The sequence below is a fragment of the Demequina rhizosphaerae genome, from assembly GCF_000971255.1.
Taxonomy (GTDB): domain Bacteria; phylum Actinomycetota; class Actinomycetes; order Actinomycetales; family Demequinaceae; genus Demequina; species Demequina rhizosphaerae.
Genome location: NZ_BBMC01000004.1, coordinates 338,774 through 394,551, shown reverse-complemented (window position 1 = coordinate 394,551; position 55,778 = coordinate 338,774). Strand labels below are relative to the sequence as shown.

The 55,778-nt window shown below is 72.3% G+C and carries 55 protein-coding genes and 1 rRNA gene (1 of these 56 cut by a window edge); 18 read left to right on the top strand and 38 right to left on the bottom strand.

The window, feature by feature from the left end; genetic code table 11:
- Positions 1 to 619: ribosomal RNA gene (locus tag AOM07_RS08040) — 16S ribosomal RNA — on the bottom strand; the annotation flags it as partial.
- Between the two features lie 542 nt (positions 620 to 1,161).
- Positions 1,162 to 2,010, bottom strand: coding sequence for an alpha/beta fold hydrolase (locus AOM07_RS08035; RefSeq protein ID WP_062312582.1), 849 nt, complete (start codon positions 2,008 to 2,010; stop codon positions 1,162 to 1,164).
- A gap of 176 nt (positions 2,011 to 2,186) precedes the next feature.
- On the opposite strand from AOM07_RS08035, the gene AOM07_RS08030 reads away from it, so the two are divergent.
- From AOM07_RS08030 to AOM07_RS08005, 6 genes are all read left to right on the top strand, one after another.
- The gene (locus AOM07_RS08030) at positions 2,187 to 2,744 is read left to right on the top strand and encodes an RNA polymerase sigma factor (RefSeq protein WP_062312580.1); all 558 of its coding nucleotides are present in this window, start codon (positions 2,187 to 2,189) and stop codon (positions 2,742 to 2,744) included.
- Positions 2,741 to 4,225 carry a hypothetical protein gene (locus AOM07_RS08025; RefSeq protein WP_062312578.1) on the top strand — a complete coding sequence of 495 codons (1,485 nt, stop codon included), beginning with the start codon at positions 2,741 to 2,743 and terminating at the stop codon, positions 4,223 to 4,225. The genes AOM07_RS08030 and AOM07_RS08025 overlap by 4 nt, the downstream gene beginning before the upstream one ends.
- A 57-nt stretch (positions 4,226 to 4,282) precedes the next feature.
- Positions 4,283 to 4,819 carry an RNA polymerase sigma factor gene (locus AOM07_RS08020; protein WP_156171867.1) on the top strand — a complete coding sequence of 179 codons (537 nt, stop codon included), beginning with the start codon at positions 4,283 to 4,285 and terminating at the stop codon, positions 4,817 to 4,819.
- On the top strand, positions 4,816 to 6,378 hold the full coding sequence (locus AOM07_RS08015) for a hypothetical protein (RefSeq protein ID WP_062312574.1): 1,563 nt from the start codon (positions 4,816 to 4,818) through the stop codon (positions 6,376 to 6,378). Before AOM07_RS08020 ends, AOM07_RS08015 begins: the two co-directional genes overlap by 4 nt.
- Positions 6,379 to 6,444: 66 nt before the next feature.
- Positions 6,445 to 6,981 (top strand): sigma factor-like helix-turn-helix DNA-binding protein, encoded by a 537-nt coding sequence (locus AOM07_RS08010; RefSeq protein WP_156171866.1) that lies wholly within the window; start codon positions 6,445 to 6,447, stop codon positions 6,979 to 6,981.
- A complete protein-coding gene (locus AOM07_RS08005; RefSeq protein ID WP_062312570.1) occupies positions 6,978 to 8,651 on the top strand; it encodes a hypothetical protein in 1,674 nt (557 codons plus the stop codon). Before AOM07_RS08010 ends, AOM07_RS08005 begins: the two co-directional genes overlap by 4 nt.
- Positions 8,652 to 8,728: 77 nt before the next feature.
- Here AOM07_RS08005 and AOM07_RS08000 read toward each other — a convergent pair whose 3' ends face one another.
- From AOM07_RS08000 to AOM07_RS07920, 17 genes are all read right to left on the bottom strand, one after another.
- The gene (locus AOM07_RS08000) at positions 8,729 to 9,268 is read right to left on the bottom strand and encodes a M48 family metallopeptidase (RefSeq protein ID WP_062312568.1); all 540 of its coding nucleotides are present in this window, start codon (positions 9,266 to 9,268) and stop codon (positions 8,729 to 8,731) included.
- Positions 9,269 to 9,300: 32 nt separating this feature from the next.
- On the bottom strand, positions 9,301 to 10,425 hold the full coding sequence (locus AOM07_RS07995) for a branched-chain amino acid aminotransferase (protein WP_062312565.1): 1,125 nt from the start codon (positions 10,423 to 10,425) through the stop codon (positions 9,301 to 9,303).
- 26 nt (positions 10,426 to 10,451) lie between these two features.
- A complete protein-coding gene (locus AOM07_RS07990; protein WP_062312563.1) occupies positions 10,452 to 10,823 on the bottom strand; it encodes a type II toxin-antitoxin system death-on-curing family toxin in 372 nt (123 codons plus the stop codon).
- 6 nt (positions 10,824 to 10,829) lie between these two features.
- Positions 10,830 to 11,036, bottom strand: a complete 207-nt coding sequence (locus AOM07_RS07985; RefSeq protein WP_062298104.1) for a ribbon-helix-helix protein, CopG family — start codon at positions 11,034 to 11,036, stop codon at positions 10,830 to 10,832.
- Positions 11,037 to 11,059: 23 nt separating this feature from the next.
- Positions 11,060 to 11,392 (bottom strand): YrdB family protein, encoded by a 333-nt coding sequence (locus AOM07_RS07980; protein WP_084830184.1) that lies wholly within the window; start codon positions 11,390 to 11,392, stop codon positions 11,060 to 11,062.
- Positions 11,393 to 11,425: 33 nt separating this feature from the next.
- A complete protein-coding gene (locus AOM07_RS07975) occupies positions 11,426 to 12,307 on the bottom strand; it encodes a hypothetical protein (protein WP_062312558.1) in 882 nt (293 codons plus the stop codon).
- 93 nt (positions 12,308 to 12,400) lie between these two features.
- Positions 12,401 to 12,817: an arsenate reductase ArsC gene (locus AOM07_RS07970; RefSeq protein ID WP_062312556.1), complete on the bottom strand. Its 417-nt coding sequence runs from the start codon at positions 12,815 to 12,817 to the stop codon at positions 12,401 to 12,403.
- Entirely contained in the window at positions 12,814 to 13,848 is a 1,035-nt protein-coding gene (locus AOM07_RS07965; RefSeq protein WP_062312554.1) for a metalloregulator ArsR/SmtB family transcription factor, read from the bottom strand. The genes AOM07_RS07970 and AOM07_RS07965 overlap by 4 nt, the downstream gene beginning before the upstream one ends.
- Positions 13,849 to 13,872: 24 nt before the next feature.
- Positions 13,873 to 14,844, bottom strand: a complete 972-nt coding sequence (gene trxB / locus AOM07_RS07960) for a thioredoxin-disulfide reductase (RefSeq protein WP_062312553.1) — start codon at positions 14,842 to 14,844, stop codon at positions 13,873 to 13,875.
- A gap of 76 nt (positions 14,845 to 14,920) precedes the next feature.
- Positions 14,921 to 15,163, bottom strand: coding sequence for a thioredoxin family protein (locus AOM07_RS07955; protein WP_062312551.1), 243 nt, complete (start codon positions 15,161 to 15,163; stop codon positions 14,921 to 14,923).
- Between the two features lie 14 nt (positions 15,164 to 15,177).
- On the bottom strand, positions 15,178 to 16,230 hold the full coding sequence (locus tag AOM07_RS07950) for a permease (RefSeq protein ID WP_062312549.1): 1,053 nt from the start codon (positions 16,228 to 16,230) through the stop codon (positions 15,178 to 15,180).
- The gene (locus AOM07_RS07945) at positions 16,227 to 16,541 is read right to left on the bottom strand and encodes an ArsR/SmtB family transcription factor (protein WP_228374409.1); all 315 of its coding nucleotides are present in this window, start codon (positions 16,539 to 16,541) and stop codon (positions 16,227 to 16,229) included. The genes AOM07_RS07950 and AOM07_RS07945 overlap by 4 nt, the downstream gene beginning before the upstream one ends.
- 76 nt (positions 16,542 to 16,617) lie before the next feature.
- Complete coding sequence (locus tag AOM07_RS07940; RefSeq protein ID WP_062312547.1) at positions 16,618 to 16,866, bottom strand: three-helix bundle dimerization domain-containing protein; 249 nt, start codon at positions 16,864 to 16,866, stop codon at positions 16,618 to 16,620.
- Between the two features lie 135 nt (positions 16,867 to 17,001).
- On the bottom strand, positions 17,002 to 17,553 hold the full coding sequence (locus tag AOM07_RS07935) for a hypothetical protein (protein ID WP_062312545.1): 552 nt from the start codon (positions 17,551 to 17,553) through the stop codon (positions 17,002 to 17,004).
- 46 nt (positions 17,554 to 17,599) lie between these two features.
- Positions 17,600 to 18,196 (bottom strand): hypothetical protein, encoded by a 597-nt coding sequence (locus tag AOM07_RS07930; RefSeq protein ID WP_062312543.1) that lies wholly within the window; start codon positions 18,194 to 18,196, stop codon positions 17,600 to 17,602.
- Positions 18,197 to 18,248: 52 nt separating this feature from the next.
- Complete coding sequence (locus tag AOM07_RS07925; RefSeq protein WP_062312541.1) at positions 18,249 to 18,809, bottom strand: hypothetical protein; 561 nt, start codon at positions 18,807 to 18,809, stop codon at positions 18,249 to 18,251.
- A 45-nt stretch (positions 18,810 to 18,854) separates the two neighbouring features.
- The gene (locus AOM07_RS07920; protein ID WP_062312539.1) at positions 18,855 to 19,502 is read right to left on the bottom strand and encodes an NADPH-dependent F420 reductase; all 648 of its coding nucleotides are present in this window, start codon (positions 19,500 to 19,502) and stop codon (positions 18,855 to 18,857) included.
- A gap of 107 nt (positions 19,503 to 19,609) precedes the next feature.
- Here AOM07_RS07920 and AOM07_RS07915 point away from each other — a divergent pair, with 107 nt between their 5' ends.
- From AOM07_RS07915 to AOM07_RS14700, 4 genes are read left to right on the top strand one after another with little or no spacing between them, the layout of a single operon-like run.
- Complete coding sequence (locus AOM07_RS07915; protein ID WP_062312537.1) at positions 19,610 to 20,503, top strand: HNH endonuclease; 894 nt, start codon at positions 19,610 to 19,612, stop codon at positions 20,501 to 20,503.
- 45 nt (positions 20,504 to 20,548) lie between these two features.
- Positions 20,549 to 20,995 (top strand): very short patch repair endonuclease, encoded by a 447-nt coding sequence (locus AOM07_RS07910; protein WP_228374408.1) that lies wholly within the window; start codon positions 20,549 to 20,551, stop codon positions 20,993 to 20,995.
- A 33-nt stretch (positions 20,996 to 21,028) separates the two neighbouring features.
- On the top strand, positions 21,029 to 21,547 hold the full coding sequence (locus AOM07_RS14705; RefSeq protein WP_062312533.1) for a hypothetical protein: 519 nt from the start codon (positions 21,029 to 21,031) through the stop codon (positions 21,545 to 21,547).
- Between the two features lie 44 nt (positions 21,548 to 21,591).
- A complete protein-coding gene (locus AOM07_RS14700) occupies positions 21,592 to 22,158 on the top strand; it encodes a dihydrofolate reductase family protein (protein WP_062312531.1) in 567 nt (188 codons plus the stop codon).
- 16 nt (positions 22,159 to 22,174) lie between these two features.
- On the opposite strand, the gene AOM07_RS07895 is transcribed toward AOM07_RS14700, so the two are convergent.
- The 10 genes from AOM07_RS07895 to AOM07_RS07850 form a co-directional block, all read right to left on the bottom strand.
- Complete coding sequence (locus tag AOM07_RS07895) at positions 22,175 to 22,396, bottom strand: hypothetical protein (RefSeq protein ID WP_062312529.1); 222 nt, start codon at positions 22,394 to 22,396, stop codon at positions 22,175 to 22,177.
- Positions 22,397 to 22,684: 288 nt separating this feature from the next.
- A complete protein-coding gene (locus AOM07_RS07890) occupies positions 22,685 to 23,074 on the bottom strand; it encodes a hypothetical protein (protein WP_156165253.1) in 390 nt (129 codons plus the stop codon).
- Between the two features lie 87 nt (positions 23,075 to 23,161).
- Positions 23,162 to 24,010: an ABC transporter permease gene (locus AOM07_RS07885; protein WP_062312524.1), complete on the bottom strand. Its 849-nt coding sequence runs from the start codon at positions 24,008 to 24,010 to the stop codon at positions 23,162 to 23,164.
- Positions 24,007 to 24,975, bottom strand: a complete 969-nt coding sequence (locus tag AOM07_RS07880) for an ATP-binding cassette domain-containing protein (RefSeq protein ID WP_062312522.1) — start codon at positions 24,973 to 24,975, stop codon at positions 24,007 to 24,009. The genes AOM07_RS07885 and AOM07_RS07880 overlap by 4 nt, the downstream gene beginning before the upstream one ends.
- A 114-nt stretch (positions 24,976 to 25,089) precedes the next feature.
- Positions 25,090 to 26,901, bottom strand: coding sequence for an AMP-dependent synthetase/ligase (locus tag AOM07_RS07875; protein WP_062312520.1), 1,812 nt, complete (start codon positions 26,899 to 26,901; stop codon positions 25,090 to 25,092).
- A gap of 196 nt (positions 26,902 to 27,097) precedes the next feature.
- A complete protein-coding gene (locus AOM07_RS07870; RefSeq protein ID WP_062312518.1) occupies positions 27,098 to 28,054 on the bottom strand; it encodes an alpha/beta fold hydrolase in 957 nt (318 codons plus the stop codon).
- A 75-nt stretch (positions 28,055 to 28,129) separates the two neighbouring features.
- The gene (locus AOM07_RS07865; RefSeq protein ID WP_228374407.1) at positions 28,130 to 28,573 is read right to left on the bottom strand and encodes a YbhB/YbcL family Raf kinase inhibitor-like protein; all 444 of its coding nucleotides are present in this window, start codon (positions 28,571 to 28,573) and stop codon (positions 28,130 to 28,132) included.
- A gap of 170 nt (positions 28,574 to 28,743) precedes the next feature.
- Positions 28,744 to 29,853 carry a branched-chain amino acid aminotransferase gene (locus tag AOM07_RS07860; protein WP_062312516.1) on the bottom strand — a complete coding sequence of 370 codons (1,110 nt, stop codon included), beginning with the start codon at positions 29,851 to 29,853 and terminating at the stop codon, positions 28,744 to 28,746.
- Positions 29,854 to 29,955: 102 nt separating this feature from the next.
- Positions 29,956 to 31,005, bottom strand: coding sequence for a 3-isopropylmalate dehydrogenase (locus AOM07_RS07855; RefSeq protein ID WP_062312514.1), 1,050 nt, complete (start codon positions 31,003 to 31,005; stop codon positions 29,956 to 29,958).
- Positions 31,006 to 31,213: 208 nt separating this feature from the next.
- Entirely contained in the window at positions 31,214 to 31,735 is a 522-nt protein-coding gene (locus AOM07_RS07850) for a hypothetical protein (RefSeq protein WP_062312512.1), read from the bottom strand.
- A gap of 139 nt (positions 31,736 to 31,874) precedes the next feature.
- Here AOM07_RS07850 and AOM07_RS07845 point away from each other — a divergent pair, with 139 nt between their 5' ends.
- The gene (locus AOM07_RS07845) at positions 31,875 to 36,032 is read left to right on the top strand and encodes an nSTAND1 domain-containing NTPase (protein ID WP_062312509.1); all 4,158 of its coding nucleotides are present in this window, start codon (positions 31,875 to 31,877) and stop codon (positions 36,030 to 36,032) included.
- A gap of 58 nt (positions 36,033 to 36,090) precedes the next feature.
- Here the strand turns inward: AOM07_RS07845 and ilvC are convergent, their stop codons facing one another.
- From ilvC to ilvD, 9 genes are all read right to left on the bottom strand, one after another.
- Complete coding sequence (gene ilvC / locus AOM07_RS07840) at positions 36,091 to 37,122, bottom strand: ketol-acid reductoisomerase (protein ID WP_062312629.1); 1,032 nt, start codon at positions 37,120 to 37,122, stop codon at positions 36,091 to 36,093.
- Between the two features lie 87 nt (positions 37,123 to 37,209).
- Positions 37,210 to 37,731: an acetolactate synthase small subunit gene (gene ilvN / locus AOM07_RS07835; protein WP_062298032.1), complete on the bottom strand. Its 522-nt coding sequence runs from the start codon at positions 37,729 to 37,731 to the stop codon at positions 37,210 to 37,212.
- Positions 37,732 to 37,736: 5 nt separating this feature from the next.
- Entirely contained in the window at positions 37,737 to 39,608 is a 1,872-nt protein-coding gene (locus tag AOM07_RS07830) for an acetolactate synthase large subunit (RefSeq protein ID WP_062312506.1), read from the bottom strand.
- 374 nt (positions 39,609 to 39,982) lie between these two features.
- Complete coding sequence (locus AOM07_RS07825) at positions 39,983 to 41,575, bottom strand: WD40 repeat domain-containing protein (RefSeq protein WP_156171863.1); 1,593 nt, start codon at positions 41,573 to 41,575, stop codon at positions 39,983 to 39,985.
- A gap of 30 nt (positions 41,576 to 41,605) precedes the next feature.
- Positions 41,606 to 43,162 carry a TolB family protein gene (locus tag AOM07_RS07820; protein ID WP_062312503.1) on the bottom strand — a complete coding sequence of 519 codons (1,557 nt, stop codon included), beginning with the start codon at positions 43,160 to 43,162 and terminating at the stop codon, positions 41,606 to 41,608.
- Positions 43,163 to 43,290: 128 nt separating this feature from the next.
- Complete coding sequence (locus AOM07_RS07815; RefSeq protein WP_062312501.1) at positions 43,291 to 44,760, bottom strand: hypothetical protein; 1,470 nt, start codon at positions 44,758 to 44,760, stop codon at positions 43,291 to 43,293.
- On the bottom strand, positions 44,757 to 45,278 hold the full coding sequence (locus AOM07_RS07810; protein WP_062312499.1) for a sigma-70 family RNA polymerase sigma factor: 522 nt from the start codon (positions 45,276 to 45,278) through the stop codon (positions 44,757 to 44,759). The genes AOM07_RS07815 and AOM07_RS07810 overlap by 4 nt, the downstream gene beginning before the upstream one ends.
- Before the next feature lie 142 nt (positions 45,279 to 45,420).
- Entirely contained in the window at positions 45,421 to 46,911 is a 1,491-nt protein-coding gene (locus tag AOM07_RS07805) for a hypothetical protein (protein ID WP_062312498.1), read from the bottom strand.
- 260 nt (positions 46,912 to 47,171) lie between these two features.
- Positions 47,172 to 48,869, bottom strand: a complete 1,698-nt coding sequence (gene ilvD, locus AOM07_RS07800; protein ID WP_062312496.1) for a dihydroxy-acid dehydratase — start codon at positions 48,867 to 48,869, stop codon at positions 47,172 to 47,174.
- Positions 48,870 to 49,164: 295 nt separating this feature from the next.
- Here ilvD and AOM07_RS07795 point away from each other — a divergent pair, with 295 nt between their 5' ends.
- The 7 genes from AOM07_RS07795 to AOM07_RS07765 form a co-directional block, all read left to right on the top strand.
- Positions 49,165 to 50,856, top strand: coding sequence for a choice-of-anchor I family protein (locus AOM07_RS07795; RefSeq protein ID WP_084830195.1), 1,692 nt, complete (start codon positions 49,165 to 49,167; stop codon positions 50,854 to 50,856).
- Between the two features lie 229 nt (positions 50,857 to 51,085).
- The gene (locus tag AOM07_RS07790; RefSeq protein WP_169748141.1) at positions 51,086 to 51,835 is read left to right on the top strand and encodes a MerR family transcriptional regulator; all 750 of its coding nucleotides are present in this window, start codon (positions 51,086 to 51,088) and stop codon (positions 51,833 to 51,835) included.
- Between the two features lie 102 nt (positions 51,836 to 51,937).
- Positions 51,938 to 52,684, top strand: coding sequence for an NADPH-dependent FMN reductase (locus AOM07_RS07785; RefSeq protein ID WP_062312490.1), 747 nt, complete (start codon positions 51,938 to 51,940; stop codon positions 52,682 to 52,684).
- Between the two features lie 165 nt (positions 52,685 to 52,849).
- On the top strand, positions 52,850 to 53,404 hold the full coding sequence (locus tag AOM07_RS07780; RefSeq protein WP_062312488.1) for an NADPH-dependent FMN reductase: 555 nt from the start codon (positions 52,850 to 52,852) through the stop codon (positions 53,402 to 53,404).
- A gap of 214 nt (positions 53,405 to 53,618) precedes the next feature.
- Complete coding sequence (locus AOM07_RS07775) at positions 53,619 to 53,963, top strand: carboxymuconolactone decarboxylase family protein (RefSeq protein ID WP_062312486.1); 345 nt, start codon at positions 53,619 to 53,621, stop codon at positions 53,961 to 53,963.
- A gap of 417 nt (positions 53,964 to 54,380) precedes the next feature.
- Entirely contained in the window at positions 54,381 to 54,698 is a 318-nt protein-coding gene (locus tag AOM07_RS07770) for a hypothetical protein (RefSeq protein ID WP_156171861.1), read from the top strand.
- A 49-nt stretch (positions 54,699 to 54,747) separates the two neighbouring features.
- On the top strand, positions 54,748 to 55,778 hold the 5' portion of the coding sequence (locus AOM07_RS07765; RefSeq protein ID WP_062312483.1) for a cryptochrome/photolyase family protein. 298 nt of this gene lie beyond the right edge of the window; 1,031 of the gene's 1,329 nt are visible here — the first part of the coding sequence; the start codon lies at positions 54,748 to 54,750; its stop codon lies beyond the right edge, outside the window.

Genomic DNA, 55,778 nt, shown 5'->3' with positions numbered 1-55,778 from the left:
ACCCACTGCAGGCCCGAGGTTGAGCCTCGGGATTTCACAGCAGACGCGACAGACCGCCTACGAGCTCTTTACGCCCAATAATTCCGGACAACGCTTGCGCCCTACGTATTACCGCGGCTGCTGGCACGTAGTTAGCCGGCGCTTCTTCTGCAGGTACCGTCACTTTCGCTTCTTCCCTGCTGAAAGGGGTTTACAACCCGAAGGCCTTCATCCCCCACGCGGCGTCGCTGCATCAGGCTTGCGCCCATTGTGCAATATTCCCCACTGCTGCCTCCCGTAGGAGTCTGGACCGTGTCTCAGTTCCAGTGTGGCCGGTCGCCCTCTCAGGCCGGCTACCCGTCGTCGCCTTGGTGAGCCATTACCTCACCAACAAGCTGATAGGCCGCGAGTCCATCCCAGACCGAAAAACTTTCCCAACCCTCACCATGCGGTGGAGTCGCGTATCCGGTATTAGCCCCGGTTTCCCGAGGTTATCCCAGAGTCTGGGGCAGGTTACTCACGTGTTACTCACCCGTTCGCCACTGATCAGAAAAAGCAAGCTCTTTCATCACCGTTCGACTTGCATGTGTTAAGCACGCCGCCAGCGTTCGTCCTGAGCCAGGATCAAACTCTCCGTAAATGAATGGCGTACAACCACAGAACGTGGCATACAACATTACAGAGTACGTCTCCGAAAAGACTTATTTGACCTCTGACATCGAACAAAACATCATTGCTGACATTTCGTTGTCTACCAAAGGAATCCTGCACCCCCTCAAACGAAGGGATGCCGGGTTTTGGCATCGACATGTGGCACACTGTTGAGTTCTCAAGTTTCGGACGCGCACCGCCTCGATCCCATCCAGGACCTCGCTCGGGGCAACCTGTTCATGCTACTCGATCGAACGCTTCTCGCCAAATCGCCTTGTGGGCTTCTGGAGGAGTTCGTTCTCTTGAGCGGCTCTCCATCTTACACCGTTTCGTCCGGTTCGCTGACCGTCAGATCCGGGCTTCTGGAGCCTCGTCGCCAGGCGTTTTCCCTCTCGGGCCCCGCGTTGGCGACTCGGAATAAGTTACACACATGTTTCGGCCTTGTCCAACCGGAACGGCCATGACTTGGTTACCCCAGGTAGACGCGCCTCGGCGTCGGCGCGATCGCCGAGAACGCGGCGTTCAGGGCCGTCAGCGGTCCTCGCGGACGGCCTCGACGAGCCAGTCGAGAAGCGCGTCCGCATGCAACAGGACGGAGATGTGGCCCTCCTCGGGGAAGAACCTCTGCTCCGCACCCGGGACGGCGCCAGTGAGCCACTCGCCGTGCGTGTACGGCACCACGCGGTCCTTGCCTCCGTGCGCGAGCAGCACCCGCACCGCCCCGGCGGCGGCGGGATCGAATCCCCAGTCCCCGACGTAGGCGAGGTCGTCGTCGACCATCCCGTCCGGCCCCAGCTCGAGCGCGGCCTTCACGATCCCGGTGAACCATCCCCACTTCCCCGCCAGCGCATCGTTGTCCGCCGGGGTGAAGCTCTCCGGGTCCCACTCCTGCGCCAGCTGCGCTCGCAGCGCGGCCGGCCCGAGCGCGGCTGCCTCGAGTTCGAGCCGTCCCCCGTTCGCCATCCCGCCGTACCAGTCGAGCCCGCCCGCGTGGAAGGGGGCGAGCCCCGCGACGGAGACGCACGCGCGCACGCGCGAGGGCAGCAGCGCGGCGCACGCGAGGGCGTGCGGCCCACCGCCCGAGTGGCCCACGACGGCGAAGCTGGGGATCTCGAGCTCGTCCGCGACCGCCTCGACGTCCTCGACGACGTCCGCCACGCATCGTCCCTCCCGCCGTGTCGAGCCGCCGTAGCCGGGACGGTCGATCGAGACCCAGCGGATCCCGCGGTCGGTCGCCGGCTTCATGAGGGGGCCGGGCGGCTGCCCGATGTTCGGGGTGCCGTGGTGCCAGAAGAGGACGAGCGGCGCGTCGTCGGGACCGTCGGTGTACCAGCGGACGGTGCGACCGTCGGGACGGTCGAGATCTCCGGTGCGCGCCATGAGGCGACAGTAGCCGCAGCGTCGCTCACTTCCCCGCAGCGGTCGACATCCTCCGGGAACCGTCGGCGGCTTCCCCGCACGACGGTGGCGGTGGATTCCGCGCGGCGACCCTGCGCTTCCTGCACCCGATGCGTCTTGAGCACTGACAGGATGCACCGCAGGCAGGGGGAGGAACCGTGAGCAGGTGGTCGGAGACGCTCGACGCGCTGATGCGTGAGCGCGGCAGGGCCCTGTACGGGTACGCGTTCGTCCTCACGGGCGACGCCGCCGATGCCGACGACCTGCTCCAGGACGCCCTGGTCCGCGCGTTCAAGCGCGGCCGCGGACCCGAGGACGTCGGCGCCGCGCACGCGTACGTGAAGAGGGCGATTCAGACCGCGTTCATCGACACCCACCGCCGTGCGAGCGTCCGGCCCCGACGCGACGGCCGGGACGCCGACCGCGTGCTCCAGGACCCGACCGCCGCAAGCGCCACGCGCGACGCTCTCCACGAGGCGGTCCTGTCGCTCCCCCCGCGGGAGCGCGCCTGCCTCGTCATGCGGTACTTCGACGGCCTCGCCTCGCCGGCGATCGCGGAGGAGCTGGGCATCTCGGCCGGCACGGTGCGCGGCTACCTCGCTTCGGCGATCGAGAAGCTGCGTCGCACGCACGGCGACTTCGGGCTGGACCCGACCGACGCCCTGGAGGGCGGAGACGAGCACGTGGTGATCACCTCGAAGGGAGGCGCGCGATGAGCAACGAGCTGATGGAGTCCCTCGCGCGGCAGGCCGAGACCGGCGGCGCGCTCTACGACGGGCGCGGCGGCGTGGACGATGCGGTGGTCGCCCCGGCGCGGCGCCGGGTCCGCCGCGCACGAACGATGCGCGCCGCAGGCACGCTCGGCGTCACCGCCCTCGTGCTGGCGGGCGGGGTCGCGGCCGCCCTCGAGTGGCAGGGCCAGCGGGCGGACGTGGCCCCGGCGATCACCGACGTGCCTGACGCGCCCGATGAGGTCACGGGCATCACCTCGGACGACCTCCTCACCGACACGGCGGCGCGCACGCGCGGCGAGACGTTGCCGGGCCAGGCTGCGGCGCTGTGCAGCTACGACGAGACGGCCAATCCGTTCTCCGGCGACGTCGGCGGCGTCGCGTTCAACTGCCCGGCCGTCTGGGTCAGCGACGCTCCGCTGCTCGATCTGTCCGCGAGCGCGACCGTCGAGCCCGACGGGGCCGTCGACGTCACGTGGACGCTCACGAACGTCTCCGACGACGCGCTCGTGGTCGACCGCGACGCGATCACCCTCGGGCTGCTCACCGAGCCGGACGCGATCGTCGAGAGCACCACGGGCGGCGACGACACGACGGTGGCGCTGTCGCTGTGGACGAGCGACTCGGAGCGCTTCGTCTCCGCACAGAGCGGCACCGAGCCCATCTCCCTTGAGCCCGGCGAGACCCTCGACGGCGGGAGCCTGCTGCTGCCGCAGACGTTGGGCGAGACGACAGTCGACGGCATGGTCGAGGCGATGGCGGACGGCCGGCTCGATCCGACCGTGACCCTCCAGGTGCGCATCCCCCCGGCGGGCCTCGGCTGGGCGACCGACGAGCTGTTCCTCGAAACCAGCGCGACGGTGGCGCCGACCGGCACGCTCGATCCCGTCTCGCCGGCATTCGTCGACCTCGAACCCCGCACGCGGGACGAGGTCCGTGCCGACGCCCAGGCCGCGTTCTCGTGCTGGCTCGGCCGCGCGAACCCGCGCACCGGCGACGAGCAGCTCGACGACGGCTACTGGACCAACGCTCAGTGCGACGCGGTGTGGATCCCCGGTGGGCCGCAGGTCGCGCTCACCGACCTCACGCTCACCGAGCGCGACCAGTACAACGACGTCGTCGCGACGTGGACGATCACCAACATCTCCGACCACGACGTCGCGATCGACGCCACGTCCGCGGGCCTCAACATCGACCTGGGCGACGTCGGCGGCATCACGATGAGCGGCGGCACCACCATCGGGTGGACGGGCTGGTCGGAGGACGGGACCCGCCGCTACGTGGACCTGCCCGCCGTCACGGAGCCGGTGAGGCTCGGCCCCGGCGGAGAGCTCTACGGAGAGCACCACTTCATGCAGGAGCCTGGGTTGAAGAAGGCCTCGATCACCCTGACGGTGCGCGTGGTGCGCGACGACGACAGCAACGGCGACCGCGAGCTCTTCCTCGAGGTGCCCTGGAACGGCTGAGCCCTGGGCACCCGCGGCCCCCGGTGGGAGAATCGGAGGCAGCGAAGGGTGTGAGCCGTGAGGAGCTGGGCGAGGACGCTCGACGCGACGATGCGCGCGTCCGGTCCGGACCTGCTCGCCTACGCCGAGCGCCTCACCGGCGACCCCGACGTGGCCGCCACGCTGCTCGAGGACGCGCTCACGCGCACCTTCGGTCGCGGCCGCGCGCCCGAGACGCGGGACGATGCGCGGGTGGCCGTGCGCGACGCGCTCCGCCGCGCCGCGGTCCGGCGGACGACCCCGGACTCCCCCGCCGTCGAGGAGACGGACCCGTTCGTGCCGCCCGAGGCGACCGGCGCATCGTCCACCCGCGACACGCTCGCCCTGCTCGCCCCGCGCGAGCGCGCCGTCCTCGCGATGCGGTACGCGGACGGGCTCGCCGTGCCGGCGATCGCCGCGAGCGCGGGCCTGCACGAGGGCGCCGTCCGGGAGGCGCTCACCGGCGCGGTGACGCGCCTGCTCGCCGCGCATCCGCGGCTCGGCCTGCGGCTCGAGGACGCCCTGGAGGGAGGGACGCTCGACAGCGCGACGGTCGCCGTGGGCGGGCGACCGTGAGCGCCGAGCTGCTCCGCGCGCTCGAGCCCGAGGCCGAGCACGACGGTGCTGCGTGCGACGGGATCGCCGCGCGCGCGACCGTCCGCGTGCGCCGACGCCGGCGCCTCCGGCTGGCGGGCTACTCGGCGGCGGGCGCGGCGCTCATCGCCGTCGCGGGCATCGTGGCGGTCGGCGGCACGTCGGACCCGACCGCGCCCCCGGCGGCCACCGTCGCGGACACACCCGCGGTGCAGGCGTCGCAACCGGGCACCGGGGTGATCTACGGCGAGGAGCTGCTGCAGGGCGCCGCGTCGAGGATCCGGCCGTCGGACCGCACGCCCGCGCGCCAGGCGGCGGTCGCCTGCCGCAGCACCACCGAGCCCGATCGCGCCGAGGCCTGCCGGGCGCTGTGGGTGGGCGACGAGACGCTGCTGGCGGTCGACGCCGACGAGACGCTGATGACGCTGCACGCGACCGACCGCCTCGTGCGCGTCGACATCCGGTGGACCGTGCGCAACGTCGGCTCGCGGCCGCTGCTGCTCGACCGCGGCGACCTCATGGTCGCGCTGGTGATGGAGCCGGATCGGGTCGCCGACGACGCCGAGCCGACCGCGGTCGACGCCGCGACGTTCCGCGGCGCGTCCCTGTGGGCGAGCGATCGCGAGCGCCTCGCGCTCAACCTCGGGCGCACGTCGCTGGAGCGGCTCGAGCCTGGGTCCGCGATGCGCGGCTGGGCGACCTTCACGGCGGAGGCCCCCGCGACGGGCGAGGCCGCTGACCCGCTGTGGGAGCTGGCCGCGGGCGCGACCGCCGGCACCCTGACGGTGCAGGTGGGCGTCCCGCACTCCCGGACGGCGCAGACCGCGTCCGCCGACGTCATCGCGGAGGCCTCGCTCACCGTCGAGTCGTTCGCGCAGGCGATCGCCGCCGACCACCTCATGGCCTCCTTCACCCCGCGCGCGCGAGGAGAGACGGCGGGCGCCGACCGCCAGGCCGCGCTGCTGTGCGACGTGCCTCGGGGCATGCGCTCGTCGACCTTCGAGAACTACAACATCCCTTACCAGGCGCGACAGGTCGCGTGCGAGCCCGGGTGGGTCGACGGACCCGTGCTCGCCGACAGCGGCACCGCCGAGCTGCGCGCCGGCACCCCCGCGAGCACGCTCGTGTGGGAGGTCACGAACGTCTCCGGCCAGACGCTGCAGCTGTCGCGGCTCCAGGTGCTCATCGAGGCGGAGGCGGGCACGCTCCGGCGCAAGGGCGACGGGCTCACGTTGCTCGGCACGGCGGTCGTCACGCCGAGCAGCGCGTGGCTCGCGGACGGCCGGCGCACCGCCTGGCTCACCAACGTCTTCTACGACTATCCGCTGCTCGCCGACGCGACGATCGGCGGCCGCGAGCGGCTGTTCCCCGGCATGCTGTCGTCGGACGTGATCGTCGACGTCGACGCGATCATCGGCTCGCTCGGGAACGCCGGACAGGCCACCGCCGTGGCGGCGGTGCCGTTCCTCGACGACCCGTCGCACGTGCTGCTGCTCGAGACGCCGCTGGCGCCCCTCATCGAGCCGTTCGCGTCGCCGTAGTCGGGCGAGCCCCCTGTCGCTCCCTCCGGCCGCGTGCCAGACTCGCTCCCGTAGCAGGGAGGTCGGGTGAGCGCACGGACGCGGATGCTGCACGCGGTGCTGCGCGAGCACGGTCGCGACCTCTACGCCCGCGCGCTGCTCCTCACCGGGGACGATGCGGCGGCCGCGGACCTCGTCGAGCGGGCCCTGGCCACGGGGCTCGGCCGCGGGCACCTGCCCGAGACCGCCGAGGAGGCGGACGCCCGGGTCAGGGACGCGCTGCATCGTGCCTTCCGCGGCCTGCGGGGCGACGAGCCGCCGCTCCCGGACCTCGACGATGCCGCCGCCGACGGCGCGGTCGGGGGCGACCCCGACATCCGCGTATCCCTGCGCCTGCTCCCCCGACGCGAGCGCGTCGCGATCGTGCTGCGCTACGTCGACGGCCTCGCCGCCACCGCGATCGCGCGGCAGCTCGACGCACCCCTCAAGGCCGTGCGCGCCGACCTCGAGGCGGGGGCGCGGACGCTGGCGGAGGCGTGCCCGGACCTGCCCATCGACATCGACGACGCGGTCGAGGGCGGCATGGAGGAGGCCCTCGCGGTCACGCTGGACGGCGCGCGATGAGCGCCGGGCTGGCCGCGGCGCTCGCGCGCGAGGAGAACCGCGGACGCGCGGCAAGCGAGGACGCGATCCTCGGGATCGAGGCCGCGGCGCTCGCCCGGCTGAGGCACGTGCGGACGATGCGGAGCGCGGCCGTCGCGGCGGGCTCGGCCGTGGTGGTGGGCGTGGCGGCGTGGGCGATCACCTCGACGACGGAGCCCTCGACGCTCGCGGCGCCCACGTCGGCCATCGTCACCGACGCGCCCTCGCCCACCCCCGACACCGGCACCGATCTCGCCGACGACGGCTTCGACTCCTACCTCGCCACGGCCGACCTGTCGGCCGAGGCGCTCATCGCGGGCTCGACGCCCCGCGTCCTGGGCGAGGAGCCGGACACCCCTCGCCAGGCCGCCCTGCTGTGCGAGATGGACCCCGACATCAATCCCTGGCGCGGCGCCACGGCGACGACGTCGACTCTCACGGAGACGAAGGCGTGCGAGGCCGTCTGGGTGGGCGACGGGCCGGTGTGGACGCCCGACTTCGTCACCTCGCGGCTCGTGTCCCGCGCGGGCGACTACGAGGCGACCGTCGCGCTCGACTGGGTCCTCCAGTGGAACGCGCCGTCGTCGTCGACGCTCACCATCGACCAGGCCGCCATCAGCGCCACCCTCGCCACGGAACCCGACACGATCTCGGCGCCCGGGCTCCGGACACGGGGCGCCTACGTGGGCGAGTCGCTGTGGGTGTCGCCCACGCAGCGCCTCGCGGTGATGGGCAACGCGACGAGCCCGGTGGTCATGGACCCCGCCTACAGCGCGGTGATCGGCGGCGTCGAGATCACGACGCAAGGTCCCGGCTCGACCCTCCACTCCCAGGCCCTGTGGGCGATCGCCGCGCGCGAGGCGACGCCGCAGGTCGTGGTCCAGGTCAGGGTGCCGCCCACCGGCGAGGCGGGCGCGCAGGAGCTCATCCTCGAGATCGAGCTCGAGCCCGAGAACGGCCTGTGGGGCAACGGCGACCTCGCCGGGCTGCCCGCCGAGGATCTCATGGCCGGCGCCGAGCCGCGCTCCCGGGACGATGCGGCTCGCCCGGATCGCCAGGCCGCCTCGGTGTGCGAGCTGCCCGACGCGCTGCGGGCGCGCACCACCTACATCGGCAGCGAGTGGTCGCCCGAGATCGACGTGCTGGAGTGCGACCCGGTCTGGCTCGGCGACCCGCTGTTCGCGGCCCAGGCGCAGGACGCGACCGCGCTCGAGGGCATGCCCGCCACCTACGTCCAGTGGCTGCTCACCAACACCGCCGGCGACGCGGTCCGCGCCGGCGTCCCCATGCTGCTCGTCGAGACGCGCCCCGCAAGCGACGCCACCGCCGGCGACCTCACGATGTTCGACAGCCTCGCGGTCGCGCCGAGCGCGTGGACGGCCGACGGGCACCGCATGGTCCCGCTGAGCGACATGGTCGGCTCGATCTTCACGCAGCACGTCCAGCCCGGGAACTACCTGTCCAACGCCGCGAACATGAGCGCCGAGGCGTGGATGCTCGGCCCCGAGCGCGATCCCGACCGGGTGCGGCGCGCCCTCGCGAACGGCGCGCAGACCACCTCGCTGGTGACCGTGCCGTTCCGCGACGACGACTCGCGCGTCCTCGTGCTCGAGGTGCCGATGGGCGACACGCTGTCGTCGGACTCCCCGTAGGAGTCGCGAGCCTCGCGGAAGCGTCGTTCAGCTCCTTGCAGCGGGTGTGCGGTGGGCGCGCGAGGCGCGGGATGGGCTCAATCCACCTGGCTGCCGTTGAGCTCCGCCCGATGCTCGCGCCAGCCCGGCAAGTGGCGGTCCATCACGGCGTAGAAGCCGGGCCCGTGGTTGCCCTCGATGAGATGGGCGAGCTCGTGCACCACCACGTACTCGACCAGGTGGTGGTCCTTACGCGCGAGCTCGACGCTGAACGTCACCGACCGCTTCGCCTTGTTGCAGCTGCCCCACCGCGTGTGCATGATCCGCATGCGCCAGGTCGGATAGGGCACGCCCATGCGCGGCACCCACTCGTCGAGCATCGCTTGCAGCAGGGGGCGCAGCTCGCGCCGCAGCGCGTCGGCCTCGGGCCCGGGCGCGAGCGGGGCCGGGTGGTCGAGCGCCTCGACCTGCTTGGCAGCGATCCACGCCGCCTTGGACCGCACCCAGGCGTCGATGTCGCGCTGCGGCATCCGTAGCGGGGCGCTCACGCGCACCTCGCCGGTCCCCTGCCGCACGACCATGCGCACGTTCTTCATGCGCTTGCGCGTGAGCGTGTACGGCGGGACGGGGCCTGACATGCGAGAAGCGTACGTGCGGGCTCCGACGGCGATCAGCCCTCGGGCGCGGGCACGACCTCGCGGGTCCAGCCGTGCGGGTCCTCCGCGCGGCCGTACTGGATGTCGGTGAGGCGAGCGCGCATCGTCTCCGCGACGGACGGGCTGTCGTCCTCGCCGCGGGCCGGCACCGACACGTCGAGGTCGTCCGAGACCAGGCGTGCGATCGGCGTGACGACGGCGGCGGTGCCGCACGCGAACAGCTCGACGATCTCGCCGGACTCCATGCCCTCGACGAGCTCGGTCAGCGCGATGTCGCGCTCCTCGACGGCGCGGCCCTCGTCGCGCAGCAGCGTGAGGATCGAGTCGCGGGTGACGCCCGGGAGGATCGTGCCGGTGAGGCGCGGGGTGAGCACGGAGCCGTCGGCGCGCACCGCGACGAGGTTCATGCCGCCGAGCTCCTCGACGTAGGTGTCCTCGCGCGCGTCCAGGAACAGCACCTGCGAGCAGCCGTGGTCCTTGGCCTCCTTCTGCGGAAGCATGCTCGCGGCGTAGTTGCCCGCGGTCTTGGCGTCCCCGGTGCCGCCCGCGTTGGCGCGGTGGTAGCCGCGCGAGACCCAGATGGACACGCCCTCGCCGTCGCCGCCCATGTAGGCGCCCACCGGCGAGGCGGTGACGAGCAGGTCGACCTCGGCGGCCGGCTGGACGAGCAGGCTCGCCTCCGTCGCGACGACGACCGGGCGCAGGTAGAGGCTCGCGCCGTCGGTGCCGGGCACCCAGTTCTGGTCGACCTCGACCAGGCCCTCGACCGCCGCGAGGAAGTCCTCCTCCGCGAGCTCGGGCAGCGCCATGCGGCGGCAGCTCGCCGCGAGGCGGGCGGCGTTGGCCTCGGGCCGGAACAGGTGGATCGAGCCGTCGGCCCACCGGTACGCCTTGAGCCCCTCGAACACCTGCTGCGCGTAGTGCAGCACGGCGGCGGCGGGGTGCATGGGGATGGGGGCCAGCGGGACGATGCGGCGGTCGGCCCAGCCCTCACCCTCGCGCCACGTCGCGCGGGCCATGTGGTCGGTGAAGACCTTGCCGAAGACGGGGTCCTCCATCGCCAGCCAGCGCTCCTCGTCCGTCGCGGGGCGACGGTTGGGGATGACGGTGAACGATGCGGTGGGCGCCTGCGTCTCCATGGGGCGAGGATAGACCCGTCCCGGGATCACCCGCGGGACTCGGGCCTCAGGCGGGGCGCGATCTCCGCGAGGTCGTCGAGCGTGCCGTCGGCGACGGCCCACACGAGGTCGAACGCCTCCCCTTGCGACATCCGCACGCGGAAGCCGTTGAACCCCACGAAGACCACGGTCGCAAGCCAACCGAGCCGCTTGTTGCCGTCGGCGAGCGCGTGGTTGTTCACCAGCGAGTGGAGAAGGGCGGCGGCCTTGAGGTCGAGCGTCGGGTACGCGTCCACGCCCATCAGCGTCGTGGCGGGCCGCGCGAGCGCGGACTCGAGCAGCCCCACATCGCGCACGGGTCCGAGACCGGCCACGCGGACCATCTCGAGGAGCTCGTCGAGCTCGATGTAGCCCGTCACGTGCCGTTACTCGCTGCCGAGGCGTGCGAGCGTCTCGCTCCACTCGTCGAGCGCCTCGTCGGTGAGGGTCGCGAGGCGGTTGCGGCGGCTCACCTTCTCCGCGCGTTCCAGGACCGCGCGCCGCACGATCTCCTGACGCGAGAGCCCCTCCTCGCGCACGAGCAGCTCGAGCGCCTCCTCGAGCACGGAATCCGTCCGCAATGTCATCGCCATCGTCCGACGGTATCACCGTGGTATCACTCGGGCGCGGGCCGTCCGCCCGTGAGGAGCGTGCCGACGACGACCGCCGCGGCGTGCACCCCGAACAGCAGCGGCGCCCCGAGCACCCAGTACAGCGGCAGCGCCGCCAGCAGGATGAGGGTGCGGGCGATCAGCGTGGGCACGCGGCGCACCGGGCGGCGCGCCTTGGGCGAGAGGAACGTGCCCCAGAAGACGGCGACCGCGATCGGCAGCGCCGCGGCGAGGGCCCAGCTGAGCGGGCCGTCGAAGCGCGCGAGCGGCCACCACGCGAGGGCGAACAGGAGCGACAGCTCCGCGAGGAACACGAGGGACGCGCCGAACCATCTCACCTGGTCAGCATGGCACCGCGCGCGACGCTGCGGCTAGAGCTGGATGCGCCCCGGCCGCGCGGCCGGACCCTTCTCCTCCGGCGCGGGCCCCTCGGCCGGGGCCGGGGCGCCGAGGTTGGCGGCGGTCGCATCGGCGAGGTCGGCGAGCGGGATCGCGTGGTCGATGCGGGCCCAGTTGCGGCGGAAGTCCGCGGCGATCGCGGCCTCGAGGTCGCGCTCGACCGCGCGCGCAGCGCTCTTGCCGGAGTCGCCGCCCTCGTGGCGGGCGGTCGCGAGCCGGGTCGCGGCGGCCAGGCGCAGGTCGCGCACGGTCCACCAGTGGTCGACGAACGCGTCGCGGGCGTCGTGCAGCAGCTGCTGCGCGCGGCGGTAGCGGACGATCTCCGAGACCACCGCATCGTCCTTGGTCATCGAGGCCTGCGCCTCGGGGTTGTCGATGCGCGGGATGACGTCCGCGGGCGTGGGGTCCTTGAGGATGGCCTGACGGGCGAGCTTGACGACGAGCTTGTGCTCGAGGGTCTGGGGAGCGTCCGCCATGACGGTCTCGAGCCGCATGTCGAGCGCGCGTCCGCGGACCGTCATGTCCTCGAGCGCGCGGGTGATCTCGAGCAGCATGTCGATCGCGGGGACCGCCTCGCGCTGCCGGGCTGTGCCGCGCTCGAGCCGGGCGACCTGCTCGCGCAGGCCGCGGGTGATCTCCTCCGGCGGGACCAGGGAGGTGGGGTCCTTCGGCAGCGGCGGGATGAGGAGGTCGTGCGCGCTCGACAGCGCGACGGGCGCCTCCTCCGCGAAGAGCCGGCGCCGCATGCGCCGCTCCTCGACCCGGCGGGACAGGTCGAGGAAGCCTCCCACCGCCGCGCCCGCGAAGAGCGCGACGATCAGGCCGGGGACCAGGAACGACCAGTCGATCGACATGGTTCGAATCTAGGGCAGCCCGAGGGCCCCGACCAGGGACCCTGGTAGGAGGGACGATGCGAGGGTCTCCCCCGCATCGTCAGTCCAGGGGCGTCAGGCGACGGGCTGCACGCCCAGCTCGTCGAGCAGCGTGAGGATGCGGCCGCGGATCTCGTCGCGGATGGGGCGGACGGACTCGATGCCCTGGCCGGCCGGGTCGTCGAGCTTCCAGTCCTCGTAGCGCTTGCCCGGGAAGTAGGGGCACACGTCGCCGCAGCCCATGGTGATGACCACATCGGAGGCCTGCACGGCGTCCGTGGTGAGCACCTTCGGGCTCTCCTCGCGGATGTCGATGCCCTCCTCGAGCATCGCCTCGACGGCGACCGGGTTGATCTGGTCGGCCGGCATGGAGCCCGCGGAGCGGACCTCGACGGCGCCGCCGGACAGGTGGCGCAGGAAGCCGGCGGCCATCTGGGAGCGGCCCGCGTTGTGGACGCAGACGAACAGGGCGGAGGGCTTGGTGTCGGTCATGCGGATGCCTTTCGGGTCGGGGGCAGGGTGAGGTCGGGAAGGATGTCGCCGAGCAGGCCGCGGATGCGCGCGTCGATGTCGTCGCGGATCGCGGCCACGCCCTCGGCGCTGGCGAGGGCGGGGTCCCCCACCTGCCAGTCCTCGTAGCGCTTGCCGGGATAGAGCGGGCACACGTCGCCGCAGCCCATCGTGATGACGACGTCGGAGGCGCGCACCGCGTCGTCGGTGAGCGGCTTGGGGAACGCGGCCTCGTCGCTGCCGAGCTCGTCGAGGTGGACACGGACCTTGTCGTGGACCGATGCGGCGGGCATCGACCCGGCCGAGCGGACGACCACGCGGTCGCCCGCGTAGTGGTGCAGCAGCGCGGCCGCGAGCTGCGAGCGGCCCGCGTTCTGGACACAGACGAACAGCACCTGAGGCGGGTAGTCGCCCGCGGGCGCGTCCGTCTTGCGGATGTCCTCGAGGCGCTGCCACGCGAAGTGGCGGGTGAGCGGCACGAGGTGCTGGCGGATCGCGGCGCGGCGCGCGAGGCCGGTGTAGGACTCGCGGACCACGCGCTCGACCAGCGTGGGGGCGATCTCCGGGAAGCGCTCCGTGAGGCTCGCGATCACCGCGGCGAGGGCACGATCGACGTTCTCGAGCTCGATGTCGTGCGTGGCACGGTCGGCGCCGGCCGCGGGGACGAGGGTCTCGAGGAGCCCGCGCACCGCCGGCTGGTAGGGCTCGGCGACGCTGTAGTAGACCCAGGTGCCGCGCCGCTCGGAGGCGACGAGCCCGGCGTCCTTGAGCGTCTTGAGGTGGTGCGACACGGTCGGGCCGCTGACCTCGGCGAGCTCGGTGAGGTCGCACACGCAGGCCTCGCCCTTCGGCGCGGACGCGATGAGCGCGATCATGCGGAGGCGCAGCGGATCGGCGACGGCCTTGAGGACGGTCGCCGCCCGATCGGCGAGCTCCGGGGCGATCGTGTGCGCCTCGACGTGCGTCGCGACGCAGCTGTCGTGCTCCGGGTGGGTGGCGGTGGGGGTGGACACGGCGGGCTCCCTCCGTTGGGATCCTTATGCGGATTCGCCGGCCAACGCCGGCTGGGCCTCGAGGTCGTCGAGGGTGTCGAGGTGGTGCTGGGCGTCGAGGGCGGCGGCGCAGCCGGACCCGGCGGCGGTGATGGCCTGGCGGTAGCGGTTGTCGACCAGGTCGCCGCAGGCGAACACGCCGTCGACGTTCGTCGCGGTGGTGCGGCCCTGGACCAGGACGTAGCCGGCCTCGTCGAGGTCGATCACGTCCTTGACCAGCTCGGAGCGGGGCTCGTGCCCGATCGCGACGAACAGGCCCGTCGCGGCCAGGGTGGAGTCCTCGCCGGTGACACGGTTGCGGACCTTGACTCCTTCGAGCTTGGTGTCGCCGTCCAGGCCGGTGACCTCGGAGTTCCACACGAACTCGATCTTCGGGTCCGCCATCGCCCGGTCGGCCATGATCTTCGAGGCCCGCAGCTCGTCACGACGGTGCACCAGGTACACCTTCGACGCGAACCGCGTCAGGAACGTGGCCTCCTCGACCGCGGAGTCGCCACCACCGACCACCACGACGGTCTGGTCGCGGAAGAAGAACCCGTCGCACGTCGCGCACCACGACACACCCTTGCCCGACAGGCGCTTCTCATCCTCGAGACCCAGCTCACGGTAGGCCGACCCCGTGGCCAGGATGACCGCCTTCGCGGTGAACTCGCCCGACATGCCGGTCACGACCTTCTTGACCGGACCCTCGAGGTCCAGGCTGGTGGCGTCGTCGAAGATCACCTCGGCACCGAAACGCTCGGCCTGCGCCTGCAGCGTCTCCATCAGCTCCGGACCCTGGATGCCCTCCACGAAGCCGGGGAAGTTCTCCACCTCGGTGGTGTTCATCAAGGCACCACCGGCCGTGATCGACCCCGCGACCACCAACGGATGCAAACCCGCACGCGCGGCATAGATGGCAGCGGTGTACCCGGCAGGGCCGGAACCGACGATGATGAGCTGGCGCTGATTCGACATGCCTCTATATAGACATACATCTAATCAGAGCGCAAGCGCGGTCACCGGATGTTCACCCGGCCCGCGCATCGTCCCTCTAGGAGGTGCGTGCGGAGAGGAGCTCGGTGACGCGCGCGGCGGTGGGCACGAGGCCCGCGAGGACCACCTCGTCGTCGACCACGAGGCCGGGGGTGCGCATGATGCCGTAGGCCGCGATCTCGCCGTAGTCCGTCACCTTCTCCACCGTGGCGGAGAGGCCGAGACCGTCGACGGCCTCGCGGGTGACGCGCTCGAGGTTGGCGCAGTTCGCGCAGCCGGGGCCGAGGATCTTGATGTGCATGGCGGTGCCCTTTCTCAGAGGATGGCGTTGAAGAGGTAGCCGACGGCGATGATGCCGAGGGCGACGATGCCGACGAAGGTCGCGATGAGGCGGGGCTTGAGGACCCGCTTGAGCAGGATGGTCTCGGGCAGGCTGAGCGCGACGGTCGCCATCATGAAGGCGAGCAGCGTGCCCATGGGGACGCCCTTGGCGAAGAGGACGTCGACCAGCGGGAGGATGCCGGCGGCGTTGGAGTACAGCGGGATGCCGAGGCCGACGGCGACCAGGACGCCGAACGGGTTGTCGGCGCTCGCGTGCGCGGCGAACCACTCGGCGGGCACCCAGCCGTGGATCGCGGCGCCGAGGCCGATGCCCACGAGCAGGTAGGGCCAGATCTTGCGCAGGATCGCACCGACCTCCTCGACGCCCATGCGGATGCGGTCGTCCCACGTGAGCCCGTAGGCGGGGTCGAGAGGCTTGCCGCGCAGCGTGGTCTCGAAGACGAACGGCTCGACGTACCTCTCGAGCTTGAGGCGGCCGATGACCCAGCCGGCGACGATCGCGATCGTGAGGCCCGCCGCGACGTAGAGGAGCGTCGGACCGATGCCGAAGAGGCCCAGCAGCAGGGCGATCGCGATCTCGTTGACCAGGGGGCTGGCGATGAGGAAGCTCATGGTGACGCCGAGGGGCACGCCGGCGGCGACGAAGCCGATGAACGCGGGCACCGCGGAGCACGAGCAGAACGGGGTGACGACGCCGAGGCCCGCGGCGAGCACGTTGCCCACGCCCTCCCGCTTGCCGCCGAGCAGCGCGCGCGTGCGCTCGACGCTCATGAACGAGCGGAGCACGGTGACGGCGAAGATGATGCCCGTGAGCAGCAGCAGGATCTTGACGCTGTCGTAGAGGAAGAAGTGGACCGCTCCCCCGGCGCGCGAGTCGAGGTCGACCCCGAGCGCGTCGCCGAGCAGCCAGTCCCAGAAGGGGAGGTTGACGGAGTAGAGCGCCCACCACGCGAGCGCGGCGGCCCCGAGCGTCACGCCCCGGCGGAGGCCGGGGTGCCCGGTCCGAGTGGGAGCGTCGGCGGTCATCGCGCGCTCGTCAGCGGGAGGGCGTCGATCGGTGCCGGCAGGGCCGCGGCCAGACGGTCGAGCGCGCCGTCGGTGAGGGCGTAGTCGATCCAGCGGCCGCGGCGCGTGCCCTCGATGAGGCCGGCGTCGCGCAGCTTCTTGAGGTGGTAGCTCAGCAGGTTGCCGGGGATCTCGGGATCGGTGACGAGGTTGCAGACGCAGGACGGCCGCACGGCCAGCTGCGCGACCAGCTGGAGGCGGATGGGGTCGGCGACGGCGGAGAGCAGCGCCGCGTCGGCGACGTACTGTTCAGGAAGTCTTGAACCAATCACCCTTGAAGCATCGCCCCGCGGGCGCGCCGATTCCCGGGACCGTGGTCCCGATTCTGGTGCGTCGCCTCAGGGCGCGCTACATCCGCGTGGTGCGCAGGTCGTCGAGCCGCAGCCAGGCGCGGTGCTCGGCGAGGGTGACGAGGTGCTGGTGGACCACCGCGGTGGCGGCGAGCTTGTCGTACGACTCGCGCACCAGTCGCTGGATCAGCTGGCGGTCGAACTCGATGAAGTGCTCGGCGAGGTGGGTGACGGCGTCGTCGAGCGCGCGATCGACGTGCTCGTGGACCTTCTCCCTGTCGAAGTGGTTCGCAGGCGTGATGGTCATGGCGATCTCCCTTCCGCGCCGTTGCGGGGGTGCCGGCCGCCGGGTCGGGGCCCGTCGCGTTTACCTTCTGTTCATCTTCTCACCGCGAGCGGGGCGCACTCAATGGCGAAACCCGGTGCCGCATCGTCCCTCCTGCTAGGGCGAGGGAACGAAGGTGACGTGGTCGAGCAGCAGCGCGAAGTTGCGCCAGACCTCGTCCTCCGACGTGCCGTGGTCCGAGGTCGCGCGAACCTCCCAGGAGCGGTCGCCGGCGTCGACGACGAGGAGCGGGTCGGGCGAGGCGGCGGGGTCCCAGCGGGCGTCGAGTGAGCCGTCCGGCCAGTCGAAGGACTGCCAGCCGTCCGCCTCGCCCGCCGTGGCGGGCACGATCTCGTAGGTGTAGACCGCGATGACGCAGATGTCACGGGATCGCTCGAAGTCGCCCGAGTCTCCGGTGCCGGTGTAGACGCACACGCGGTACCCGGCGCCGGTCTGCTCGACCTTGACCCAGTCGTCCTGCACGACCTCGATGCCCTCCTGCGCGGCGGCGTCGCGGGCCGCCGAGGCCTGTGCGCTCCTCACGACCTGCCACGCGACCAGCACGGCCGACGCGGCGATCACCGCGATGGCCACGACGAGCCATCGCCGGTCGGCCCGCCTCACGCGCGGCGGCACCGGCGGCCCGTCGATCGGGAACTCCTTCTCCACGTCATCCCCCTTCCGGCGGCGCAAGGCCGCCACCCGCGCATCGTCCCTACAGCGCCGGCACGAAGACGATGACCTGCTGGAGCCCGTCCCAGGCCTCGAAGAGCGCGTCCCAGCGCTTGTCCGCGTCGATCTCGCCGATGCCGACCCCGCCGAGCGTCACCATCCACTGCGCATCGCCGGTATCGATCAACAGCGGGCCGTTGTCGCCGTCGTGCGCGTAGGCGTCGACGCCCGGCCACGGGTACGCCAGCCACCCGGGCTCGCCCGACGGGTCCTCGGTCGCGGGCGTGATCACGTAGGTGGCGCCCGAGAGCTGCGAGACCGTGCCCACCGTCTCGGACACGAAGAGCTGGTAGCCGCCGTCGGGGGGCTCGGTGACCGTGACGATGTCGGTCGCGTCCGCCTGGATGAGTATGCCCTCCGCGGCCATCGCGTCACGCGCGTCGGCGTCGACCGGATCGGTGAGCGCGTTCCACGCGAACACGGCGAAGGCTGCGACAGCTGCCATGGCGAGAAGTGCGGGCCAGATCCGGTTGCGACGGTCGAGCCGCGCGACACCGTCTCCCCCGTCGGTGACGCCGCCGATCGCCGGGTCCGCCGGCCCCTGGTCCTGATGCGCCGACGGCTGCTGCCCTGCGATCATCGCTACCCCCCTGGTAATGAGGTAACTCTACCGACGCGGCGCAGATCGCCGGCTAGGACGCGGGCACGAACTCGATCGCGTCGCGCAGCTCGTAGAAGGCGGCGTGCGCGGCCTGCGTGCTCTCGTTGCCGTCGAGGGACGTGATGAGCACCTGCCACACGTGGTCGCCCGTGTCGAGGACGAGCGCGGGGCGCGGGTCGAAGCTCTCGCGGGCCTCGACGCCGGACGTCCAGTAGATCGCCGCCCAACCGTCCGCCGCGTCCGCGGCGGTCGCCGTGATGCTGAAGGCGTACCCGGTCAGGGTGGGGTCCGACGAGAGGGCGATGGCGACCGCGAAGCCGTCCTCGCTCTCGCTGACGGTGACGCGGTCCGAGTGCTCGGGAACCACCACGATGCCCTCCGCGGCTGCCGCCTCGCGGGCCGCCGAGTCGTCGCCGGTCACAGCGCTCCACCACAGGACGACGGCCGCGATCACCAGGACCGCGGCGACCGCGAGGATCCAGGACCGTGTGCGGCTCGCGTCCGCACCCTCACCGTGGGCCGTGACGCCCGCGAGCCGCGGATCCGACGGACCCTGACCCTGATGCGCCGACGGCTGCTGCCCCGCGATCATCGCTACCCCCCTGGCAATGAGGGAACTCTACCGATGCGCGGGCCGTCAGGCCTGCCGGACGCGCTCGACCGTCGGGAGGATCGCCTCGAGCTCCTCGCGGGTGGTGCGCTTCGTGTACGCCGGGGTGTCGCGTTCGACCTTCCACGACTCCGCGAGCGTGCCGACGTCGACCGTGTCGAAGCCGATGGCATCGATGAAGGACGCGACGAGGTGCTTGGCGGCGGTGTCGTCGCCGGCGATGGGGAGCGCGCGGCGGTCCTTGGTGCCGGCCGGGCTGCCGTGCTCGGAGATCTCGGCCGCGTAGATGTTGTTGAACGCCTTGACGATGTGGGCGCCCGGCGCGAGGTCCTGGAGCAGCTGCGAGGTCGTCTTGCTGTTGTCGTCGAGCGCGGCGATGCGGCCGTCGCGCTGCGGGTAGTAGTTGTTGGCGTCCATGACCACCTTGCCCGCGAGCGCGTCGGCGGGGATCTCGTCGATCTTGCCCAGCGGCACCGCGACGAGCACGAGGTCGCCGCGATGGGCCGCCTCGGCGGAATGCGCGGCGCTGGCGCGGGGCCCGAGCTTGTGGACGAGCGGCGCGAGCGTGGCGGGACCGCGCGAGTTGGACAGGACGACGTCGTAGCCGGCCCGCACCGCCGCGGCTGCGACGTTGGAGCCGATGCGACCGGAACCGATGATGCCGATGGTGGTCATGATGGCCGGAACCCCCTTCCTCCCGAGGGTATTCCGTCGAGACGATGCGGGAGCGGCGGGACGATGCGGGGCTAGCTTCCGGCCGCGGCTTGCGGCAAGCTGCGGGGATGGTCGAAGACAGCGAGGTCGTCCGCGCGCGCATCTTCCAGGACGTGATGCAGGCGAGCGACGAGGGCACGAAGCCGCTCCACCGCGACTGGTTGCTCAACTACTCGATCGACGGCGAACGCCTCCCGCTGATCGACCCGCAGGGCCGCGGCATCCGCAATCCCGCGGACTGGTCGCGGACGCTGTCGATCACCACCGTCGAGAACGGCCGGTATCCCGACCGCGAGGTGCAGCCCGGCGTATGGCAGTACCCGTTCTGCGTCAACAAGCATGGCGCCGTCGACGCCTCCAACAACAAGCTGTTCACCGCGCAGCGCGACGGAGTCCCGGTCCTCTACTTCTACAAGCCGATGGCATACACCTACCTTCCCGTCGGCATGGTCGCCGCCGTGGCGCGGGACGACTCTGCGCGCGAGTTCACGATCGCACTGACCGAAGGGCGTGTGCACGCCAACGAGTTCGCCTCGCCAATCGAACGCGAATGGGCCCAGGCTGTGGTCGAGCGGCGGCTGCACCAGCCAAGATTCCGCGCGATCGTGATGTCCGCGTACGGGTCGCGATGCGCGATCTGTGCGCTTCCCGACGCGGCACTTCTCGACGCCGCGCACATCCGTGCCGACAAGGACCCGAACGGACAGCCTGTGGTCGAGAACGGCCTCGCGCTCTGCTCAATCCACCACCGCGCGTACGACCACAAGCATCTGGGCATCGACGAGGATCTGCGGCTGCACGTGCGCAGCGACGTGCTCGCGATCACCGACGGGCCCGTCTGGGAGCACGCGCTGCAGCGACTCCCCGGGCAATCACTGGCGGTCGTCCCGCGATCACGCCGCGATCGCCCCGACCCCTATCGACTGGGCCTCACCTTCAAGGAGTTCCTCGCAGGCGCATAGACCTGCCCCAGAACGCGCCTCGTCGCTCGTGCCTATGCTCCGAATGTGACCAGCGACGGTTCATGGGCCTCGACCCCGGGCGTCGAGCGCTCGATGCGCGGCAACAAGAAGCGCGACGCCAAGCCCGAGCTCGCCGTCCGCCGCCTCGTCCACGCTTCCGGCCTCCGCTACCGGGTCGCCGCGACCCCCATCAAGGGCGTGCGCCGCACCGCGGACCTGCTCTTCCGTCCGACCAAGGTCGCCGTCTTCATCGACGGCTGCTTCTGGCACTCCTGCCCGATCCACGCCACGAGCCCCAAGGCGCACAGCGACTACTGGCTGCCCAAGCTCGAGCGGAACCGGGAGCGCGATGCAGAGACCACCAGCACCCTGGAGGCAGCCGGCTGGCTGGTGCTGCGGTTCTGGGAGCACGAGGATCCGGCCGAGGTCGCGGATGCCGTCATCACGACAGTGCGCGAGCGCCGCGACCGGATCGGCACGCCGAACCACTAGCGCATTGACCGCTTCACCAGGCACGATGCCCCCATGGCTCAGTGGACGCGGCTCGTGGGGGCGCTGTCGCTCGCGGTGCGCATCGCGCTCGCGCTCGGCGCGCTGCTCGTCGTCGCGAGCGTCCCCGAGCAGCTGCGGACCTGGGACGACCCGAGCTCGAGCGTCATCCCGGCCGAGCGGACTATGCCCAAGGAGGCCAACTGGATCCTCGGCGCCGTGATGCTCGCGGCCGCGCTCGCGCTCGTGCTCGGATGGCTCGTGCGCCGCACGCGCTCCGCCGGCAACCGCCGCGCGGTCGCGACGTGGCACGTCGCCGCGTGGGTCACCGTCGTCGGGATGGCCGCGTGGATCGCCGTCCTGTCCGTGTCGCAGTGGATCGCGGCGCAGCCGAGCGACGCCGTCATCGGCATGGGCGCGCCGGGCCAGCTGTGGGACGCCGTGATCGCACTGCCGGCGATCGCGACCCTCGTGATCGTGGGGCGCGACCTGCGCAGGGTCGCGCGCACGCGCACCGCCACCGGGCACGCCAACCAGGCCGCGCATCGTCCCTAGCCAACGCCGCGCGCACCTGCGGCGACGCGTCCTACTCTGGCGGTATGGGTCGCCTCATCGTCGAGCAGATCGTCACCGTCGACGGCTTCGCCGCCGGCCCCGACGGCGAGCTCGACTTCATGCGCATCCCGGGTCCGTTCGACGCGACGGACCCGGGCCAGATCGCGATGCTCGAGAACGTCGACGCAATCCTGCTGGGACGCAACACCTACGAGCTGTTCGCCCACTACTGGCCCGGCAAGACCATCGACGAGGAGCCCCTCGCCGACTTCATCAACGAGACGCCCAAGCACGTCGTCACCAACACGCTCCGGCGCACGCCCTGGGGCGACTACGCCTCGGCGCACGTCGAGGTCGGCGAGCCGCGCGACACCGTGCGCCGGCTCAAGCAGCGCTACGAGGGCGACATCGTCCTGTGGGGCAGCCTCATCCTCGCCGGCGCCCTACTCCAGGCGGAGCTCGTCGAGGTGGTGCGGCTGCGCATCGTCCCGGTGCTCATCGGGGAGGGACGGACCGTGACGCCCGGGCTGCGGCATTCGCGCACGCTGAGGCCCACGGAGATCGACGCGCTGCCGAGCGGGCACGTCACGCTCGTCTACGACGTGCTCTGAAGGCCCGCGCCGAGGATCAGGAGCTCAGCGGGGTGACCGGCACGCGTCGGCCGCAGCAGGCGCAGTAGCCGCTCCACCGCCGGTCCCAGCGGATGCCGTCGCGATAGCGCCTGTCGTCGTGCGCGAGCTTGGAATCGAGGCGGACCTCGTCGATGTACCGATGACCCCGCGCTTCGCAGACGAACAGCGCGGACTGCGCGATCTCCCCCACCTCGATGCGATCCAGCACCTCCGGCATGGCGGCTCCTCTCTGAGCTGCGCGTCGCCCGCGCCCCGCCCCCGATGGCGGTTCGCGTGACGATGGGGCTCAGACTAGGAACCGTTCAACGATGCACGCAAGACACCTTTGGTCCCGATTTCAACGATTTGTGCACGGAGCGCCATCGAGAAAGAGGACGACCCCGAGATCGGGAACCCGGAACTGGAATGAAGAGGGCACCCGACCTCGGGGTCGAGTCAATTATCGGCGATGAATGCGGATGCGTCGTCCAGATCGGCGCACCTTCACCCGCAGTTCAGCCGAGGCCTAGTCGCAGTAGTCGCACGTCCCGGTCGACGGAAGGTTCGTGAAGCAGGTGGCGCACGTCGGGATGACGGCCTCCTCGACCTGCTTCGCCACCGCCGCGAAGCCCTTGGCCGCGGCCTGGTGGGCCGGCAGCTCGATCCAGTAGTTGTCGCCCTCCTGCGGGTGCACGGCGATGTAGCCGTGGGCGATGAACGCGACGGGCGTGGTGCTGCCCGCCGGCTCGAGCGCGATGAAGGCGCGCGACTCGGGGATGTAGACGTGCTCGTAGCTGAGGGTACGGACCACGTCGATGATCTGGTCGATGTTCTCGGCCGGGGGCTTGAAGTCCGCCAGCGCGGCCTCGAAGGTGCGGAAGTACGTCCGGGGCTCGATGTCCTGCGTCAAAGTCACCGGAGAATCATTCCCTATCCGCGGGGCACTCCGTGACGCTTTTGGTCCCGCACGAGCGCGTGTCGCCCCTCCAGCAGGGACGATGCGTCACCGCGGATCGCGGTAGCGCCACATCGTGAGCGAGCCGAAGACCGCGACGAGCACCGCGGACCAGCCCGCGACCCACACGAGCTCGGTGCCGACGTCGGCGCCGTTCATCAGCGCACGGACCGCCGTGACCGCGTGCGACACCGGGTTGACGTCGACCCAGCCCTGGAGCCAGCCCGGCATCGTGCTCGGCTCCACGAAGATGTTCGAGCCGAAGACCAGCGGCATCACCGCGATCCACGCGATGCCCATGAGCGCGCGCTGCGAGCTCACCAGCATCGCGATGGACGTCCAGATCCAGCTGAGCGCGAAGGCGAAGACGAGCATCACCACGGTGCCCGCGGCGATGCCGGCGACGCCGCCCTCGGGCCGCCATCCGACGATCACGCACGCGACCGCGGTCACGGCGGCCGCGATCGTGTAGCGCACGGTGTCGCCGAGGAGCATGCCCACGAGCGCGCTCGGACGCCAGATGGGCAGGGCGCGGAAGCGGTCGAACACCCCCTTGTCGATGTCCTCGCGCAGGGTCGCTCCCGTGTACATCGAGATGATGAGCACGGACTGCACGAGCACGCCCGGACCGAGATAGGCGATGTAGTTGTCGACGGACCCGGCGATCGCGCCGCCGAACAGGTAGGTGAACAACAGGACCATGAGCACCGGCGACAGCGTCACGTCGAGGAGCTGCTCGGGCGAGTGCTTGATCTTCAGCAGCGCCCGCCAGCCGAACGTGAGCGACTCGGACAGCGCGCCGGGGCGGCGGGGCCGGGTGCCGCTCGCGAGCGCCGATGCGATGGCCGCGGGCCGCGGCGCGGCCTCCGTGGCCTGGGGAGCGGTCTGGGTGGTCATGCGGCCTCCTCCGCATCGTCGCCGGGCTCGGCGGCGTGCCCGGTGAGCGCGAGGAACACCTCGTCGAGCGTGGGCTGGCCGAGGGACAGCTGCGCGAGGTCGATGCGGGCCTCCTCGAGCGCGGTGATTGCGCGGGTGACGCGGTCGCGGTCGTCGAGCGCCGCCACGAGCGCCTGCGGGTCCGAGGCCTCGGTCACCTCGACCCCGAGCTCGCGCGCGAGGATCGCGCGCGCGGCGTCGCGTTCGTCCCGGTGCATCACGCGCACGTGCAGCGACCCGGCGCCGACGGAGGCCTTGAGCGCGGTCGGGGTGCCCTCCGCGATGATCCGGCCGTGGTCGATGACGGAGATCCTGTCCGCGAGCTGGTCCGCCTCGTCGAGGTACTGGGTCGTGAGCATCACCGTGGTGCCGTGCGCGACGAGCGTCCGCACGATGTCCCACACCTCGTTGCGGCTGCGCGGGTCCAGGCCCGTCGTCGGCTCGTCGAGGAAGAGCACCTCGGGCGTCGCCACCAGGGACGCCGCGATGTCCATCCGGCGCCGCATGCCCCCGCTGTAGTTCTTCACCTGCTTGACCGCCGCATCGGCCAGGCCGAAGGCCTCGAGCAGCTCGTCCGCGCGACGGGTCGCGGACGCCCCGCCGTAGCCGTAGAGCTTCGCGATGAGGCGCAGGTTCTCGCGCCCGGTGAGGTCCTCGTCGACGGACGCGAACTGTCCCGTGAGACTCACGAGGCTGCGCACCTCGTGGGCACGGTGGACGACGTCGCGGCCGAGCACGCGCGCGGTGCCGGCGTCGGGCCGGATGAGGGTCGCGAGGATGCGGATCGCGGTGGTCTTGCCCGCGCCGTTGGGTCCGAGGAAGCCGTGCACTCCCCCGCGCGGGATCGCGAGGTCGATGCCGTCGAGGGCGCGCGTGGATCCGTAGACCTTGACCAGGCCGTCGGTCTCGATGGCGAGATCGGCCATGGATGCCTCCCCTGCCGCGCCTCGGCGCGACCCCGTCAGGCTACGTCGGCGCGGCGCGCACCGGAAGGTCCCCACTTGTGGGGGTGCGGACGATGCGCCGCGCCGGGCGAGCCCCTACGAGCGCGCCGTCGTCGGCGAGCCGCCGGCGGGGGCGTAGATCGACTCGATCACGTCGGCGAAGTGCTCCATGACCGTCTCGCGGCGGACCTTGAGCGACGCGGTCATCTCCTCGCGCGCCTCCGTGAACTCGCGCGGGAGGATGCGGAACTCGCGAATCGCCTCGGCGCGGGAGACGTGCTCGTTGGCCGTGGCGATGGCGCGGCCGATGAGCTCGCGCACCCGCTCGTGACGGGAGGCCTCCTCGACGGGCATGTCCGGCAGGTCGTGCGCCGCGAGCCAGCTGGGCAGCAGCACCGGGTCGAGCGTGACCACCGCCGACACGAAGTGGCGGCCGTCTCCGATCACCACGGAGTCCTGGATGGCCGGGTGCGAGCGCAGCGAGTCCTCGAGCATGGCGGGCTGGATGTTCTTGCCCGAGGACAGCACGAGGATCTCCTTCTTTCGCCCCGTGATGGTGAGGTTGCCCTCGTGGATCTCGCCGAGGTCCCCGGTCGCGAACCAGCCGTCGCGCATGACGGCCTCCGTCGCCTCCGGGGCGTTCCAGTAGCCCGCGAAGAGGTTGACGCCGCGCGCGAGGATCTCGCCGTCGTCGGCGAGCATGATCTCGCAGCCGGCGATCGGGTGGCCCACGGTCCCCATCACCTGGTCGGTGCTCGGCGTGCCCATGTGGGCCGCGGTGGTCTCGGTGAGGCCGTAGCCCTGCATCACGGTGACGCCCAGGCCGCGGAAGAAGTGGCCGATGGTCGGGGTGAGCTTCGCGCCGCCCGCGAGCACGTACTCGAGGCGACCGCCGAGCAGGTGGCGGATCTTCTTGAGCACCAGCGCGTTCGCGATCGCGTACTGGGCCTTGAGGACGATGCCGGGGCCGCCGGACTCCTCGGCCTTCGACACCTCGCGCGCGACCCAGGCGGACCAGCGGAAGATCTTCTTCTTGAGGCCGGTCTGCGCGGCATCGGCGCGGTTGTAGACCGTCTCGAGGACGCGCGGGACCAGCGGCATCCAGGTCGGCCGGAACGACGCGAGGTCCGCGGCGAGGGTCCGGTGGTTCGGGGTGTAGCCGATGACGGCGCCGGAGGACAGCGCGAGGACCATCGCGAGGCGCGCGAAGACGTGCGCGAGCGGCAGGAACAGCAGCACGCGGGTCTCGCCCTGGACGAAGGCGCCGAAGTGCGGGTCGAGCTCGATGTTCGCGCAGTGGGCCACGAGGTTGCCGTGGGTGAGCATCGCGCCCTTGGGGCGGCCAGTGGTGCCGGACGTGTAGATGATCGAGGCGAGGTCGCCGAGCACGACGTCGGCGGTGCGCGCGTCGAGGTCGACCTCCGTGACCGCGTCGCCCGCGGCGGCGACGGCCTCGAGGCCCTCGGCGGTGAGCGCGAGCGCCGTGGGTGCCTGCGCGAGCGCGGACAGCATGTCGCGCTGCTCGGGCGTCTCGGCGGCGACGAAGCCGAGCCCGGCGTCCTCGACGATCCACGCGCACTGCGCGGCGGAGGAGGACGGGTAGATCGGGACGGTCACGCCGCCCGCGGCGAGCACGGCGAAGTCCATGACCGACCACTCGATGCTGGTGTCGCCCATGACGCCCACGCGGTCGCCCGCCGCGACGCCGGACGCGATCAGACCCTTCGCGACGGCGCGCACGCGCTGCTCGAAGTCGCCGCGGGAGACGGCGCGCCAGGCACCGGACTCGTCCTTGACCTCGGCGAAGGGCGCGGCCGGGTCGGCCGCGGTGCGCGCGCGCAGGAGCGCGGTGAGGTGGAGGCTGTCGTCGACAGCGGCGAGGGCGGGGGACGTCATGCTGCTCTGCATGGGTCAATCGTAACCTACGCCACCGTAGGTTGATGCAGGCCCATGGGCCTTCCTCGTGGGCCGGCGGGGTGGGCGAGGCTCCCGCGCGACGCCCGCCGGCCGGTCGTTCGGGAGGCGGCTCGGGGGTCGGTACACGCGGTCGCCGAGACGGCCACGGCGACCGGGACGCGCGCATCGTCCCGCGCCTGGCGGAGAGTCAGGCGAGCGCCCCCCACCACGACTCGATCGTCGCCGCGTGGCCCGCCGGATCGTCGAGCCAGGGCTGGTGGCCCGAGCCCTCCCGCACGTGCACCGTGGACCGGCGCGCGTGACTCGCCCATGCGCGCACCCGCTCCGGGCGGGCGAAGGGGTCGCGGTCGCCGACGATCCACAGGCTCGGCATCCGCAGCGCCTCGAGCGTGTCCTTGCCGGCCACCCAGTCGGGGCGCAGTCCGCGCCACGTGGCGGTGCGGCGGATGAGCGAGAGCTCGTGCCAGTACGTGTCGGTGTAGCGCGACAATGCCATGCGCCACGCGAACTCGGCGGCGGGCGGCCCACCCGCGTCGAGGAGGTCGCCGTGGCCCATGGCGCGGAACGACCGGCGCAGGTCGGCCTCGTTGACCTTGTGCGCCGCGACCAGGCGCGCGACCGGCGTGAGCGCGGTCATCCGGAGCTCGCGCGGCAGGCGCATGCCGCGCACCGCGGGCACGCCCTCGATGACGACGCTGTCGACCAGGTCGGGCCGACGCGCCGCCGCCACGAGCACTGTGCCTCCGCCGGCCGAGTTGCCGAGCAGGTGCGCGGGCCCGCCGACGAGCCCCTCGATGACGGCCGAGAGGTAGGCGGTGATGGCGACGCGCAGGTCCTCGGGGTCCATGTCGGAGTAGTCGAGCGCCTCGCTCAGACCGCAGCCGGGGCGGTCCAGCACGATCGCGCGCACCCCCGGCAGCGCCGCGACGAGGGGCACGAAGACGTTGCCCGCGGTCGGGTTGCCATGGACGAAGACCACGGGACGGCCCTGCCCGTGCTCGAGCGCCCGGACGCGGATGCCGTACTCGGGGACCTCGACCCAGCGTTCGACGGGTTCCATGCCGTGGTGGGCCCACACCTCGCGCTCGGCCTCGCGGTAGCGGTCGTCGTCGCGTCGAGACACGCGAGGAGCCACGGCGGTCATGGGTCATCTCCTTGGGAGCACGCGGGGGCTATCCCTCAGGATGCCCCCGGGCCGCTCCGGCCGCCAGCCGAGGCGTCAGCGGGAGTACGTGGCCACCAGGCGCGCCTGCTCGATGATCGCGTCCTCGTAGCGGTGGAGGAACTCGTCGCGCGTGGGCTCGCCCTCGACCGGGCGGGACAGGGCGTAGACCCAGAAGTAGTAGCGGTGGTCGCCGTGGCCGTAGGGCGGGAAGGGACCCACCCAGCCGTGGCCGCCGTCGTCGTTCGGGCCCGGGCGGCCTGCCTCGATGTCGATCTCGCCGTCGAGCGGAGCCAGCCCGTACAGGGTCCAGTGGGTGAAGCCGTGCGCCATCGGGGCGTCGGGGTCGTGGCAGACGAGCGCGAGCTCCACCGCCTGCGCGGGGATCCCGTCGACCACCATGCGCGGGGCCTCCGCGCCGAACTGTCCGGCGCAGCGGTCCTCGATGCGCTCCATGTCTGCGATGTCGGGGCTGGTCAGGGCGAGATCCTTGACGGGCACGGGCTCCTCCTCGGGTTCGGCGGTCTGCCTCGCCTTCCATCTTGCGGGGTGCGCGGCGACCGCGCGAGGGCGCGCGGCAGCGGCACGGGAGTACCGGGTGTCCCGTGGGAGGCGTCAACCGCCGAGAAGGAGTACTGAGTGTCCCGGCGGGGCGGGGCGGGGTGGCGCGGTCAGCGGACCTGCGTCATCCAGCCGTACGTGTCCTCGGCGCGGCCGTACTGGATGTCGGTGAGCCGCTGGCGGATCGCCGAGGTGACCTCGCCCGGCTCGCCGTCGCCGACCGTCACGTCGAAGTCCTCCGAGGCGATGCGGCCGACGGGCGTGATGATCGCCGCGGTGCCGCACGCGAACACCTCGGTGATCTCGCCGTCCTCGATGCCCTCGCGCAGCTCGGCGAGGGTGATGTCGCGCTCGACCACCTTGAGGTCGCGCTCCTCGACCAGCTGGATCACGCTCTTGCGGGTGACGCCCTCGAGGATGTTGCCGTTGATGATCGGCGTGAGCACCGTGCCGTCCTTGCGGACCGCGACCACGTTCATGCCGCCCAGCTCCTCGAGCACCGAGCCGGTGGCGGCGTCGAGGTAGAGGACCTGGTCGAAGCCGCGCTCGTAGGCGGCCATCTGCGGGCGCAGCGACGCGGCGTAGTTGCCGCCGCACTTCGCGGCGCCGGTGCCGCCCGGTCCCGCGCGGTGGTAGTCGCGCTCGACCCAGATGCTCACGGGCTTGATGCCGCCCGGGAAGTACGGCCCCGAGGGCGACGCGATGAGCAGGTAGTCCACGCGCTTGGGCGCGCGCAGGCCCAGGAACACGTCGGTGCCGATGAGGAACGGCCGCAGGTACAGCGACGTCTCGGGCGCGTCCGGCACCCACGCGTGGTCGAGCGCGAGCAGCGCGTCGATCGAGGCCATGAAGTCCTCGACGGGCAGCTCGGGCAGCGCCATACGCCACGCGGAGCGCTGGAGGCGCTCGGCGTTGGCGACCGGGCGGAAGAGGTGGATCGAGCCGTCGGCCCAGCGGTACGCCTTGAGGCCCTCGAAGACCTCCTGCGCGTAGTGCAGCACGGACGCGGCGGGGTCCATGGGCAGCGGGCCGTAGGGCTCGACGCGGCGGTCGCCCCAGCCCTCGGCGGCGGTCCACGTCATGTGGGCCATGTGGTCCGTGAACTGGAGGCCGAACGCGAGGTCCTGGAGCTTCTCCGCACGCTCGGCGTCGGTGGCCGGGCTCGGGTTCGGGACCACGCGGAAGGCCTCGGCGGTGGACGATGCGGCGGTGTCGGTCACTTCAAAGCCTTCCTCGGTGTGTGGTGGTCCTGCGAGGTGCCGGGTGCTCGGAATCGGCGGATTCGGGCACTCGGCACCTCGCAGGACGCTCGAGGCCGAAGCCTAGCCGCGGATGCGGGCGGCGAGCGCGTCGCCCACCTCGGCCGTGGTGCGGGGGCCCCAGCCCTCCGCGACCTTGGCCGCGGCGTCGGCCGCGACCGCGTCCTCGACCTTCGTGGCCAGCTCGTGGTGGCCCAGGAAGTCGAGCATCATCGCGACGGACAGCACGGTCGCGGACGGGTCCGCCTTCTGCTGGCCGGCGATGTCGGGCGCCGAGCCGTGGACGGGCTCGAACATCGACGGGCCGGTCTTGTCGGGGTTGACGTTGCCGGACGCGGCCAGGCCGATGCCGCCCGAGATCGCGGCGGCCTCGTCGGTGAGAATGTCGCCGAAGAGGTTGTCGGTGACGATCACGTCGAACGATGCGGGGTCGGTGACGAGCTTGATGGTCGCCGCGTCGACGTGCAGGTAGTCCCACGTGACGTCCGGGTACTCCGGCGCGACGGCCTCGACCGTGCGGCGCCACAGGTGGCCGGCGTGGACCAGCACGTTGTGCTTGTGCACCAGGGTGACGTGCTGACGCTCGCGCCCGGCCGCGACGGAGAACGCGTAGCGGACCACGCGCTCGACGCCGTGGCGGGTGTTGACCGAGACCTCGGTCGCGATCTCGTGCGGGGTGTCGACGCGCAGCGCGCCGCCGTTGCCCACGTACGGACCCTCGGTGCCCTCGCGGACGACGACGAAGTCGATGTCGCCCGGATCGCGCAGCGGCGAGACCTCGCCCGGGTACAGGCGCGAGGGGCGCAGGTTGACGTACTGGTCGAGCTCGAAGCGCAGCTTGAGCAGCAGGCCGCGCTCGAGGACGCCGGACGGCACGGTCGGGTCGCCGATCGCGCCGAGGAGGATGACGTCGTGGTCCTTGATCGCCTCGAGGTCCGCGTCGGTCAGGGTCTCCCCCGTCGCGTGCCAGCGCTTGGCGCCGAGGTCGAACTCGGTGGTCTCGAACGTGAGGTCGGTGCCCTCCGTCGCGGCGGCGAGGCACTTGAGCCCCTCCGCCACGACCTCCGGGCCGATGCCGTCGCCGGCGACCACCGCGAGGCGGTAGGACGTCATGAGGTTCCCCTTCGAAGTCGTGGTCGAAGCCGGCGCGGGGCTGCCCATCCGCCTCGTGAGCGGGGGCCGCGTCGCCGGCCTGTCGTCCTCTCATCCTAGGGGCGTTGTCCACGATACGACAACCGCGTCTCGCATGGCGAGACGCGGGAGATGGGCTGGGGGGAGGTCCCCGCCGGGACCTCCCCGTGATCGTGCCGTCGGCGTCGAGTCACTCGGCGTAGTCCGGCACGCCGCCGCACATCGGCTCGTAGTCGTCCACGGCGTAGGGCGGGAGCCCACCGCAGATCGGCTCGTAGTCGTCCACCGCGTAGGGCGGCACGCCGCCGCACATCGGCTCGTAGGCGTCGTCGGTCGCGTCCTCGTCGGTCGCTTCCTCCTCGGTCGCGCCGTAGGCACCCTCAGGCACGCACGGCATCGGCGTGTAGACTTCGTCCTCCTCGGACGTCCGGCCACAGGCTCCGTCGGGCACGCACGGCATCGGCGTGTAGACGTCGTCGGCCTCGCTTCCGGTGTCGCTCAGCGACTCCGTGGAACCCCACGAACCGCCCGAATAGACGTAGCCGACCGCCGCGTCATCGTTGGACGTGGTGTCGTCGGTGTCGTTGGCCACCGCGACGGCTCCCATGGACATCGCGGCTGCTCCCACGAGGCCCGCGACGAGCCCGAGACCCTTGGCGACGACCGGCACGCGGCTGCTGTTCCGGTACTTGAGCAGAGTCCACATGATCATGTCCTCCTTCCAGGGACACCTTCAGATCACACCCGCCCCGTATCGGCCCGGTATGGGCCTCGCGGCGCCCGGTATGCGCCCGGTATGCGCCCTCCGCCGAGCGTTTGACCGCCGCTCGTCGCGGTTCCACAGTGGAAGGGTGAGGGTCTCCGTCCTCGGGGGCACGGGCCCCTCGGCGGACCCGGGGGTGAGCCCGCGGGAGCAGGCCGTGCTCGAGGCGCTTCTGGTGTCGCGGCCCGCCGCCGCCAGCCCCGATCGCATCGCCGAGGCGCTGTGGGGGGACGACCCGCCCAAGACGTGGCCCAAGCAGCTCCAGGCGGCGATCGGCCGGCTGCGGAGGACGCTCGGCCCCGACTCGATCGCGACCACGGCCGCCGGCTACCGCATCGTCCCCACCGCCGACGGCGGGACGGTCGAGGCCGACGTGGACGAGTTCGAGGAGGCCGTCGCGCGCGCCCGCGGGTATGCGGCGGACGGCGAGCACCCGCGCGCGGTCACCACGCTCGAGCGTGCGCTGGGCCTGTGGCGCGCCCCGCCGTACGAGGCGATCGCGGACTGGCCGGCGGCGCACGACGAGGCGGTGCGCCTCGCGGAGCTGCGCGAGTCCGCGCGGGACGACCTGCTCGAGGCCCGGCTCGCGGCCGGCGACCATCGCGCGGTGGCGGAGAGCGCCACGGCCCTCGCGGCGGCGGAGCCCTACCGCGAGCGCCGCTGGCATGCGCTGGCGCTCGCGCAGTACCGATGCGAGCGCCAGGCGGACGCCCTGGACACGACCCGGCGGGCGCAGCGGCTGCTGGTCGAGGAGCTCGGCATCGACCCGGGACCGTCGCTGTCGGAGCTCGAGGACGCCATCCTCCGGCACGATGCGTCGCTGCTCGCTCCCCCGGCCGCCGTGCCGCCGAGCCGGGACTGTCCGTACCGGGGGCTGAGCGTCTACGAGCCGCATGACGCCGACCTGTTCTTCGGCCGCGACGAGGACGTCGCCGCGGTGCTCGACCTGCTCGACCGCACCGGCTTCGTCACGGTCACCGGCCCGTCGGGCATCGGGAAGTCGTCGCTGCTGCGCGCCGGCGTGATCCCCGAGCTGCGCCGTCGCGGCCTGGATCCCGTGCTGCTGGGCCCGACGGCCACGCCCGACGAGATCCCGGCCGCCTCGCGTGGCGCGCCGCTCGTGCTCGACGACATCGGGCGGGCCTTCGGCGACCCCGAGCGCGCCGCGTCGCTGGCGGCGGCGCTCGCAGACGCCCACGCGGCCGGGACGCGCATCGTGATCGCGGTCCAGTCGCTGCAGCTCGACGCGTGCGCGGCCCAGCCGACGATCGGTGCGCTGGTGGGCGCCGGGCTGCACCTCCTGGCGCCTCTGACGGCCGAGGCGATCCGGGCCGTCGTCGAGCAGCCCGCCCTGCGCAGCGGGCTCACGATCGAGCACGGCCTGGTCGACGTGGTGCTCCACGACGCCGCCCGGGTGGACATGGCGCTGCCGCTGCTGTCGCACGCGCTGGCGGCGACGTGGGAGCGGCGCGAGGGAACCACGCTCACCATCGAGGCCTACGAGTCCACGGGCGGCCTGCTCGGCGCGGTCGCGCGCTCCGCGGAGCGGCTGTACCTCAACCTCGGGGCGGCCGAGCGGGTCGAGTGCCGCGCGCTCATGCGCCGCCTGGTCGAGGTCGGGCCGGAGGGATCGCTCGCGCTCCACCCGGCCGACCCGGCCATGGTGCGGGCGGCGCCGGCCCGGGCCGAGGCGATGGCGCGGCTGGTCGCCGCACGGCTCGTGGTAGCCCGCGAGGACGGCTACCACCTGGCGCACGAGTCTCTCGCGCGCGAGTGGCCGCGGCTGAAGCACTGGCTCGACGAGGACGCCGAGACGAGCCGGCTGGTGGCGCACCTCGCCTCCGCCGCCGCCCAATGGGACGACGGGGGACGAAGCACCGACGACCTGTACCGGGGCTCGCGGCTCACGGCGGCCGTCGCGTGGCGGGAAGGCACCCACGAGCCGCTCGCACCCATCGAGGAGGAGTTCCTCGACCGCTCGGTCGCGGCGGCCGAGGAGGTGGCCGTCCGCGAGCGCCGACGCACGCGTCGGACGCGGGGCCTGAACATCTGGGTCGCGGCCTCCGCGGTAGCCCTCGTGGCGCTCGGTGCCTCCACGGTGGTGCTGCATCGCACCGCCGAGGCGCGGCAGCAGGACGCGACGATCGCGGCGCTCACCGAGCGGATCGGCGACATGGCGACGTGGTCCCGACCGGTCGCGGCCCTGCTCGCGGCGGAGATCTGGTCGCGCGTGCCGGACGACCCACGCGCACGGGCCGCGCTGTTCGACTCGGCCGCGGCGAACCCGGATCTCACCTCGTCGTCCGTCCTCGCGGACTCCGGAGGCCTCGCGTACGCGGACCTGGGCACGGGGATCCACGTGCTCGTGTCCGGGTCCGGGGTGCGCGGGATCGACGACGACACCGGCGAGGTGGCGTGGGAGGTGGCGGCGCCCACGTACTGGGCCGAGGACGGCCGACGCGCCGTGTCGGCGTCGGCGGACGGCTCGCGCGTGGCTGTGCTCGCCGAGGCCACGGGGTGCGACTCGTCCGGCCCCTGCGGAGCGCTCCTCACGATCGACGCCACGGCGGGACGGCTGCTCAACACCACGAAGGTGGAGGGCGCGGTGCCCACGCGCGTCGGCCGCGCGCTGCAGGTCCAGGTGGACGCCGCGGGCACGAGCGTCGCGACGGTCAACCGCGAGCGCGGCACCGTCGAGCTGCGCACATTCCTCCACCACGGGATCACGGGGACGATGCGGATCGCGGGGACCCGCCTGGACGACGTGGCGCTCGCAGCGGCGCCGACGGGAGAGATCGTCGTCGCGCAGCCGGGCCAGCTCAGGCTCGTCGATCCGCGCACCGCCCAGCAAGTCTCGGAGCTTCGGGTGTCGTCCTCGGCCAGCGGGCTGTCGGCCGCGGCGGCCGCGGACGGCACGGTCGTCACGGCGGGGTCCGGAGCGCTCGCCGCCGTCGACCCCGCGACCGGGAGCACGGAGTGGGTCGCCCGGCCGAGCTCCTCCGAGGGGGGACCCTGCACCTGGCTGGCCGTCGACGACCACGCGTCACGCGTCTACTGCGCGGACGTCGACGGCGTCGTGAGCGAGTGGGACCTCGGGACGGGCCAGAGCACCGGGCGGCTGCTGACCACCCAGCCGGAGCACGCCGGTCAGCTGGTGCTCGTGCGCGACGAGCTGAGGTCGGTCGCCGCGCTCGCCCCGGTCATGACGACCTGGACCACCACGGGCGACGGCGCCATCCGCCGCTCGATCGCCGCCGGTCAGGTGATCTTCGACGGGTACTCGCCGAGCGGTGCGCTCCTGCTCGCGAGCGAGCGGCGCTCCGACGACGTCTCGTGGGACCTGTACACCTCCTTCAGCACGTGGGACGTCGCCGCCGACCGGCAGGTGGACGGCTTCGACGGCGTCACGGTGTTCGCCTGGATCGACGAGGGCACGGTGCTCGGCTACGCGTTCGCGGAGCACCATTCCGGCCGCTTCTCGCTGAGCGACGGCCTGCTCACCACGACGTACTCCGTCGCCCCCTCGACACGCGTCTACACCTCCGGCGACGGCAGCGCGCTGCACGTGATCGACGAGAACGGCAGGTTCCGGACGATCGACGCGGCGACGGGGGCCACCGTGGGGCCCGACCTCGACGTCGAGGGCGCCGTCGACCACGTGGCGTCGTCGCCCGACGGCAGCCTGCTCGTGGTCTCGAGCTCGCTCGACGACGGGACGCCCGGGGTACAGGTCTTCGACGCCGTGTCGGGCAGGCCCCTCTCGCCCTTCCGCGAGGGCCTCTGGCTCGCCGAGGTCAACGACGCGGGCACGGTGGTCGCCGGGACCGCCGGGGGCGTCGCCCGGCTCTCGACGGACCTGGACCTGGTGGGCCGCAGCGACATGCCCGGGCGCCGCATCAGCACCATCGAGTTCAGCGACGACGGCGACCTCTTCCTCGTCGGCGGCGACGGCAACGGCTCCGTGGTGTTCGACACCGGCTCGGGCCTGCGCGTCGCGGGCCCGCTGACGTCGGACTCGCCCTACCCGTGGCCCGCGGCGCTGCGTCCCGACGGGCGCGAGCTCGCCGTCACCACGAGCAGCGGCATCGACGTGTGGTCCCTCGATCCGGAGACCCTGCGCGACGCCGCCTGTGCGTCCGCCGGCAGGGACCTCACCGCCGAGGAGTGGGAGACGTACCTCGCCCCGCTGGGCGAGTGGCGCTCCACGTGCGGATTCGGCGACGAGCCGCCCGCCGCATCGTCCTGAGACGCGACGAAGGGGAGGCCCCGTGCGGGACCTCCCCTTCGTGTGCGGGCAGAGCGGATCAGCGCGCGGCGGAGCCGTCCACGTAGTCCTTGTCCTGGGTCGCGGCCGACCACGAGAACAGCGAGCGCAGCTCCTTGCCGGTCTTCTCGATCGGGTGCGACTCCTCCTTGGAGCGGAGCTCCTTGAACTCCGGCGCGCCGGCGTCCTGGTCCGCGATGAAGCGGGTCGCGAAGGCGCCCGACTGGATGTCCGCGAGGATCGCCTTCATCGACTCCTTCACCTCGGGGGTGATGACGCGCGGGCCGGAGACGTAGTCGCCGTACTCGGCCGTGTCGGAGATCGACCAGCGCTGCTTGGCGATGCCGCCCTCCCACATGAGGTCGACGATGAGCTTGAGCTCGTGGAGCACCTCGAAGTAGGCGATCTCGGGCTGGTAGCCGGCCTCGGTGAGGACCTCGAAGCCCGCCTGGACCAGGTGCGACATGCCACCGCAGAGGACGGCCTGCTCACCGAACAGGTCGGTCTCGGTCTCCTCGGTGAAGGTGGTCTTGATGACGCCCGCGCGGGTGCCGCCGATGGCCGCCGCGTAGGACAGCGCGAGCGCCCAGGCCTCGCCCGACTCGTCGCGCTCGACGCCGATGATGTCCGGGATGCCGCGGCCCGCGACGTACTCGCGGCGCACGGTGTGGCCCGGGGCCTTCGGGGCGATGAGGATGACGTCGACGCCCTCGGGGGCGTCGATGTAGCCGAAGCGGATGTTGAAGCCGTGCGCGAACGCGAGGGCCTTGCCCGGCGCGAGGTTCGGCGCGATCTCGTCGGCGTAGATGCCGCGCTGGTGCTGGTCGGGCGCGAGGATCATGATGACGTCGGCCCAGGCGGTCGCGTCGGCCACGTTCTGGACGGTGAAGCCGTCCTCCTCCGCCTTGGCGATGGACTTCGAGCCGTCGCGCAGCGCGACGTGCACCTCGACGCCCGAGTCGCGCAGGTTCTGCGCGTGGGCGTGACCCTGCGAGCCGTAGCCGACGATGGCCACCCTCTTGCCCTGGATGATCGAGAGGTCGGCGTCCTTCTCGTAGAACAGCTCAGCCATGCTGGGGATCTCCTTCATTTCATTTCTGACGTAGGTGAGGACTGCGGGGAGGGACGATGCGGCGGTCGCCCGCGCATCGTCCGGCGGCTAGGCGGTGGCGACGCGGTCGAGCGCGCGCTCCGTGATGGAGCGGGCGCCGCGGCCGATGGCGACGGTGCCGGACTGGACGATCTCGCGGACGTCGTGCGGCGCGAGGGCCGCGAGCAGCGCCTCGAGCTTGTCGGGGGTGCCGACGGCCTCGATGACGACCGAGTCGGTGGAGACGTCGACGATGTGGGCGCGGAACAGGTCCACGATCTGGAGGACGTCGGTGCGCTGGCGGGCGTCCGCGCGCACCTTGACCAGCAGCAGGTCGCGCTGGACCGAGCGGTCGCGCTCGAGCTCGACGATCTTGAGCACGTGGACCAGCTTGTTGAGCTGCTTGGTCACCTGCTCGAGCGGGAGCTCGTCGACGTCGACGACCACGGTGATGCGGGAGATCTCCGGGTGCTCGGTCTGGCCCACCGCGAGCGAGTGGATGTTGAAGGCGCGGCGCGAGAAGAGGCCGGCGACGCGCGCGAGCACGCCGGGCTTGTTCTCGACGAGCACGGACAGGGTGTGCTTGGTCATGGGGGTCAGTCCTCCCGGTCCCACTTGGGGGCGATGCCCTGGGCGTACTGGATCTCGTCGTTGCTGGTGCCGGCGGCGACCATGGGCCACACCATCGCGTCGCGCGACACCGTGAAGTCCACGACCACGGGCTGGTCGTCGATCTCGTTGGCGCGCTTGATCGTCGCGTCCACATCCGCATCGGACTCGCAGCGCAGGCCCACGCAGCCCATCGCCTCGGCGAGCTTGACGAAGTCGGGGACGCGGCGCGTGCCGTGGCCGGTGTGAAGGTCGGTGTTGGAGTAGCGGCCCTCGTAGAAGAGGGTCTGCCACTGGCGGACCATGCCCAGGCTCGAGTTGTTGATCAGCGCGACCTTGATGGGGATCTCGTTGATCGCGCAGGTGACGAGCTCCTGGTTGGTCATCTGGAAGCAGCCGTCGCCGTCGATCGCCCACACGGTCTGGTCGGGCTGGCCGACCTGGGCGCCCATCGCCGCGGGCACCGAGAAGCCCATGGTGCCGAGGCCGCCCGAGTTGATCCACGTGTTGGGGCGCTCGTACTTGATGAACTGGCTGGCCCACATCTGGTGCTGGCCCACGCCCGACGTGTAGATGGTCGACTCCGGGTCGTTGAGCTGACCCAGGCGCTGGATGACGTGCTGGGGACTGGACAGCCCGTCGTGCGTGGGCGTGTAGCCGAGCGCGTACGTGGTGCGCCAGTCGTCCAGCTGCGCCCACCAGGCCTCGAGGTCGGGCTTGCCGTAGCGCTGGTGCTCGTGCGCGAGGGCCGGCACCAGCGCGTCGAAGACCTCCTTGAGGTCGCCGACGATCGGCACGTCGACGGCGCGGTTCTTGCCGATCTCCGCGGGGTCGATGTCCGCGTGGACGATGGTCGCGTGCGGGGCGAAGCTGTCGAGGTTGCCGGTGACGCGGTCGTCGAAGCGGGCGCCGAGCGCGACGATGAGGTCGGCCTTCTGCAGCGCCGCCACCGCGGGCACGGTGCCGTGCATGCCGGGCATGCCCAGGTGCTGCGGGTGGCTGTCGGGCAGCGCGCCGCGGGCCATGAGCGTGGTGACCACCGCCGCGCCGGAGAGGTCGGTGAGCTTGCGCAGGCCTGCCGCCGCGCCGGCGCGGATGACGCCGCCGCCGACGTAGAGCACGGGGCGGCGGGCGGTCGCGAGCAGGCGTGCGGCCTCCTGCACCGTCTTCTGGTGCGGGCGCACGCCGGCGTTGAAGCCGGGCAGCTCGATGCGGCCGGGCCACTGGAACGTGGTCTTCGCCTGCTGCGCGGACTTCGCGATGTCGACGAGCACCGGGCCCGGACGGCCGTGGCTCGCGATGTAGAAGGCCTCCGCGATCGCCGCGGGGATCTCGGCCGGGTCCGTCACCAGCACGTTGTGCTTGGTGATGGGCGCCGTGATGCCGACGATGTCCGCCTCCTGGAAGGCGTCGGTGCCGATCATGGCGGCACCCACCTGGCCCGTGATGGCCACCATGGGGATCGAGTCCATGTTCGCGTCGGCGATCGGCGTGACGAGGTTGGTCGCGCCGGGGCCCGAGGTCGCGATGCAGACGCCCACCTTGCCGGTCGCGTGGGCGTAGCCCTGCGCGGCGTGGCCGGCGCCCTGCTCGTGGCGCACGAGGACGTGGCGCAGCTTGGACGAGTCCATGAGCGGGTCGTAGGTCGGGAGGATCGCGCCGCCGGGGATGCCGAAGACGTCGGTCGCGCCGGCGCACTCGAGCGAGCGGATGATCGCCTCCGCGCCGGTCATCTCGACGCCGTTGAGCGCGGGATCCGGGTTCGACTGCGGCGTGGGGCGGGCGAGCGTGGGAACGCTCGGCGCCTGGCGGGCGATGCGGGACGCGGGAACGCCCGGCTTGGCCTGGACCTGTGCCATCTTCTCTCCTGGTCGTCGGGTGGAGACGGATCCTTGCGTCCGCCTCGCATGAGAAAACCCCTCAGCCTGGCGGCTTCGGGGTCAGCGCGCGGACGAGTTCGGGGCTACCGGTCGCGGTCCGCGCGCCTGGTAACTCGTACAAGGATCGTCTGCATGGATGCGACTCTACGCCCGGGTTCGGGCGGGTGTCACCAGATGGACCACTAATCTCACATCGTGGTTCACCATCTTGAATCCTGAGACGCGCGGGGCCTTCCCCTCCCCTGACAGTACCCACGGATCCGGGCGCGACGCGCCGACGGGACCCGCGCATCGTCCCGCTCCTCGCGGCGCGTCGCCGAGAGATCCGTGCGGGCTGTCGGGGTGGGCGCCGCTCAGCGGCGCGTGACGACGAGGCTGCCGTCCAGCTCGAGGTCCCGGGTGAGGATCTGGCCGGCGGACATCACGAGGACGTCGCCCGAGGGCGACCACGTGGGCGCCGAGTGCGCCCAGCCCCGCTGCTTGTCCCCGACCTGGGCCGCGCCCTCGTCGGACACGAGCACCATCCGGGACGCGTTGCTCTCGCCGGGCTTCCGCCACTTGTTCACGGACACGAGCACGCCCGAGCCGTCCGCGGTGAACGACGCTCCCCAGATCCACTCCCCGGTGTCCAAGGGGACCTCGAGCACGGTGGCGGTCGCGCTTGCCACGTCGACGAGGACCAACCCCGTGTCATGGCTCCCGACGAAGCGCTTCACCATCACGGTGGAGCCGTCGGGCGACCACACGATGGTGCTCGCGAACGATGTGCCGAGCGTCGCCACCTCGCGGTCGCTCGACCCGTCCGTCGACGCGACGCGCAGCGTGCGGAGGCCGTCGTCGTCGCGGTCGAGGTAGGCGATCCGGGTGTGGTCGGGAGACGCTGCGAGCCCCGCTCGGTACAGCAGCTCGCCGTTGCCCAGCCCCGAGCCGGCGCCGAGGCCGACCTGCTCGTCGCTGCCCGGAAGCGCCCGCATGAGGCGGGCGGGGCCGGACTCCTCGCCGGACCGGTACAGCAGGCCGCCGTCCGGCGCGAAGACGGGAGACGCACCGGGTGCGATCCACGACACCTCGCCGTCCGAGACTCCGATCACCGCGATCCAGTGCGCGCGCACGCGCCGCTCGTCGTCGTTGGAGACGGCGTCGCTCCGGGACGACAGCGCGAGGCAGGACCCGTCCGTGGACCACGCGAGCGCCTGCGGCTCGCGGTAGTAGAGCTCCGTGAGGACGGTGGCGTCTCCGGAGGCCGGGTCGACGATCTCGACGAGGAGCGCGTCGTCGACGACCCGTGCGGTGGCGAGCCGGGTGCCCGAGGGATCCCAGGCGAACGCGGCGTCGTCGTCGGACACGAGGGCGGCGACCGTGTCCATGGTGGCCGTGTCGAACAGCCGCACGGTGGACCTGCCCTCGCCGGACTCCTCCATGGCAAGCCTGGTCCCGTCCGCGGAGAACGCCGGATCCAGGAACGCGGAGAGGTCCTGCGTCGGCCTGGGCTCCACGACCGTGGTGGTGGCGCCGCTAGCGGTCGGGAGCACCCCCTCGTGGCGCGCGACCGGGGTCACCGCCGCCGGCTCCGGCACGCAGGGCTCGGCGGCGGGCATCGTCAGGTCATCGTCCCCCATCGGGACGAACGCATCCTCGTCCTCGGTCGGGTCGGCGCTTGCGCTGACCGAGGGCGACGGGGAAGGCGTCGGCGACTCCGCCGCCGCCACGACCACGTCGGGGTCGCCCGCCTGGGCTGTCACCGACGCGCTCGGCGTCGGGCCGGACGATGCGCCGACGGCGGCCACCGCATCGTCCCGCCGCGCGGTGGTCGTCGCGATGAGGCCGACCGAGACCGCGATCACCGTCACCGCCGCAGCCGCGGGGATCCACACGCGGGGATTCCTCAGGACGGCTCCCCAGCCCGACGTCGCACCGCTCTCCGGTGTCGCCTGCGTCTCGTCCATGCCAACCTCTCTCTGCGCCCGACGCTCGCGTCAGGCGGTCCACTCCATCAGGTAGAGCGCCTGTGCGCCGCTGCCCGGGCCCGCAAGCATCTGAATCGCGAGGGTGCCGTCCGGCGAGACGATCGGCAGGGCCGCGTCGAGCCACCCGTCCCCGACGTCGACGCCCCGCGCCGTCTCGAAGGTCGGGTCGGCGATCACGGAGCCGAACTCGACCTGCCCGCACAGCGGCGACCGGAGAGCGATTCCGTCGCCCGCCACGACCGCGGTCCACGACCGCCGCTCGACGGTGGTGCGCGTGACAGGGTCGAGCACCCTCGTGCCGTAGTGGCCATGACCGCCGGCCAGCACCTGACCACCGTCGGTCCAGGTCATCCGGTAGAGCACGTTGGCCACCCGATCCATCACCACCGTGCCGTCGGCGTCCGCGACCACCACCGTCGTCCAGTGGTCTGACTCGGGAGACACGCCCACGGCCGCGACGTACGCCCCGTCCTGGGACCATGCCGGCGTGAGCACATCCCAGTAGCCCAGCAGGTAGCCGTCGTAGGGGTCCCCCTGGGTGATGCGGGTGCGAACCTCGGACGCGCGGTCGACGAGGATCGATCCCGTGCTGTCGAAGGCCGCGATCGTCGCGCCGTCCGGCGACCACGCGGGCCATCCGCCGGACCCGAGGTCCGTGCGGGCACCCGACGCGAGGTCGACGACGACGAGGCGTGTGCCCTCGGCGCTCATGCGAACGACCGCGTCGGTATCCGAGAGGCCGACGGCGAGCTCGCCCGTGGCGGGTGAGATGTCGTAGCCGTTGATGCGGTTCGCTCGGAGCAGCTCGGTGGACTCGCCGGTCTCCGGGTCGGCGCTGTAGAGGGCATGACGCCCGTCGACCTTGCCGACGAACAGCAGCGCGGAGCCGTCGGGCGCCCATCGCACCGGGCTCAGGCTCTCGTACGGCTGGCCGTCGCGGGTCACCTTGACCTTGCGGCCCGAGGTGTCGACGATGACCACCCCGAACTTCCAGCCCGTCAGCGCCGCGTGCGCGGAATCGGGCGCCCAGAGGATCTCGTCGACGTTGTTGTTCTTGGCCGCGGACGGCCCGACGAGCGTGTGCGTGGCGTCGCTCGCCGCAGGCGTGGATCCGCCGTGCGCCTTGACCTTGGCGCGCGTCGCCACGTCCTCGGTGTCCTGCGCGCGCGCCTGGCACCGCGAGCTGCCGTTGAGGATCGTCACCGTCGAGAAGTCGATCTCCGGTTCCGCCCCGTCCGCCGGCTCCGCGGCGCCGTCGGCCACCTCCGCGGACGGCGACGGCTCCGGGCCCACGCTCGCGGACGGTGACACGGACGGCGACGGGGAAGGCGTCGGCGACTCCGCCGCCGCCACGACCACGTCGGGGTCGCCCACCGAGGCCGTCGCCGACGCGCTCGGGGTGGGGCCGGACGATGCGCCGACGGCCGCCACCGCATCGTCCCGCCGCGCGGTGGCCGTCACGATGAGGCCGACCGAGACCGCGATCACCGTCACCGCCGCAGCCGCGGGGATCCACACCTTGGGCGCCTTGAGCGCCGTGAGCCACCCCGCTCGGTCGTCGGTCATCGGTACCCCCCGGTTGATCGGAATCGTCCTGCCTGGCAACTTAGCGACACGGGGTGACGGTTATGCATCCTCCCGGTCTCGTGTCGATAACGATGCCGGTCGAGGATCGGTTGGGTGCGCGGGGACGGTCATCGGTCCGGATGGTCGAAGGTCTGCAGGATGCGACCGGTACCCACATCCCAGCTGCCCACGGCGGCGCCGCTGCCCAGGTCGTACATCGCGACGTCACCGTCCGTCGGGCAGGTCACGATGAGACGGTCGCCGGACGTCCGCGTCTCGCTCGACAGCCCCCGGTCGTCGCTCGGGCAGACGCCCTCGATGGTCGCCACGGGCGAGCCGTCGAGCCCGTACAGCGCCACCTCCCACCCCCCGTCGACCAGAGAGGTGACGATGTGCCGCTGGCTCGCGCGATGGAAGTACCCCTCCGTGGACCGGTAGTGGACGTCGGCGTAGATCGAGGCGTCCACCTCGGTGATCGACCCGTCACGAAGGTCGTACCGGAAGAGCGCCTCCGCGCCGGGCCCCGACTCGGGCCGTCGGGCGAAGAAGAACGTGTCGTCGTCGATCCAGCCGACGAAGCTGTAGCGGGTCGCCGGGTGGGCGAACTCGGCGAGCAGCTCGCTCCGCGCGACGTCGTCGACGTCGACCAGCCACGCCCTCGTGCGGGACGAGTCGTCGGCGAAGGCGAAGCAGACGATGCGGCCTCCGTCGACGCGCGAGTACAGGAACGACATGTCCCGCGGCTCCCATCCGGCCGCGAAGAACCCTCGCGGCAGGTCGCTGCAGGCGCCCGCCCCGCCTGGTGCGGCGGTCGCGACGACGTTGGCGAGGCCCTCGCCGCCCCAGGCGTACACGAGCGCCTCTCCGGGAGCGAACGGCGCGGCGAGCTCCCACGGAACCGTGTCGATGGACCCCGCCAGAGCCCCGGTCTCGACGCTCACGAGGTCGATGTCGTAGAAGGCGTGCTCAGAGCCCGGGTGCACCGTGGTCCCCGTCCACAGGTTCGCGCCGTCCCAGGCCAGCGGGAGGCCGCTCCCGAGCTCGTCAAGCGTCCGCGCGGCGTACCAGTCGCCGTCCGGAGAGACGAGCGAGAGGCTTCCGTCGTACGCCGGGAGCACGGCGGGATCCCAGGGGTCGATCTGGTCTGCGAACAGCGTCTGCTGGTCGACGTCGTCGTGAAGCGCGACGACGAACCAGCCGGGACCCACCTCGCCCCACGGGATCGCCTCCGCGGACAGCTGTGGCACGGGAGCGTACCCAGGCACGATCTGCGCCTCAGGCAGGTCGGGATCCGCCGAGGGCTCGGCGCTCGGCGAGGCTGAGGCCGTCGGCCCGGGTACGGCACTGGCGCTCGGCGAGGCGGAGCTCGTCGGCGCGGCGGGAGCGGGGGCGTCGGCTCGGGCGCCGAGCGCGAGCGCCCCGACGCCGCCGATCACGCCGACCGCGGCCACCGCGGCGCCCGCGGCGATCGCGGACCTCGTGCGACGACGGCGTCGCGCCACAGAGCCGAGCGCACCGATCGTGGTCGCGCTCGGCACGTCGGTGCCGGACGCGATGGCGCACTCGCGGTCCCTCATCATGTCCTCGAGGCTGGTCATCGCTGCCCCCTCACGGTGCCGACGGGCACCCGATCCGAGTCGTCCGGGCGCGCGTCCGTGCCACGGCGTGCGTTGAGCGCCGCGAGCCCGTCGGAGACGTAGCGCTTGACCGCCCCCTCCGACAGGCCGAGCGCGCCGGCGGTGTCGCGCACGCTGAGGTCGTCGAGGTACCGGAGGACCACGCACGCTCGGACGCGCGGCGGGAGCTCCATGAGCGCGAGGTCGAGATCCGGTCGCGGCTCGGGCAGGTGGTCCTCATGCGCCGCCGGCGTCTGAGCGGCAAGCCGCTTCACCGTCGCGTCGTGGCGCGTGCGCCGGCGCCCCCGGTCGATGAAGCGCGTCGCGATCGCACGCCTCACATACGCGTCCGCCGCGTTCAACGACGCGAACCGCCGGTGCTTGGCGAACACCGCGATCATCGCGTCGTGCACGAGGTCGGGCGCCTCGTCGGGCCCCGCCAGCATCGTCGCCAACGCCATGAGACGCCCGTACCTCTCGAGGCACAGCGCATCGAACATGGGTTGCGACGCCTTGGTCACCACGATCCGATCACCCCTCTCGCCTGAGGAACGCGAGAACCTCGTCGGAGGTTGGGTGGGGTCCCGTCATCGGGTCGTCGCGCGGGTCCGACCGGGCGGGTCGGATCGCAGGTCGCGCGGTTCAACGGCGCGTCAGCACCAGGCTGCCGGGGACCGTCTCGCCGTCGACGGTCGAGCGCGCGTGGCACGTCGCGAGCGTGTCGCCGTCGGGGGCCCACGTGGGCGCGCAGGACGCCCAGCCGGCGACGGGCCGCGTGAGGTCGACGGCGTCGCCGTCGCTCAGCAGCACCGGACGCGAGACGGGTGCGCCGTCCCGGGTCGAGTTCACCATCGCGACGACGCCGGAGCCGTCGGGCACGGGCGCGGCGTAGGTGATCCGCTCCGCGCGGGCCAGGCCGGGCGTGCGCACGCGGTCGACCTCGCCGGTCTCGATGTCGACGGTCCACAGCCGTGCCCGGCCGGAGGGCTGGCCCCCGGTGACGAGCAGCGAGGAGTCGTCCGGCATCCACTTCACGTAGCCCCACGAGGCCGCGTCGATGCGCGCCACCAGGCGGCTCCCGCGGGTGCCCGTGTCCGCGACGCGCACCTCGAGCGCGTCGCCCTCGACCACGTAGGCGACCGTGCCGCGATCGGAGCTCAGCCGCGTCGAGCCGGGGTCCGTGGGCAGGGCGGTGACGAGCGCGCGCTCGAGGCCGTCCGACGAGGCACGCCAGTACGCGAGGCGGCCGTTCGCCCGCGGGCCGAGGTACATGACGTCGCCGGTCGGCAGGAACCGCGGGTAGGCGCCCGTCCCGATCCAGGTGACCGCGCCGTCGGCGACGCGCACCACCGCGATCTCGTAGTCCTCGTAGCGAGGCTCGTCGGTCGCGGCGGAGAGGTCGTCCGTCACGGCGATCGCGACGCACGCGCCGTCGTCGGACCAGTTGAGACCCCCGGCGACCGCCGCCGGGAACTTCGCGAGGAAGGACACGGCGCCGCTGCGACCGTCGACGGTGACGAGCTCGAGGGTGCCGTCGTTCATGCGGCGCGCGACCGCGGCCGTGGTGCCGGCCGGGTCCCACTCCACGGGCGCCGACACCCAGTCGCTGCCGAGCGCGACCATCGAGGTCAGCGTGGGTGTGCTGAAGAGCTCGACGGTCGACGAGCCCTCGTGCCGCATCACCGTCGTGAGCCGCTTGCCGTCCGCGGAGAATGCCGGGGCGGCGTAGGTCACCGCGACGCCGGTCTGGCTGGGGTCGGAGGCCTCGGTCGAGGCGTCGACATCGGTCGGGAGCACCGACCGGCCGGCCTCCACCGTCGTGGTCGGCACCGACGACGGGGCGCACGCGTGCGCGGCCACCGCCTCGGCGCTCCCGGTGATCGCGGACGTGGCGAGGGCGGGGTCGTCCGCCTCGGCGCCGTCCGCGCGGTCCGCGGGCGCGGAGGACGCCGCGGCGTGGACGCCGGACTCGGGCGGGGCGGCCGCGACCGCGTCCGAGGACTCGACCTTCGACTGGGCGACGTCGAGCCCCAGGGCGACCGCGAGGGCGATCGCGCCGAGCGCCGCGGGGATCCAGAGCCGAGGCGACGCACGCCTGCGCCGCGCTTCGGGCCCGGGCGCCCCCTCGGTCATCGCTCCCCCAAGGCTGAGTCAACTGTCCCCGTAGATTAGCCGCAGTCGCGCGGCCTCCGGAACCACCCTGAAGCGATTCACAGGATGCCGCCGGGGGGATGTCCGGACTGCCCCATTTGGGGTGCGGTCGACGGGCCCGGAGGGGCCCTCAGGAGCCGCTGCCGCCGCATCGCGGCGAGGATCCGCGCATCGTCCCGACGCGCGAGCGCCCCGCCCGGCGGGACCGGACGGGGCGCTCGAAGGCGGTAGTGCCGCGAGGCTCAGCTGAGGACGGCGCCCCGCGAGGCCGAGCCGACGAGCTTCTGGTACTTGCCCAGCACGCCCTTGGTGAAGCGGGCGGGGATGGGCTCCCAGCCCTCCTGGCGGGCGGCGAGCTCCTCGTCGGAGACGTGCAGCTCGAGCGTGCCGTTGGCGACGTCGAGCGTGATCTTGTCGCCGTCGCGCACGAACGCGATGGGGCCGCCGTCGACGGCCTCCGGCGCGATGTGGCCCACGCACAGGCCCGTGGTGCCGCCGGAGAAGCGGCCGTCCGTGATGAGGAGGACGTCCTTGCCCAGGCCCGCGCCCTTGATGGCCGCCGTGATGGCGAGCATCTCGCGCATGCCGGGGCCGCCCTTGGGTCCCTCGTAGCGGATGACGACGCAGTCGCCGGCCTGGATGGTGCCGTCCTCGAGGGCGTCGAGCGCGGCCCGCTCGCGGTCGAAGACGCGGGCGGTGGCCTCGAAGACGTCGTCGTCGAAGCCGGCAGACTTCACCACGGCGCCCTCGGGCGCGAGCGAGCCCTTGAGGATCGTGATGCCGCCGGTCTTGTGGATCGGGTTGTTGAGCGCGCGGACCACGCGGCCGTCGATGGCGGCGGGCTTGAGCTCGTCCATGTTCTCGGCGAGCGTCTTGCCGGTGACGGTCATGACGTCGCCGTGCATGAGTCCCGCGTCGAGCAGCGTCTTCATCACCGCGGGCACGCCGCCCACGCGGTCGACGTCGTTCATGACGAACTGGCCGAACGGCTTGAGGTCGCCCAGGTGCGGCACCTTGGCCGCGACGCGGGCGAAGTCGTCGAGCGTGAGGTCGACCTCGGCCTCGTTCGCGATCGCGAGGAGGTGGAGGACGGCGTTGGTCGAGCCGCCGAAGGCCATGACGACGGCGATGGCGTTCTCGAACGCCTCCTTGGTCATGATGTCGCGCGCGGTGATGCCCAGGCGCAGCATGTTGACCACGGCCTCGCCCGACTTGTGGGCGTAGTAGTCGCGGCGACGGTCCGCGCTCGGCGGGGCGGCCGAGCCGGGCACCGACATGCCGAGGGCCTCGCCCACGGACGCCATCGTGTTGGCGGTGTACATGCCGCCGCACGCCCCCTCGCCGGGGCAGATCGCCTTCTCGATCGCGAGGCGGTCCTCCTCCGACATGAGGCCGCGAGCGCACGCGCCGACCGCCTCGAACGCGTCGATGATCGTGACGTCCTTCGACGTGCCGTCCGAGAGCGTCACGTGGCCCGGCATGATCGAGCCGGCGTAGAGGAACACGCTCGCGAGGTCGAGCCGCGCGGCGGCCATGAGCATGCCCGGCAGCGACTTGTCGCAGCCCGCGAGCAGCACCGAGCCGTCGAGGCGCTCCGCCATCATCACCGTCTCGACCGAGTCCGCGATGAGGTCGCGCGACACGAGCGAGAAGTGCATGCCCTCGTGACCCATCGAGATGCCGTCGGACACCGAGATGGTGCCGAACTCGAGCGGGTAGCCGCCGCCCGCGTGCACGCCGTTCTTCGACGAGGCGGCGAGGCGCTGGAGCGACAGGTTGCAGGGGGTGATCTCGTTCCACGAGGACGCGATGCCGATCTGCGGCTTCGCGAAGTCCTCGTCGCCGAGACCGACCGCGCGGAGCATGCCGCGGGATGCGGTCGCCTCCAGGCCATCGGTGACCTGGCGCGACCGGGGCTTGATGTCGGGGGTCTGCGTCATGAGGCCGAGTCTAGGACGATGCGGTGGGACGCGATGCCCGCATCGTGGACACCCTCGCCGGAGCGCGAGCGCACCCCGCCCGTTTGGGGCAGGAGAAGGGACGATGCGCGGCGCGCTCGGGCGCCAAGGTTCACCGAGGATTCACCGCCCGATGCCCGTTTCGTCACCTTCCCGCCGATACGTTGAATTCGGCCGGGCGCACACGGGAAGGATCCCGCGCGACGCGCTCGCCGACCCGTTCCACGCACGACCCCCGCGGCCGGGGCTCGGCCGCGCCCGAGCCATGGAGGTCTCCGTGTCACCTGTCACCCGCCCGCTCGCCCGCCGCGGCCTCGCCGCCGGCGCCGCCGTCGCGCTCGGCGCCGTCGTCGCCGCACCCGCCTACGCCGCCGTCGTCGACACCCCGATCACCCTGTCCGCGGACGATGCGGCGCTCGCCCTCACGCCGATCGGCTCGTACGAGACCGGCGTGTTCGACGAGTCCGCGGCGGAGATCGTCGCCTACCACCCGAAGAGCAAGCTGCTCTACAGCGTCGACGCGAACGCGGGCGCGGTGAACGTGCTCAAGGTCTCCGACGCACGGGCGCCGAGGCTCAAGGACACGCTCACCGTCGCGGGCATCGTGGACGCGCAGGGCGACACGATCCCCGAGGGGTCCGAGGCGAACTCGGTGGCGGTGCGCGAGGACGGACTCGTGGTCGTGGCCGTCGAGTCGGCGACCAAGACCGACGACGGCTGGCTCGCGTTCTTCGACACCAAGGGGCGGACGCTGGGCGCGGTGCGCGTGGGCGCCCAGCCCGACATGGTCGCCCTCACGCCGGACGGCGGCACGGCCGTCACGGCGAACGAGGGTGAGCCGAACGACGCCTACGACGTCGACCCCGAGGGATCGATCTCGGTGGTGACGCTGCCCGCCACCGTCGCGGCGCCCGCACAGTCGGCGGTCGCGACCGCCGACTTCCACGCCTTCGAGGACGGCAGCCTGCCGGACGGCGTGCGCGTGTTCATGGGCATCGACGGCATCGACCACCCTGTGTCCCGCAACCTCGAGCCCGAGTACGTGACCATCGACGCCGCATCGTCCACCGCGTACGTCTCCGTGCAGGAGGCGAACGCGATCGCCGTGGTCGATCTCGCCACCGCGACGGTGGCGGACCTGCTGCCCCTCGGCGCCAAGGACCACTCCCTCGCGGGCAGCGGCATCGATCCGTCCAACCGGGACGACGCGATCGCCATCCAGCAGGTCCCCGTCCAGGGCTTCTACATGCCGGACGCGATCGCCTCGTACACCGTGGGCGGCGAGACCTTCCTGGTGACCGCCAACGAGGGCGACAGCCGCGACGACTTCGGCGACGTCGAGGAGGGCGTGCGGATCAAGGACCTCGGCGACGAGGACGAGTCCCTCGCGCCGCTGTGCGAGGGCGTGCTCACGGACGAGCAGCTCGAGGACGAGGTGCTCGGGCGCCTCAAGGTGTCGCGGGCGTCGGGGCTGAGCGAGGACGGGACCTGCTACGAGGAGCTGTACTCGTTCGGCGCCCGCTCGTTCTCGATCTGGACCACGGCCGGCGAGCTGGTTTTCGACTCGGGCGACGACTTCGAGCAGATCACCGCGGCCGCGATCCCGACCTTCTTCAACTCGACCAACGACGAGAGCGCGTTCGACGACCGCTCGGACGACAAGGGCCCCGAGCCCGAGGGCGTCGCGATCGGCGAGGTCGACGGCGCCACCTACGCGTTCATCGGCCTCGAGCGGGTCGGCGGCATCATGGTCTACGACATCACGGACCCGCAGGACGCCACGTTCGTGACCTACGTCAACAACCGCGACTTCGCGGCCGACCCCGAGTCCGCGGCGGCCGGCGACCTCGGCCCCGAGGGCCTCGCGTTCGTCCCCGCGGAGGACTCCCGCACCAAGCAGCCGATGCTGATCGTCGGCAACGAGGTGTCGGGCACGACGACGCTGTTCGACATCGCCTCGGTGGAGTAGGCGCGCCGACGGGAGCCCGGCGGCCGGACGGCCGCCGGGCTCTCGCGCGCTCGGCTCCGGCGCACCCGGCGCCAGCGCGGAGCATCTCCCACATAGGTGACCGACGCTCCCGCTATTTATGCACGAGGCGTCACGTCCTGGTGCTTCGTGCATAAATAGCGGGAGCACACGCCACACACACCGGAACCCCCTTGACGTTGACGCGACGTCAACTTCTACCGTGGTCGACATGGACCTCGACATCGCCGCCGTCGCCCGCCTCACGGGCGCGACGAGCCGCACGCTGCGCCACTACGACGCGATCGGGCTGCTGTCCCCCGCGTGGACCGGCCACGACGGCCGCCGCCACTACGGCGAGGCCGAGCTGCTGCGGCTCCAGCACATCCTGGTGCTGCGCGAGCTCGACGTGCCGCTCGAGACCATCGCGAGCATCGTCGACACCGACGACCCCGCGCTCACCGCCGCGCTCATGCGGGACCACCACGTCGCGCTGCTCGCCCGGCGCGACCGCTTCGCCGCACTCGCCGAGACGGTCGAGCGCACCATCACCCGCCTCGAGAAGGGACTCCCCATGACCAGCGACGACATGTTCGACGGCTTCGACCAGAGCCGCTACGAGCCCGAGGCGCGCGAGCGCTGGGGGGACGATTCGGTGGCCCGGTCGAACGACGCGTGGAAGGGCCTCTCGCCCGACGCGCAGCGCGCGCACCTGGCCGAGCACGAGGCGGTGGCCGGGGCGCTCGCACGCCTCGCCGCCGCTGACGCGGACCCTGCCGGCGAGGAGGTGCAATCGCTCGTCGCCCGTCATCACGCCTGGGTCTCGCTGTTCTGGACACCCGGCCGCGAGGCCTACGTGGGGCTCGGCCGCATGTACGTCGACGACCCGCGCTTCCGCGCGACGTATGACAAGCACGGCGACGGCACGGCGGAGCTGCTGCGCGACGCGATCGCGGTCTTCGCGGAGGGCCTGCCCGACTGAACGCCGGGAATACCGGGGGCACCAGGGGCGTTGGCACGCGCAACCGCCATGGGAGGCGGCCGCTGTGCCACCGCCCCGATCCGTAGTCCAGGAAGGTCCCCCATGCCGGTCATCGGTCTCCTGATGGGCAATCTGCCCCAGGCACGCACCACCCGTCTCCTGTCGTCGCTCCTGCACGCCGCCGCGCCGTCGGGCACGAGGCTCGTCGAGCTCAGCCCCGCGGACCTGCCGCTCCACGCGCCGTACACCGATGCGCCGCTGCCGAGCGCGGGCCTCGCGTGGAAGCGCCAGCTCGACGCCGTCGACGGGTTGCTCGTCATCACGCCGACCCATGAGCGCTCGATCCCCGGCACGCTCAAGCACGCCCTCGACTGGGCGTCCGCCTCCCCGACCTCGCTCGAGGACAAGCCCGTCGTGATCGCCGGCGCCGCCGCGCCGCGCTCCGGCAGCTTCATGGCGCTCGTGCACCTCCGCACCGTGCTCGCGGATGCGGGCGCGCTCGTCATGGGACAGCCCGAGCGCACCCTCACCGTCCAGTCCACCGACTTCAGCGCGCACGGCCACTGCCACAGCGCCGAGCTCGACGCGCAGGCCCACGCACTCCTCGGCGCCGCGGCCGGCTACGTCGCGCACGTCGCGCGCGCGGGCGGGTCCGGCCCCCTGCCGACCGTCCCGACGGACCCGATCCGCGCGATCCGCGCGGCGCGCTCGACCGCTCCCGCCAGCCCGGCCGTCGGCATCCCCGCCTTCGTCGACCGGGTCGCGACCGCCGACCCCCTCGTCGAGACGCGCGACCCGCTGCACGCCGCGATGCGCACGGACTCGACCACCGGGGCACCCGCGGCCTGAGCGCGGGGCGACGCCCGCATCGTCCGCCACGACTCCCCTGCGTCATCTCCCGCACCACTTGGTTGATGCGTCACCTTCTGGAATAGTTGACGTGTCATCGTCGTTGCGATGGCCGTCCGACGACGGCGTCGGCGCTCCCCACCATCCCCCGAACAGGAGACCGTCATGACCCGCATCGGCTACATCGCCGGCTCGCTCTCGAGCACGTCCATCAACCGCCAGCTCGGCCGCGCGCTCGCGGCGCTCGCTCCCGAGGGCGTCGAGCTCGTCGAGCTCGACTTCTCGGCGCTCCCCCTCTACACGCCGGACCACGACGCCAACTACCCGGCGGCCGCGCTCGAGTGGAAGACGGCGATCGAGGGCGTCGACGGCGTCATCATCCTCACGCCCGAGTACAGCCGCTCGCTGCCGGGCGTCCTCAAGAACGCGCTCGACTGGGCCGCCCGCCCGTGGGGCACCAACTCGTTCAACGGCAAGCCGGTCGCGATCGCCGGCTCGTCCGTGGGCGCCATCGGCACCGCCGTCGCGCAGCAGCACCTGCGCGCGATCCTCGGCCACTTCAACGCCCCGACACTCGGCCAGCCCGAGGTCTTCTTGACACACTCAAACGTGTTCGCCGCAGACGGCACACTGCTCGAGACCGCGAAGCCGGTCCTCGAGGGCTTCCTCGCGGCCGCGATCGCGCACGTCGAGAAGCACGCGCCGGTCGCCGTCGCGTAGTTCCTGCATTCAGGCCGTGGGCCCCGTCCGGCTATCGCCGGACGGGGCCTTGCACTGCTCGCGCCGACGATCGCATCGCTTCGCCTCGCGCCGCAGCGCGCTTGCCGCGGGGACGATGGTCCCGAGACTGCTTGACATCTGTTCCTTACCGTGGACAGGTACCCAAGCACCGGCGACGGAGCCGGATCCCATACCCCGAAAGGACGGGTCCACCATGAACCACCAGGAGCACTACGACGACGTGATGTGCGGCATCGGCGCACTCGGCGAGCACATCCCCGGCACCATCAAGAGCTTCTTCTCGCTCCACCACGCGGCCCTCGCGGACGGTGCGCTGCCGAAGTCGACCAAGGAGCTCCTGGCGCTCGCGATCGCGATCTCGGTGCGCTGCGGCGGCTGCATCACCTGCCACGTCAAGGATGCTCTCGCGTCCGGCGCGACCCCCGAGCAGATCTACGAGACCATCGGCGTCGCGATCCTCATGGGCGGCGGCCCCTCGGCCGTCTACGGCAACGAGGCCCGCAAGGCCGTCGAGGCCTTCGCCGGCGTTCCGGCCTAAGCACCACCTTCACGAAGGCGGGGATCCCTCCGGTCCCCGCCTTCGTCGCGCCTGCGCAGATTCTCCGACGAGGACTTCATCTGCGCACGCGCCGACGCTCGGTCAGCCCGAGGTCTTCCTCCAGCACACCGCGGTGTTCTCCGCCGACGGCGAGCTGATCGACTCCGCGCGCCCCGTGCTCGAGGGCTTCCTCGCGGCCGCGATCGCGCACGTCGAGAAGCACGCGCCGGTCGCCGTCGCGTAGCCGCTCGCTCAACCCCGAGGGCCCCGTCCGACGTCACGCCGGGCGGGGCTTCGCTACGTCCGGGACGGCCGCCGCGCCCCCTGCCCGGGCGAGTCGCACCGCTCCTCCACCCATCTTTCGAGGCACGATGCTCGCAGCGGCGCGCGATCCTCGCCGGCGCGGAAGGGGTGGGGATGCCCGGTCGTCGCAGGGCGAGCATCGTGGCCACGGTGCTCGCGGTCGTCGCGCTCGCCGGCTGCACCGACGCCGGCGGCCTCGAGATCACCAACGAGACCGATGCGCGGATCGAGGTGAACGTCGACGACGACGTCACCTACGTCGAGGCCAACGGCGGGATCATCTACCTCGACCTCGGCTGCACCGACGGCGACGTGGTCGTCACGCTGGAGGACGGCACGGTCCTCACCGTCGGGGGCCCCGTCTGCCCGCCCGACCGCATCGTGGTGCGCAAGGGCGGAGCCGAGCTCGTCACTCCCGAACCGGAGACGTGAGCCGCCGCCCGCCGGAATCCCGCGGCGGGCTCGCCGCGTTGGAGGTGGCATGACTGCGGTGTGGTGGATCCGGCGCGACGCGCGCCTCGCGGACAACCCGGCGCTGCTCGCGGCGCAAGAGGAGGGGCCGGCGGCGGCGGTCTTCGCGTGGAGCCGCGGCGTCCACCTGTGGTCGGGACGCCGGCGCGCCCACCTCGCGCGGGTGCTGTGGAGCCTGCGCGCGGACACCGGCGGCGCCGTCGGGGTGCGGCGCGGCGATGCCGCCGACGTGATCCTCGCCGTCGCGCGGGAGCACGATGCGCGGGTGGTGCTCGCGGCGCGCGAGGCCTCGCCCGCGGGGATCCGGGCGCAAGACGCCGTCGCGGCGGCGCTCGAGGCGGACGGCCGCGAGCTGCGGCTGGTCGGCACCCCGTACGCCGTGGCACCGGGACGCGTGGTGAAGTCCGACGGCACGGAGTACAAGGTCTTCACCCCCTTCTCGCACGCGTGGCGCGGGCACGGCTGGCGGGGACCCGCCGACCATGCGGACCCGGGAGGCTTCGCGCGCGTCGGCTCCGACGTCGACCTCGACCAGGAGGCGGCCCACGGCGACGCCGACGACCTCCTCGCCGAGCAGCACGAGTTCCGCGAGGAGCGCGTGCTCGAGACCTGGGCCGACTACGTCGACGGCGACCTCGCCCGCTACGCCACGGAGCGCGACCGCCCGGACCTCGACTCGACCTCGCACCTGTCGGTGCCGCTCGCGTACGGCCAGATCCACCCGCGCACCGTCTTGGCGGCGACGGTGGCAGTGCGCGGCGAGGCGGCCCGGAAGCTCGAGTCGGAGCTCGCGTGGCGCGAGTTCCACGCGGACGTGCTCTTCCGGCATCCGCGCGCGCAGCACGAGTCCCTCACACCGGCCCTGCCCGAGGACGCGTGGGCCGCGGGCGCCGAGGCGGACGAGGCGTACATGGCGTGGCGGGACGGCCGCACGGGCTTCCCGCTCGTCGACGCGGGCATGCGCCAGCTCGCCGCCACGGGCACGATGCACAACCGCGTCCGCATGGTCGTCGCCAGCTTCCTCGTCAAGGACCTGCACCT

Coding starts and splice junctions, on each gene's coding strand:
- AOM07_RS07950 (WP_062312549.1), bottom strand. CDS start 16,230: ATGACCGCCGACGCTCCCACTCGGACCGGGCACCCCGGCCTCCGCCGG.
- AOM07_RS07875 (WP_062312520.1), bottom strand. CDS start 26,901: ATGCAGAGCAGCATGACGTCCCCCGCCCTCGCCGCTGTCGACGACAGC.
- AOM07_RS08035 (WP_062312582.1), bottom strand. CDS start 2,010: ATGGCGCGCACCGGAGATCTCGACCGTCCCGACGGTCGCACCGTCCGC.
- trxB (WP_062312553.1), bottom strand. CDS start 14,844: ATGTCGAATCAGCGCCAGCTCATCATCGTCGGTTCCGGCCCTGCCGGG.
- AOM07_RS07985 (WP_062298104.1), bottom strand. CDS start 11,036: ATGGCGATGACATTGCGGACGGATTCCGTGCTCGAGGAGGCGCTCGAG.
- AOM07_RS07880 (WP_062312522.1), bottom strand. CDS start 24,975: ATGGCCGATCTCGCCATCGAGACCGACGGCCTGGTCAAGGTCTACGGA.
- AOM07_RS07770 (WP_156171861.1), top strand. CDS start 54,381: ATGCCCGGTCGTCGCAGGGCGAGCATCGTGGCCACGGTGCTCGCGGTC.
- AOM07_RS08000 (WP_062312568.1), bottom strand. CDS start 9,268: ATGTCAGGCCCCGTCCCGCCGTACACGCTCACGCGCAAGCGCATGAAG.
- AOM07_RS07995 (WP_062312565.1), bottom strand. CDS start 10,425: ATGGAGACGCAGGCGCCCACCGCATCGTTCACCGTCATCCCCAACCGT.
- AOM07_RS07870 (WP_062312518.1), bottom strand. CDS start 28,054: ATGACCGCCGTGGCTCCTCGCGTGTCTCGACGCGACGACGACCGCTAC.
- AOM07_RS07975 (WP_062312558.1), bottom strand. CDS start 12,307: ATGTCGATCGACTGGTCGTTCCTGGTCCCCGGCCTGATCGTCGCGCTC.
- AOM07_RS07925 (WP_062312541.1), bottom strand. CDS start 18,809: ATGATCGCGGGGCAGCAGCCGTCGGCGCATCAGGGTCAGGGTCCGTCG.
- AOM07_RS08005 (WP_062312570.1), top strand. CDS start 6,978: ATGAGCGCCGGGCTGGCCGCGGCGCTCGCGCGCGAGGAGAACCGCGGA.
- AOM07_RS07940 (WP_062312547.1), bottom strand. CDS start 16,866: ATGACCATCACGCCTGCGAACCACTTCGACAGGGAGAAGGTCCACGAG.
- AOM07_RS07955 (WP_062312551.1), bottom strand. CDS start 15,163: ATGCACATCAAGATCCTCGGCCCCGGCTGCGCGAACTGCGCCAACCTC.
- AOM07_RS14700 (WP_062312531.1), top strand. CDS start 21,592: ATGGGTCGCCTCATCGTCGAGCAGATCGTCACCGTCGACGGCTTCGCC.
- AOM07_RS07920 (WP_062312539.1), bottom strand. CDS start 19,502: ATGACCACCATCGGCATCATCGGTTCCGGTCGCATCGGCTCCAACGTC.
- AOM07_RS07970 (WP_062312556.1), bottom strand. CDS start 12,817: ATGACCGACACCAAGCCCTCCGCCCTGTTCGTCTGCGTCCACAACGCG.
- AOM07_RS07850 (WP_062312512.1), bottom strand. CDS start 31,735: ATGATCATGTGGACTCTGCTCAAGTACCGGAACAGCAGCCGCGTGCCG.
- AOM07_RS07895 (WP_062312529.1), bottom strand. CDS start 22,396: ATGCCGGAGGTGCTGGATCGCATCGAGGTGGGGGAGATCGCGCAGTCC.
- AOM07_RS07820 (WP_062312503.1), bottom strand. CDS start 43,162: ATGACCGACGACCGAGCGGGGTGGCTCACGGCGCTCAAGGCGCCCAAG.
- AOM07_RS07815 (WP_062312501.1), bottom strand. CDS start 44,760: ATGACCAGCCTCGAGGACATGATGAGGGACCGCGAGTGCGCCATCGCG.
- AOM07_RS07780 (WP_062312488.1), top strand. CDS start 52,850: ATGACCCGCATCGGCTACATCGCCGGCTCGCTCTCGAGCACGTCCATC.
- AOM07_RS07805 (WP_062312498.1), bottom strand. CDS start 46,911: ATGACCGAGGGGGCGCCCGGGCCCGAAGCGCGGCGCAGGCGTGCGTCG.
- AOM07_RS07930 (WP_062312543.1), bottom strand. CDS start 18,196: ATGATCGCAGGGCAGCAGCCGTCGGCGCATCAGGACCAGGGGCCGGCG.
- AOM07_RS07855 (WP_062312514.1), bottom strand. CDS start 31,005: ATGACGTCCTACCGCCTCGCGGTGGTCGCCGGCGACGGCATCGGCCCG.
- AOM07_RS07830 (WP_062312506.1), bottom strand. CDS start 39,608: ATGGCACAGGTCCAGGCCAAGCCGGGCGTTCCCGCGTCCCGCATCGCC.
- AOM07_RS07785 (WP_062312490.1), top strand. CDS start 51,938: ATGCCGGTCATCGGTCTCCTGATGGGCAATCTGCCCCAGGCACGCACC.
- ilvC (WP_062312629.1), bottom strand. CDS start 37,122: ATGGCTGAGCTGTTCTACGAGAAGGACGCCGACCTCTCGATCATCCAG.
- AOM07_RS07775 (WP_062312486.1), top strand. CDS start 53,619: ATGAACCACCAGGAGCACTACGACGACGTGATGTGCGGCATCGGCGCA.
- AOM07_RS14705 (WP_062312533.1), top strand. CDS start 21,029: ATGGCTCAGTGGACGCGGCTCGTGGGGGCGCTGTCGCTCGCGGTGCGC.
- AOM07_RS07885 (WP_062312524.1), bottom strand. CDS start 24,010: ATGACCACCCAGACCGCTCCCCAGGCCACGGAGGCCGCGCCGCGGCCC.
- AOM07_RS07790 (WP_169748141.1), top strand. CDS start 51,086: ATGGACCTCGACATCGCCGCCGTCGCCCGCCTCACGGGCGCGACGAGC.
- AOM07_RS07810 (WP_062312499.1), bottom strand. CDS start 45,278: ATGTTCGATGCGCTGTGCCTCGAGAGGTACGGGCGTCTCATGGCGTTG.
- AOM07_RS07915 (WP_062312537.1), top strand. CDS start 19,610: ATGGTCGAAGACAGCGAGGTCGTCCGCGCGCGCATCTTCCAGGACGTG.
- AOM07_RS07825 (WP_156171863.1), bottom strand. CDS start 41,575: ATGGACGAGACGCAGGCGACACCGGAGAGCGGTGCGACGTCGGGCTGG.
- AOM07_RS08025 (WP_062312578.1), top strand. CDS start 2,741: ATGAGCAACGAGCTGATGGAGTCCCTCGCGCGGCAGGCCGAGACCGGC.
- ilvN (WP_062298032.1), bottom strand. CDS start 37,731: ATGACCAAGCACACCCTGTCCGTGCTCGTCGAGAACAAGCCCGGCGTG.
- ilvD (WP_062312496.1), bottom strand. CDS start 48,869: ATGACGCAGACCCCCGACATCAAGCCCCGGTCGCGCCAGGTCACCGAT.